This is a genomic window from Uliginosibacterium sp. 31-12 (genome assembly GCF_030548425.1).
In the GTDB taxonomy this organism is placed as follows: domain Bacteria; phylum Pseudomonadota; class Gammaproteobacteria; order Burkholderiales; family Rhodocyclaceae; genus Uliginosibacterium; species Uliginosibacterium aquaticum.
In genome coordinates this window covers 114,436-170,047 of sequence record NZ_JAUOOA010000007.1, presented here as the reverse complement: position 1 = coordinate 170,047, position 55,612 = coordinate 114,436, and the positions used below count along the sequence as shown (strand labels likewise).

General features: G+C 64.0%; 53 protein-coding genes (2 of these 53 running past the window's edge). 20 read left to right on the top strand and 33 right to left on the bottom strand.

Annotated features, from left to right (window positions below; genetic code table 11):
* Positions 1-582: the start of a HAMP domain-containing sensor histidine kinase gene (locus tag Q3Y64_RS14325; protein ID WP_303562839.1), read on the bottom strand. 597 nt of this gene lie to the left of the window's left edge; 582 of the gene's 1,179 nt are visible here — the first part of the coding sequence; its start codon is at positions 580-582; its stop codon lies beyond the left edge, outside the window.
* 49 nt (positions 583-631) lie between these two features.
* Entirely contained in the window at positions 632-1,777 is a 1,146-nt protein-coding gene (locus tag Q3Y64_RS14320; RefSeq protein WP_158239293.1) for an FIST signal transduction protein, read from the bottom strand.
* A gap of 293 nt (positions 1,778-2,070) precedes the next feature.
* Here Q3Y64_RS14320 and trmA point away from each other — a divergent pair, with 293 nt between their 5' ends.
* Positions 2,071-3,159: a tRNA (uridine(54)-C5)-methyltransferase TrmA gene (gene trmA, locus Q3Y64_RS14315; RefSeq protein ID WP_303562836.1), complete on the top strand. Its 1,089-nt coding sequence runs from the start codon at positions 2,071-2,073 to the stop codon at positions 3,157-3,159.
* 36 nt (positions 3,160-3,195) lie between these two features.
* Here the strand turns inward: trmA and Q3Y64_RS14310 are convergent, their stop codons facing one another.
* A complete protein-coding gene (locus Q3Y64_RS14310) occupies positions 3,196-3,666 on the bottom strand; it encodes a DUF2846 domain-containing protein (RefSeq protein ID WP_303562834.1) in 471 nt (156 codons plus the stop codon).
* A 145-nt stretch (positions 3,667-3,811) separates the two neighbouring features.
* Positions 3,812-5,635, bottom strand: a complete 1,824-nt coding sequence (locus Q3Y64_RS14305) for a choice-of-anchor I family protein (RefSeq protein WP_303562832.1) — start codon at positions 5,633-5,635, stop codon at positions 3,812-3,814.
* Positions 5,636-5,894: 259 nt separating this feature from the next.
* On the opposite strand from Q3Y64_RS14305, the gene Q3Y64_RS14300 reads away from it, so the two are divergent.
* Positions 5,895-7,913, top strand: a complete 2,019-nt coding sequence (locus Q3Y64_RS14300; RefSeq protein ID WP_303562830.1) for a phosphatase PAP2 family protein — start codon at positions 5,895-5,897, stop codon at positions 7,911-7,913.
* 81 nt (positions 7,914-7,994) lie between these two features.
* Here Q3Y64_RS14300 and Q3Y64_RS14295 read toward each other — a convergent pair whose 3' ends face one another.
* The 5 genes from Q3Y64_RS14295 to Q3Y64_RS14275 all read right to left on the bottom strand — a co-directional run bounded on the left by Q3Y64_RS14295 (position 7,995) and on the right by Q3Y64_RS14275 (position 12,654).
* Positions 7,995-8,372, bottom strand: a complete 378-nt coding sequence (locus Q3Y64_RS14295; protein WP_368506658.1) for a translation initiation factor Sui1 — start codon at positions 8,370-8,372, stop codon at positions 7,995-7,997.
* Positions 8,351-8,854, bottom strand: coding sequence for a YkgJ family cysteine cluster protein (locus tag Q3Y64_RS14290; protein ID WP_303562825.1), 504 nt, complete (start codon positions 8,852-8,854; stop codon positions 8,351-8,353). Before Q3Y64_RS14290 ends, Q3Y64_RS14295 begins: the two co-directional genes overlap by 22 nt.
* 281 nt (positions 8,855-9,135) lie before the next feature.
* Positions 9,136-9,549 (bottom strand): hypothetical protein, encoded by a 414-nt coding sequence (locus tag Q3Y64_RS14285; RefSeq protein WP_303562823.1) that lies wholly within the window; start codon positions 9,547-9,549, stop codon positions 9,136-9,138.
* Positions 9,550-9,673: 124 nt separating this feature from the next.
* Complete coding sequence (locus Q3Y64_RS14280) at positions 9,674-9,961, bottom strand: hypothetical protein (protein WP_303562821.1); 288 nt, start codon at positions 9,959-9,961, stop codon at positions 9,674-9,676.
* A 143-nt stretch (positions 9,962-10,104) separates the two neighbouring features.
* A complete protein-coding gene (locus tag Q3Y64_RS14275; RefSeq protein WP_303562819.1) occupies positions 10,105-12,654 on the bottom strand; it encodes a carbohydrate binding domain-containing protein in 2,550 nt (849 codons plus the stop codon).
* A gap of 142 nt (positions 12,655-12,796) precedes the next feature.
* Here Q3Y64_RS14275 and Q3Y64_RS14270 point away from each other — a divergent pair, with 142 nt between their 5' ends.
* Together Q3Y64_RS14270 and Q3Y64_RS14265 are read left to right on the top strand one after the other, a co-directional pair.
* Positions 12,797-13,105, top strand: coding sequence for a hypothetical protein (locus tag Q3Y64_RS14270; protein WP_101944440.1), 309 nt, complete (start codon positions 12,797-12,799; stop codon positions 13,103-13,105).
* Positions 13,106-13,120: 15 nt separating this feature from the next.
* The gene (locus Q3Y64_RS14265; RefSeq protein WP_101944439.1) at positions 13,121-13,774 is read left to right on the top strand and encodes a YXWGXW repeat-containing protein; all 654 of its coding nucleotides are present in this window, start codon (positions 13,121-13,123) and stop codon (positions 13,772-13,774) included.
* A gap of 3 nt (positions 13,775-13,777) precedes the next feature.
* Here Q3Y64_RS14265 and Q3Y64_RS14260 read toward each other — a convergent pair whose 3' ends face one another.
* The 6 genes from Q3Y64_RS14260 to Q3Y64_RS14235 form a co-directional block, all read right to left on the bottom strand.
* Complete coding sequence (locus tag Q3Y64_RS14260; protein ID WP_303562814.1) at positions 13,778-15,040, bottom strand: Hsp70 family protein; 1,263 nt, start codon at positions 15,038-15,040, stop codon at positions 13,778-13,780.
* 122 nt (positions 15,041-15,162) lie between these two features.
* The gene (locus Q3Y64_RS14255) at positions 15,163-17,055 is read right to left on the bottom strand and encodes an ABC transporter substrate-binding protein (protein WP_303562812.1); all 1,893 of its coding nucleotides are present in this window, start codon (positions 17,053-17,055) and stop codon (positions 15,163-15,165) included.
* A 46-nt stretch (positions 17,056-17,101) separates the two neighbouring features.
* The gene (locus Q3Y64_RS14250; RefSeq protein ID WP_303562810.1) at positions 17,102-18,634 is read right to left on the bottom strand and encodes a family 43 glycosylhydrolase; all 1,533 of its coding nucleotides are present in this window, start codon (positions 18,632-18,634) and stop codon (positions 17,102-17,104) included.
* Positions 18,635-18,706: 72 nt separating this feature from the next.
* Positions 18,707-20,020 carry a xylose isomerase gene (gene xylA, locus Q3Y64_RS14245; protein WP_303562808.1) on the bottom strand — a complete coding sequence of 438 codons (1,314 nt, stop codon included), beginning with the start codon at positions 20,018-20,020 and terminating at the stop codon, positions 18,707-18,709.
* A 25-nt stretch (positions 20,021-20,045) separates the two neighbouring features.
* Positions 20,046-21,524, bottom strand: a complete 1,479-nt coding sequence (gene xylB / locus Q3Y64_RS14240) for a xylulokinase (RefSeq protein ID WP_303562806.1) — start codon at positions 21,522-21,524, stop codon at positions 20,046-20,048.
* 167 nt (positions 21,525-21,691) lie between these two features.
* Complete coding sequence (locus Q3Y64_RS14235) at positions 21,692-22,726, bottom strand: LacI family DNA-binding transcriptional regulator (RefSeq protein WP_216821798.1); 1,035 nt, start codon at positions 22,724-22,726, stop codon at positions 21,692-21,694.
* 144 nt (positions 22,727-22,870) lie between these two features.
* On the opposite strand from Q3Y64_RS14235, the gene pelA reads away from it, so the two are divergent.
* Positions 22,871-24,448, top strand: a complete 1,578-nt coding sequence (gene pelA / locus Q3Y64_RS14230; RefSeq protein WP_303562804.1) for a pectate lyase — start codon at positions 22,871-22,873, stop codon at positions 24,446-24,448.
* Positions 24,445-25,671 (top strand): DNA-binding transcriptional regulator, encoded by a 1,227-nt coding sequence (locus Q3Y64_RS14225; RefSeq protein WP_303562801.1) that lies wholly within the window; start codon positions 24,445-24,447, stop codon positions 25,669-25,671. The genes pelA and Q3Y64_RS14225 overlap by 4 nt, the downstream gene beginning before the upstream one ends.
* A 9-nt stretch (positions 25,672-25,680) precedes the next feature.
* Here Q3Y64_RS14225 and rsmI read toward each other — a convergent pair whose 3' ends face one another.
* Positions 25,681-26,547 (bottom strand): 16S rRNA (cytidine(1402)-2'-O)-methyltransferase, encoded by an 867-nt coding sequence (gene rsmI, locus Q3Y64_RS14220; protein WP_303562799.1) that lies wholly within the window; start codon positions 26,545-26,547, stop codon positions 25,681-25,683.
* On the opposite strand from rsmI, the gene Q3Y64_RS14215 reads away from it, so the two are divergent.
* From Q3Y64_RS14215 to Q3Y64_RS14190, 6 genes are all read left to right on the top strand, one after another.
* Complete coding sequence (locus Q3Y64_RS14215; RefSeq protein WP_303562797.1) at positions 26,546-26,968, top strand: YraN family protein; 423 nt, start codon at positions 26,546-26,548, stop codon at positions 26,966-26,968. The genes rsmI and Q3Y64_RS14215 overlap by 2 nt on opposite strands.
* 1 nt (position 26,969) lies before the next feature.
* Positions 26,970-27,347, top strand: coding sequence for an HIRAN domain-containing protein (locus tag Q3Y64_RS14210; protein WP_303562795.1), 378 nt, complete (start codon positions 26,970-26,972; stop codon positions 27,345-27,347).
* 232 nt (positions 27,348-27,579) lie between these two features.
* Entirely contained in the window at positions 27,580-28,353 is a 774-nt protein-coding gene (locus tag Q3Y64_RS14205) for an SDR family oxidoreductase (protein ID WP_170022834.1), read from the top strand.
* 195 nt (positions 28,354-28,548) lie between these two features.
* Entirely contained in the window at positions 28,549-29,502 is a 954-nt protein-coding gene (gene argC / locus Q3Y64_RS14200; RefSeq protein ID WP_303562791.1) for an N-acetyl-gamma-glutamyl-phosphate reductase, read from the top strand.
* 5 nt (positions 29,503-29,507) lie between these two features.
* Complete coding sequence (locus tag Q3Y64_RS14195; protein WP_101944426.1) at positions 29,508-30,098, top strand: phosphoheptose isomerase; 591 nt, start codon at positions 29,508-29,510, stop codon at positions 30,096-30,098.
* 1 nt (position 30,099) lies between these two features.
* Complete coding sequence (locus tag Q3Y64_RS14190) at positions 30,100-30,723, top strand: BON domain-containing protein (protein WP_101944425.1); 624 nt, start codon at positions 30,100-30,102, stop codon at positions 30,721-30,723.
* A gap of 57 nt (positions 30,724-30,780) precedes the next feature.
* On the opposite strand, the gene Q3Y64_RS14185 is transcribed toward Q3Y64_RS14190, so the two are convergent.
* The 10 genes from Q3Y64_RS14185 to Q3Y64_RS14140 all read right to left on the bottom strand — a co-directional run bounded on the left by Q3Y64_RS14185 (position 30,781) and on the right by Q3Y64_RS14140 (position 39,338).
* The gene (locus tag Q3Y64_RS14185; RefSeq protein ID WP_303562787.1) at positions 30,781-31,668 is read right to left on the bottom strand and encodes a HAMP domain-containing sensor histidine kinase; all 888 of its coding nucleotides are present in this window, start codon (positions 31,666-31,668) and stop codon (positions 30,781-30,783) included.
* Positions 31,661-32,317: a response regulator transcription factor gene (locus tag Q3Y64_RS14180; RefSeq protein WP_170022829.1), complete on the bottom strand. Its 657-nt coding sequence runs from the start codon at positions 32,315-32,317 to the stop codon at positions 31,661-31,663. The genes Q3Y64_RS14185 and Q3Y64_RS14180 overlap by 8 nt, the downstream gene beginning before the upstream one ends.
* A gap of 90 nt (positions 32,318-32,407) precedes the next feature.
* Positions 32,408-32,827 (bottom strand): nuclear transport factor 2 family protein, encoded by a 420-nt coding sequence (locus Q3Y64_RS14175; protein ID WP_303562784.1) that lies wholly within the window; start codon positions 32,825-32,827, stop codon positions 32,408-32,410.
* A complete protein-coding gene (locus Q3Y64_RS14170) occupies positions 32,827-33,600 on the bottom strand; it encodes an SDR family oxidoreductase (RefSeq protein ID WP_303562782.1) in 774 nt (257 codons plus the stop codon). Before Q3Y64_RS14170 ends, Q3Y64_RS14175 begins: the two co-directional genes overlap by 1 nt.
* Before the next feature lie 64 nt (positions 33,601-33,664).
* Positions 33,665-34,195, bottom strand: a complete 531-nt coding sequence (locus Q3Y64_RS14165) for a DUF3833 domain-containing protein (RefSeq protein ID WP_303562780.1) — start codon at positions 34,193-34,195, stop codon at positions 33,665-33,667.
* Positions 34,192-35,457 (bottom strand): MFS transporter, encoded by a 1,266-nt coding sequence (locus Q3Y64_RS14160; RefSeq protein ID WP_303562778.1) that lies wholly within the window; start codon positions 35,455-35,457, stop codon positions 34,192-34,194. The genes Q3Y64_RS14165 and Q3Y64_RS14160 overlap by 4 nt, the downstream gene beginning before the upstream one ends.
* Positions 35,454-35,972 carry a chalcone isomerase family protein gene (locus Q3Y64_RS14155; RefSeq protein ID WP_303562776.1) on the bottom strand — a complete coding sequence of 173 codons (519 nt, stop codon included), beginning with the start codon at positions 35,970-35,972 and terminating at the stop codon, positions 35,454-35,456. The genes Q3Y64_RS14160 and Q3Y64_RS14155 overlap by 4 nt, the downstream gene beginning before the upstream one ends.
* A gap of 5 nt (positions 35,973-35,977) precedes the next feature.
* A complete protein-coding gene (locus Q3Y64_RS14150) occupies positions 35,978-37,138 on the bottom strand; it encodes a cyclopropane-fatty-acyl-phospholipid synthase family protein (protein ID WP_254048302.1) in 1,161 nt (386 codons plus the stop codon).
* 83 nt (positions 37,139-37,221) lie between these two features.
* Positions 37,222-37,986 (bottom strand): DUF1365 domain-containing protein, encoded by a 765-nt coding sequence (locus Q3Y64_RS14145; RefSeq protein WP_303562773.1) that lies wholly within the window; start codon positions 37,984-37,986, stop codon positions 37,222-37,224.
* Positions 37,983-39,338, bottom strand: coding sequence for an NAD(P)/FAD-dependent oxidoreductase (locus Q3Y64_RS14140; protein ID WP_303562771.1), 1,356 nt, complete (start codon positions 39,336-39,338; stop codon positions 37,983-37,985). The genes Q3Y64_RS14145 and Q3Y64_RS14140 overlap by 4 nt, the downstream gene beginning before the upstream one ends.
* A 157-nt stretch (positions 39,339-39,495) precedes the next feature.
* Here Q3Y64_RS14140 and Q3Y64_RS14135 point away from each other — a divergent pair, with 157 nt between their 5' ends.
* From Q3Y64_RS14135 to Q3Y64_RS14110, 6 genes are all read left to right on the top strand, one after another.
* A complete protein-coding gene (locus tag Q3Y64_RS14135; protein ID WP_303562769.1) occupies positions 39,496-40,473 on the top strand; it encodes a MerR family transcriptional regulator in 978 nt (325 codons plus the stop codon).
* Between the two features lie 70 nt (positions 40,474-40,543).
* On the top strand, positions 40,544-42,160 hold the full coding sequence (locus Q3Y64_RS14130; protein ID WP_303562766.1) for a methyl-accepting chemotaxis protein: 1,617 nt from the start codon (positions 40,544-40,546) through the stop codon (positions 42,158-42,160).
* A gap of 81 nt (positions 42,161-42,241) precedes the next feature.
* The gene (gene rfaE2, locus Q3Y64_RS14125) at positions 42,242-42,730 is read left to right on the top strand and encodes a D-glycero-beta-D-manno-heptose 1-phosphate adenylyltransferase (RefSeq protein ID WP_101944468.1); all 489 of its coding nucleotides are present in this window, start codon (positions 42,242-42,244) and stop codon (positions 42,728-42,730) included.
* Between the two features lie 227 nt (positions 42,731-42,957).
* A complete protein-coding gene (locus Q3Y64_RS14120; protein WP_303562764.1) occupies positions 42,958-44,199 on the top strand; it encodes a pectinesterase family protein in 1,242 nt (413 codons plus the stop codon).
* A gap of 116 nt (positions 44,200-44,315) precedes the next feature.
* Positions 44,316-45,248 (top strand): cysteine synthase A, encoded by a 933-nt coding sequence (gene cysK, locus Q3Y64_RS14115; protein WP_101944411.1) that lies wholly within the window; start codon positions 44,316-44,318, stop codon positions 45,246-45,248.
* A gap of 96 nt (positions 45,249-45,344) precedes the next feature.
* Positions 45,345-46,490 (top strand): MalY/PatB family protein, encoded by a 1,146-nt coding sequence (locus Q3Y64_RS14110; protein WP_303562760.1) that lies wholly within the window; start codon positions 45,345-45,347, stop codon positions 46,488-46,490.
* On the opposite strand, the gene Q3Y64_RS14105 is transcribed toward Q3Y64_RS14110, so the two are convergent.
* Genes Q3Y64_RS14105 through Q3Y64_RS14090 form a run of 4 tightly spaced genes read right to left on the bottom strand, consistent with a single transcriptional unit; the run spans position 46,487 to position 49,212 of the window.
* The gene (locus tag Q3Y64_RS14105; RefSeq protein WP_101944409.1) at positions 46,487-47,182 is read right to left on the bottom strand and encodes a GntR family transcriptional regulator; all 696 of its coding nucleotides are present in this window, start codon (positions 47,180-47,182) and stop codon (positions 46,487-46,489) included. The genes Q3Y64_RS14110 and Q3Y64_RS14105 overlap by 4 nt on opposite strands.
* Positions 47,183-47,219: 37 nt before the next feature.
* A complete protein-coding gene (locus tag Q3Y64_RS14100) occupies positions 47,220-47,594 on the bottom strand; it encodes an AtzH-like domain-containing protein (RefSeq protein ID WP_101944408.1) in 375 nt (124 codons plus the stop codon).
* Positions 47,594-49,015, bottom strand: a complete 1,422-nt coding sequence (locus Q3Y64_RS14095; protein ID WP_303562757.1) for an AtzE family amidohydrolase — start codon at positions 49,013-49,015, stop codon at positions 47,594-47,596. The genes Q3Y64_RS14100 and Q3Y64_RS14095 overlap by 1 nt, the downstream gene beginning before the upstream one ends.
* Entirely contained in the window at positions 49,012-49,212 is a 201-nt protein-coding gene (locus tag Q3Y64_RS14090) for an AtzG-like protein (protein ID WP_158239291.1), read from the bottom strand. The genes Q3Y64_RS14095 and Q3Y64_RS14090 overlap by 4 nt, the downstream gene beginning before the upstream one ends.
* 397 nt (positions 49,213-49,609) lie before the next feature.
* On the opposite strand from Q3Y64_RS14090, the gene atzF reads away from it, so the two are divergent.
* Positions 49,610-51,430: an allophanate hydrolase gene (atzF, locus tag Q3Y64_RS14085; RefSeq protein ID WP_303562755.1), complete on the top strand. Its 1,821-nt coding sequence runs from the start codon at positions 49,610-49,612 to the stop codon at positions 51,428-51,430.
* 72 nt (positions 51,431-51,502) lie between these two features.
* Here atzF and Q3Y64_RS14080 read toward each other — a convergent pair whose 3' ends face one another.
* Both Q3Y64_RS14080 and dnaB read right to left on the bottom strand, forming a co-directional pair.
* Positions 51,503-52,129, bottom strand: a complete 627-nt coding sequence (locus Q3Y64_RS14080) for a response regulator (protein ID WP_101944405.1) — start codon at positions 52,127-52,129, stop codon at positions 51,503-51,505.
* Positions 52,130-52,308: 179 nt separating this feature from the next.
* On the bottom strand, positions 52,309-53,715 hold the full coding sequence (dnaB, locus tag Q3Y64_RS14075; RefSeq protein ID WP_101944404.1) for a replicative DNA helicase: 1,407 nt from the start codon (positions 53,713-53,715) through the stop codon (positions 52,309-52,311).
* Between the two features lie 111 nt (positions 53,716-53,826).
* Between dnaB and Q3Y64_RS14070 the strand changes: the two genes are divergently transcribed.
* On the top strand, positions 53,827-55,314 hold the full coding sequence (locus Q3Y64_RS14070; RefSeq protein ID WP_303562751.1) for a hypothetical protein: 1,488 nt from the start codon (positions 53,827-53,829) through the stop codon (positions 55,312-55,314).
* Here Q3Y64_RS14070 and Q3Y64_RS14065 read toward each other — a convergent pair.
* Positions 55,311-55,612: the 3' end of a YihY family inner membrane protein gene (locus tag Q3Y64_RS14065; protein WP_158239290.1), read on the bottom strand. It continues 928 nt past the right edge of the window; the window shows 302 of its 1,230 coding nt (coding positions 929-1,230); its start codon lies off the right edge, out of view — the gene reads right to left on this strand; it ends in the stop codon at positions 55,311-55,313. The two genes, Q3Y64_RS14070 and Q3Y64_RS14065, sit on opposite strands and share 4 nt — an antisense overlap.

Here is a 55,612-nt window from a genome sequence, read left to right as displayed (position 1 = left end):
TTCACCGTCACGCAGCTCAAGCTGCAGCAGTTCGGAAAAACCAAGGATGCTGTTGAGCGGAGTGCGCATTTCGTGGCTGATCGCGGCAAGGAATTCGCTCTTGCTGCGCCAGGCCGATTCGGCCCGCTCACGGGCGGCGTCGAGCTCACGGTTCTGCAAGCGAGTCAGTTCCAGCAAGGCACGGCTGCGCCGGTGGTCTATGCAGGCCTGGCAAGCCAACGCGAGGCGCGGCATCAGGGTTTCGAGCACAGCCAGGGCGGCCGGGTTGAGCTCGATCTCGCTCTGCTCCAGATACAGCGCTGCCGCGGCCCCAATCCGCAAGGCCTGGATCTGACCCGGACCGGCAGTGCCCAGCACCGCGCGATGGCGATCCACATCCCGCAGGAAGCCTTCCAGCTGCGCAGTACGTAGCGCATCCTGCGCCCACTGAACGACGCTGCAAGCCGGGTAGGCATGCTGTTCCAGCTCCCCCTGCTCCGCACGCCACCATATCTGGGCGGTACGCAATTGCAAGCGCTGGGTTGTGGCCACCAGAAAGCTGCGCAGCATCTCGCCCATGTCGAGCGAAGTTCCGATGTGCATTGACAGCTCGCCTTGCAGGGAGAGCAGCCAGACTGTCGATTGCGGCGCTTCAGGCACAGGCATCGGGGAGCAGCCCCAGAATGAAGGTCTTGTTGTGAAACTCCAGGCAACCACCGCCAGGGTTGGCGATCTCGCCGAGAGACAGCACCCCGAACACCGGAATGCCAGCACTTCCGCCCTCCTCGAGTACCTTTTCGAGCAAGCGCAGCTGCGCGGCGTGGGCATGGTCAAGATAAAGTGCGCGACTGATGCAGTCCACCAGCAACACCCCCGCCGGCGTTTTTCCCGACCGGCGCATGGCCTCACGGCAGGCCTGGCCCGAAGCCTGCACCAGTGCCTCCTCGACGCCATGCAGGATATGCAGGGTCGAGCGCTCCGGCACGTCACCGATACAGATCAGGCGCTCGCCTTCCAGACGCACCGGCTCACGAACCAGGAAGGAGCCATCCATGCGTTCGACCCCCAGCGGAAAACTGCGCGCAACAGCGGGGAAGTTGTCACGGTCGAGCTGTAGGCCACTGAGACGGGCGATCTCGTCACGATAGACATGCAGAGCGGGGCGGAAATCCAGATTCCGGATTTCATTGCCACGCACGGTAGAGACCAAAAAGGGGCCGGCGACCGACTCCCAGCCATGCTTCACGCCCACCGCAACCCGCGCATCCAGTCCGACGATCAGCGCGGCGCCCTGCAACAGGCCACGATTGGAGAACAGACAAGGCTGCGGACGCAGGCTCAGAGAGCCAGCACCACCACCGATGAAGGCCGGTCCGGCCCCCACCATGTCGTAAGCGGCCTCGATCAGCACATCGATGTGACGCGCCAGAGCATCCACCCACAGCATCACGCTACCGGCTTCGCGCAAACTTGCGCAATGCGCGTGGTAACGGGCAAAGCCCGGATGCTCGTCATTCAAGCCTTCCACGATGCACACCTCAGCCGCGCAACGCAGACCGACGATCAACACACCGCGCGCATGATCGCGCCCGCCAAACACGATGCGCGGGAAGATGCCCCCGAATACCGGCACCACCTGTCGTTGCAGCAGTTCATCCCAGGCAGCTTGCTCAAGCCCACTGGCCTCACCGGCAAGAATCAACAGCGAGCGGGCGCCAGCAGCCAGCAGATCGCTGATTTGCGCCTGTGCCAGGGCCACATCCGCGTCTCCTAGCAACCCCAGTGGTTCAACGAACATCCTGTCCAAACTCCACATTGACTCCGTTCAAGCATACACAGCCGCCTGCCGCCCGATTCCTGACGCGCCCCCAAGGGGCAGGGTTGCCCGGCCGCCCTTTGGCAGCGCAAAAATCCAGGCGACAAGGACTCCGTCCCTCCCCAACTCGCCCGCTCACGAGCAGCCCCCGCACCGGGCAAGCCCGCATTGTGGCCAGCACCTGTCGCGCCCAGGAAAACCCTGCCTACAAAATACGCACGGCCGCCGGACGCGTTATCCTTGCGCCCTTCCGTTTTACCTGCCGCACCAAAGCCATGCTCCAGCCCAGTCACGACCCTGCCTCCTACGAAGCCCAGCTTGCGCCCAAGCTCGCGCAATTCAAGGACGATTTCGCGCCTTTCGCACTCCCCGAGCCGGCCGTGTTCCGCTCCGCACCGCTGCACTACCGCCAGCGCGCCGAGTTCCGCATGTGGCATGAAGGCGAGGATCTGCACTACGCGATGTTCGACCCGGCGGCACCGAAGACTCCGGTACTAATGGAAACCTTCCCAGTCGCGGCCGAATCGATCTGCACACTGATGCCGCGCCTGAAGGCTGCCTTGCTGGCACGCCCCGAATTGCGCCGGAAAATCTTCCAGGTGAACTTCCTGGCCACGCTCTCGGGTGAAATGCTGGTCACCCTGCTCTACCACCGCGCACTGGATGCAGCCTGGGAAGAGGCCGCGCGCGCGCTGGCCAGCGAACTGGGCATTCTCGTGATCGGCCGTAGCCTCAAGCAGAAGATCGTGCTGGAGCGCGACTGGCTGCTCGAAGAGCTCCAGGTACAAGGCCGCCACCTGCGCTACCAGCAGGTCGAAGGCTCCTTCTCTCAACCGAATGCCGGTATCAACCAGCAGATGCTGGGCTGGGCCTGCGAGCAGGCCGCCACACTCGGCGGCGATCTGCTGGAGCTCTACTGTGGCAACGGTAATTTCACCGTAGCCCTGGCGCCGCACTTCGGCCGCGTGCTGGCCACAGAGATGAGCAAATCCTCGGTACGCGCCGCACACTACAACCTCGAAGCCAATGGCATCGAGACGGTGAGCATGGTGCGTATGGCCAGCGAAGAAATCAGTGACGCGCTGGCCCGGGTACGCCCCTTCACGCGCCTGAAGGACGTTGATCTGGACAGTTACTGCTTCTCGACCCTGTTCCTCGACCCGCCACGTGCCGGCCTCGACCCAGCCACGCTGGCGCTCGCCCGTGGTTTCGAGCATATCCTCTACATCAGCTGCAACCCGCAAACCCTGCTCGCCAATGTGGCCGAACTCGCCACTACGCACCGGATTGCCGCCGCTGCCGTGTTCGACCAGTTCCCCTGGACTCACCACCTGGAGTGCGGGCTGCTGCTGACCCGAAGCTAACCCTCAGCCCCGCCGCCGGGGCGGCCCGGCAGTGGCTCACGGCACGAGTGCGAACTGGCGTGGCTGAACCATGCTGCAATCATTCTCGATGGCGTATTGCGCTTCCAGGGCATGACGCTCGATCAGCTCGATCTTGCCGATTTCGAGAGTAACTGCGTTGTTTACCTGGATGAAATAGTTGCGTCCGCCCTGCAGGTTCAGCTCCAGCTTCGACACCGAGGTGCCATTCACTTCCAGCTGGTGAAAGCCCGGCGACAATTCCAGCGGCATGAAGGAGGCGCCCCCCATGGTGCCGAGGTCGACATTGTCGATGCGCAGACTCATCAGCGCGTCAGCGCCAAAACGCGTATTGCGGTAGAGATAGACCCGGGCCACCCCCGGCTTGCTCCGAAAACGCTTGGCCGCCTGGTCGGCCTCCGGCGTTGCCCGCAGCGGTGGCACTGGCGGCGGCGCCGAGGCACACCCCAACAGCATGGCCAGCAGCAGGCTGGCGATCACTCCACGCATGACGTTCTCCCTTGAATCCGTTCTATGACGGTGCGCGAGCATCTTCGGCCAAGTCGCCGGGCAGGGCAAGCTCCGCCAGTCCGCCTCACAAGAATGGAAAAGGCCTCCCGGCAAACACCGGGAGGCCTGCCTGAAGCAAACGCGATCAGTAGCTGAGATTGATCTGGTAGATGGCCGTCGTGCCACTCACTTCATTGCCCACAACCAGCAGCGGCTTGGCATTGGGCGAGTCGGATGCCTTGATGAAGGCCAAACCTTCCGGACCATTGTCCCCGCTGGTGCCACTGCGCGTATTCAGATAAGTCACGAACACCGGCGCAGTCGGGCTGCTGATGTCATACACCATCACGCCTCCGATACGCTCCAAGCCGATGAAGGCAAAGGTCTTGCTGCCGATGGCGGCCAGCACCACGCCTTCCGGTTCCGGGCCCTTGGCGGGGCTGCGCGAATCCTGGGTATTGTTGTCGTGACTGGCGTTGAAGTTGGCCTCGCTCAGGGTACTGGTCCTCTGCTCGAAGGCGTCTCCGGAATCGAAGACCCGTGTCGCATCGGTCTTCCAGATCGAGAAGGAACGGCCACCGAACGCATACAGTGCAGTACACACGCCGGTCGTGGCGTTCTTGCCGGTATCGCTGCTGCCGCCGTTGTAGTTGGCAGTAACTTTGAGACGACCGAGGTTGCTGTCCTTCACATCATTGGCGGAATCGGCCGACAGGCTGGCATCCAGCCCGCCAGTGCAATGCGCACGCACCCGCGCCTCTTCGGCAAAGCCGGTGTATTCGCGGGCGTCGCCCTCATTGGCCGTCACCAGATAAGTCGTGCCGCCCACCACATAGCTGGCGATCGCATCCGGCATGTACATGCCTTTCACCGGCACGGTGCGGATCTTGATGGCTGGCGCGCCGGAGTTGGTGTTGGTACCGCCGTCTTCATCACTGACGTCCATGCCGTAGCCGGCGATGCTGTGATCCTTCAGGCCCAGCGAGCGGATCGCGGTGATGCTTTTGCTGGCCAGATCCAGCTCGGCAATCGCGTTGTTCTCCTGCAGCGTGACCCATGCCTTGCTGCTGTCCGCCGCCACCGTGATGTACTCCGGCTCCAGATCCTGAGCCACCGTGGCGCCTGGCCCAAAGATACGCACGCCGGCAGTGCGCAGGCTGTCGACCTGGCTGTTGAAGCCCGCGAAGCCGGCACTCGTCACACTCATGCTGACACTTCTGACCGTGGGGCCCAGCGCGCCAAGCGTGATCACGCTAACAGAGCCTTCCGGATCCACCGAATCGGCCTGACCGTAGCTGTTCGGCTCACCTTCATTGGCCACCAGCAGATACTTGCCATCCGGCGAATAGGTAAGCATGTCCGGCAAGGCCCCCACCGTGGCAGTGCCGAGGGTGACGAGATCAGAGGCGCGCACCAGGGCCACGATGCCGTTACCGGTCTTGGGCGAAGCTTCGATGGCCAGGGCCACGACACCGTCGCGCACGGCCACGCTGTTGGCGCCACCGAGGCCACTGCCGAAGGTGGCTGTGCTGATCGAGCTGATCAGCACCGGGTTGGCCGGATCGGCCAGATTCAGCACATCCACCGTGCCGAGTGCGCCATTGATCACGAAGAGACGCTTGCTCGCCGGATCAAAGGCGGTGATTTCTGCCGACGACGCACCGCCACTATGGGTATAGCCACCAATCTTGACGAGACTCAGGCTGATCGGTGTGGCCTCCACGCTGCTGCTTGAGGACGACCGGCTTGAAGAGCTGGCCGCTGAACTGCTGAGGCTGGACGACGCCCCAGCACTGGCGGCAGAACTGCTGGCCAGCGAGGCAGCACTCGCGCTGACGCTTACGCTGCTGCTCGAGGCGGCACCGATGGTTGTGTCACTCCCGGAACTGCCGCCGCCGCACGCGGCCAGCAGCACAAAAACGCCCAGCAGGCCACTTGCACCCACTCCCCCCGCAAGACTTTTTTTCATTGTTATGCACTCCGTGCGTGTTCAAGACAAGCCCGCGATTGTCACAAGCAAAAATGACCTTGCCGTGACAAATGCATGACACCCCTGCGACATGTCGTACCCACCAAGCCCAAGCTCGCAGTGCCTGCCCATGAAGCCGATGGTCGTCATCTCACTGCAACATAAAACGTACGCAACCGTATTCTTCCCGTAACAAAGCATCCTGATCATTGCCGGCTTTCCTGCCCCGCCGGGCAGACAACATCAGGGAGCAACATACATGCAATCAGCATTTGAATTCCGGCGTAGTGCCGCCACCCTTGCGGTGCTCACCGCGCTGGGTCTGGTCGCCTGCGGTGGTGGCAGCAACAGCAGTGAGTCCGCTGTCGCCGCGTCGAGCAGCAGCTCCGCCACCAGCACGTCGAGCAGTGCTGCAGCGCTCGTCATCCCGGCGGAGCCGGTCGGCCTCGGTGTCGTTGAGACCGCCGACGCCCCCAGCGGCGTGCAGGCTTATATCGACACCGGCGCCAGCAACCAGCGCAACAATCCCTGCCAGGTCACGCTCGACACCAATGCCGGCGTGCGTGTGCTCAAAGGCTTCCTCGACCTGTGGACGCCCAGCAGCCTGAAAGTTGATGCCGGCGTAAGCCTCGCCGCCGCCAATGGCTGCGCGGCCGTAACCGCCTCCACCTGGAGTGGCATCCCTGGCGACTCCACCGATGGCAGCGTCGTCAATGCCGCGCTGCATGCCGCCAATATCGACTACGTGAAGACCGCCACCAAGAACCGCACAAGCGATCAGGCACTTGCCGCCTACATGGATGACCGCCGCAGCAAGGGCTTTTCCGTGTCCGATGGCATGGGCCCGCTCACCAGCCTCTGGCGCACAGGCACCGGCCAGACCAGCAGCATCGTTACCGTCGATCCGAACACCGCCGTCACCGCCGTATCCGACAGCGGGAACAACCTCGGCTCGACCACCTCGACCCTCGGCAGTGCTGTCAGCTTCATCGACAGCGGCAACATCACCGATGGCTCGGGCGAACCCGCCAAGCGTTTCTACAAATACGCCCGCCCCTGGCGCTGGAGCACGGACGTCAGCGTCGTACCGGCCCTTGAATCGGCCAAGAGCACCACGCCGACCACCGATGGCGGCTTCCCCTCGGGCCACACCGCCGAAGCCTGGCGCGATGTGCTGCCGATGGCCTACCTCTTCCCGCAGCGCTACCAGGAACTCATCACCCGCGCCATGGAAATGGGCGAGAGCCGCATCCTCGCCGGCATGCACTCGCCGCTGGACGTGATGGGCGGCCGCGTGCAGGCCACCGCCGTGGTGGCCTACGGTCTGACCAAGACCAGTATGGACAAGGCCGCCACCTACAAGCTGGTGCAGGACTACCTGATGGCCCAGACCGGCACGAGCGATTTCAACGCGCTGCTTGAAAAGGCCCGCACCCCGGTCACCACCGACAAGAGCAGCGTCAACTACGACCGTTTCTCCGACTACGCCACGAACAAGAGCCTCTTCACCCAGAAGCTCACCTATGGTCTGCCCAAGATCAGCGCCAACGATGGCAAGGCCGCCACCGTGCCGAAGGGCGCCGAGATCCTGCTCGAAACCCGTCTGCCCTACCTCAGCGCCGCACAGCGCCGCGTGGTGCTGAAGACCACCGAGATCGACTCAGGCTACCCGCTGGCCAACGATGAAGAAGGCTGGGGCCGCCTCAACCTCTTCGCCGCAGCGGATGGTTACGGCGCCTTCAACGGCGACGTGGCCGTGACGATGGATGCCAGCCTCGGCGGTTTCAATGCCAAGGACTCCTGGCGCAACAACATCGCCGGCGCCGGCAAGCTCACCAAGCTAGGCAGCGGCAGCCTGCGCCTGGCTGGCAGCAACAGCTACAGCGGCGGCACAGTGATCAGCGCCGGCACCCTGGCGGCGGATTCCGCCAGCGCCTTCGGCAAGGGCGATGTGTTCGTGAAGGGCGGCAAACTCGAATGCGCCGCCCCGGCAGCGCTCGCCATCACCGGCGCCTACACCCAGACCGCCGGCGAGCTGGCACTGGTCATGAGCGGTGCCGCCAAGGGCGTGCTGAACATCAGTGGCACCTCCACCCTGGCCGGCGGCAGCCTCGTCGTGAGCTTCTCAGGCTACACCCCGAAGGCAGGCGACACCCTCAGCGTGATCAGCGCCGGCAAGCTCGCCGGCACGTTCAGCAGCGTCACGGTGGCTGGCTTCAGCAAGATCACCACCACCTACACGGCCACCGGCGTGCAGATCCGTCTCGACGGCGTGTAATCGGCAGCCCTCAAGCCAGAAAGACAAAAGCCCGTCCGGCGCAAGCCGGGCGGGCTTTTTCCCAGGGCAAGATTTGCGACTTCAGCCGCCCGCACGTTTCACCGTAAAACCTTCGGCCTTCAGACGTGCCATCACCAGCTCGCAGTGATCGCCCTGAATCTCGATCACCCCATCCTTGGTCGTGCCACCCGTGCCGCAGGCCGCCTTCAGCTTCTTGCCCAGCGCGGCGAGTGCCGCAGCCTCCAGCAACACGCCCTTGATCACCGTCACGCACTTGCCGCCCCGGCTCTTGGTGTCGCGCGACACCCGCACGATGCCATCGCCCGCCGGCACCACCGCCTGCTTGCAGGCGCAGGCCACCACCGGCTGACGACAATCGGGACAGGTACGACCATGCTCGGTCGAATACACCAGCCCGCCGATGCCACTTTTCGATTTCATGCCTGCTCCTTCTGCCAGCGGGCAAACCATTCGGTCAGCGCGCGTACTTCGCCCAGCGCGGCCAACTCACGATCAATCACATCGTGATTGCCCCACACCACCTCCGCCAGCTTGCCTTCCGCCACCTGCGCCTCGATATCGCCGCAATACAGGCCCAGCTCACGCTGCACATAAAAGCCATAAGTGCGACACGCCACCGGGCGCTGCGCATACACCGGGCAAGCATTGCTCACCTGATCCAGCATCGGACACACCACCGGCCGCGCGGGCTGGCTCACCAAACGGGACATCGCCTCGCTTACCTGCGCCAGACGCTCCGCCGGCAAAGCGGCCAGCCCCTTCTGCAGCAAGCGCCATTCGGCAGCCGTCAGCAAAGGCACGTCCGACAGCTTGCGACAGCAGTTCGCACATCCCTTTCCGCAGAGCCAATCGGGGGTTTCAGCGCGAATAAAATCGACGCGGCGGTCGATGTCGGCATGGAGTTGGGTAAGTTGATTCATGGAGAAGTGCTCGCTGTGCACCGATGCGCCGGACAGATTCTAAGCGCCGACGGTCAAAGTACAGGTAGCCCGGATGCAGCACAGCGGAATCCGGGATTCAGCCTCACATAGAAAAACCCCGGATTCCACTCTGTTTCATCCGGGCTACTTGCTTCCGCTCGCAAGAAAACCCGCAGAAGCGGCGCGGTTTGTGGGGTGGGTTAGCCGAAGGCGTAACCCACGCGGGGGCGGTGGATCACGCCCAAACAAAAGATTGGTCAGCGCGACTGAGTCGCCTCGAGCTAAGGCAACTGGCACAGACTCTGTATGCGCTCACCCTGCTCAACAACTTTGGCGAACACGGCCAGGCACCCCTGTTCCGATGCGAACATCCACCGGGTAGTTGCCGGGTCTGCTTTTGCTTCTTTGGAAACGAAAAACCATGGGCTAGTGGCAGAGACGTCGGCGTCGGTGCACACAATGTTCATGCCAGGAGTGAAGCGCGACACATTCGCCACACCTCTACACTCCTGCCTGAGTTCTTCATGGGTACGGCCCTCTTTGGATATCTGCATATAAAAAATTGTTTTGTCACCTGATCGGACTTCCGCTGTTCTCCCTGCTTGAACATGCGCTGGAATCGTACCGCAACCTACAAGCACTAATAAGGTGATAAGAAGCATTGCACGGTTAAGCATCTTGATTCCTTTCTTCATCGCAGGATTGCATGCCTGCCGCTTACGGCTCTACGTAAAATGTGTTTCAGTTTTGTAGGGTGGGCACAACGAGATCACGCGATGAACCAATCAAACATCAACGCGTGGGTTCACCGAGCACTGGTTACCCAGATTTCCCAGCACGAGTGCTGACTATTGACCCGTGCACTAATTTCCCCCTGAACAGAAGACTGAAGGTCCAGGCGTTAACCAAGGAGCGAATCCCAATAAGATCCTCAGCAGGAAACAGTTCGGCTTTAGCAGCAAGCTCTTCAGCCTTCTTTCCAGCGATGCGGTCCCTCACAACAGCGGTTCTGCACCAGAGCAGGTATGCAGAGTACTTGTTGGCAGCTTCAATCTGTGAAAGATAGATACCGCCATCGTATTCAACGAAAAAAGTGTACGGCGCCATTTCCACCTCTCGATTTTGACTACGTTCCTGTGCGACTTGACTCGTTATCGATACGTACGCAAGTAGAGGGTGTTTGCGAAGCAACCCAGCATGAGCCGTTCGTACCGCTGTGTGGCGGGTTGTCGCTTAGCTCCGAACCCACCCTACTTTATCTCAACCTCATACCACAGCGTCCGCCAAGCCTCCCCCACCTCCAGCGTGGCACGCTCGCTGCCCGTCACCCTGATTTCCTCACGCCGATTGCCGCGCTCGTCCAGCGCCCAGGCACGCACGCGGCTCGCTGCGACAGGCAGGCGGACGCGCGCAGCGAGGCCTTCGACCACGGTGGGCGCACTGCCGAAGTTTCGGCCCACCGTCGTTTTCTTTTCGTCCAGCCAGCGCTGGCCGGTGTTTTCGACCTGGCCCAGCGCGCTGATCAGCACGCGACCGGGACTGGCGAAGTCGCGGCCTTCGATCAGGGTGGCGAGCAGCACGCCCCAGTCATTGCGCGCGCCGAGTAGCTCCAGCTCGATGCCGTTTGCATCGTACGCTTTGCCCAGGCGCGCGCCGATCAGGCCCTTGCTGCGCGGGCTATCGATCACGACGGTCTTGCCCTGTACGCCGTCCACGCCCCACAGCAGTTCGCCGGTGTCGCTCTTCACGGGTAGCGGCAGCGCCGGTCCGGCTGGCGTGGCGATACTCACTTGTCTTGCAAGGCTGGCGTTGCGCGGCGCGCCGAGGAGATCGGCAGCGGGCATTTTGTAGGTGGCGCGCAGGCTATCGATCCACACGCTTTGTGCGGGCAGCGGATCGTTTGCCGGGCGGGCTGCGGCGATATCACCGCGCCGGAACAGGGCCGCTGCGGCGATGAAGCTGGCCATCTTGACCGGGTTGGCGTGGCTGTCGAAAAAGCGGTCGATCATGCCGCTGTCCCACTTGCCATCGTGCGCGCCGTAGCTGTAGAGGAAGAGGCCGTCCCAGTCCTGCAGCGCACCGTAGGCGGCGGCCAGCGGCAGGGCTTCGCCCTGGTAGTGGCTGGGATTCGAGTGGTTGTATTCGGTGACGATGAAGGGCTTGCCGGGATAGCGGCGCAGCGCGAGATCGGCCAGGGTGCCGGCGCCGTCGAGGCCGGCCATGGGGGTGTTGGCGATCTTCCAGTTGTCGATGTCCCAGGGCTTGCCGGGGAAGTTCGGGTGCTGCCAGTAGGCGTGGCCATCGACTACGTCGAGCTGGCCTTGGATCGGCGCCGGGCTGTAGCTGACCTGGGTGCCGAGGATGAGCGGGCGAGCGCCCAGATCCGTTTTGAGAAACCGCTGAAAGCCGGTCCAGTAGGCGCTTTCGGCATCCCACAGGAACTGCACCCAGTCGCGCTGCTGCTCGCGGGTGCGGCTCATCAATTCATCGCTGCCGAGAATGGCGACCGTGCCAGCCTCCAGCAATTCGCCTGCCTGCAGGCCCAGCACGCCGCCGGGGCGCAGGCTGACGGACTGGATCTGCAGCTGGCCGGTGCCGAGCCCCAAACCGCCGAGGGTGAGGCGCGCCACCTCGTCGCCCTGCGACGGGGCGAAGCTGAATCGGTAGTCGCGCCAGCCAGTGCCAATTTCGATGCTCTGCGCCCACAGATGCTGCCAGGGTGCATGGGCCTGCATGGCTTGCAGGGCAATTTTCAGCGGTCTGTCGGCCCTGGCGCGGAAGCTCAGGGTATAGGGCTGATCTGCCTTGAAAGCGAGGCGACTCTGGTGCAACTGGGTGTGCCAGTTCTCCTTGCCAGGCGCCTGCATGGCGAGCGTGAGACTGCCATCAGCGGCCTGCGCCAACGCAGCCTGGGCGCCGCCAACGAGTTGCAGGTTCCAGCCGGCCTCGCCCCCCTTCACGTTCGCAGCGCCCGCAAGCATCTCGGCGCCCAGCGGCTCCTCGCGCAAGCCCCAGGCTGCGCGCAGGGCGGCCGAATCCTTGTATCTGGCGCGCAGCCAACGCTGCCACTGCTGCTGCAACTCGCCGCGATAGGGCTCGCTCATGTCGTTGAGCCCGCCCACACGCCACTCGCGCAAGAGGCCGTTCTCATTATTGATTTCGATGAGCGCCACCGCCGGCTCGTCGACATAACGGTTGCCGGTGTAGGGGTTGCGATGCAGCAGCAGGTCACGAGCGAACTCGCGCTGCATCTCGATCATCGGCGGGAAAAAGTTGTCGACACCCTTCCAGTATTTCGGCGTGGGCTCGCCCCAGTCCTTGAAGCCCGGATACTTGCGGCCCACGTGCAGGTTGAGGTTGCTGTAGATGCCCTCGCGCTTGAGCGCGGCGATGAAGTAGTCGAGCCGCTCGAGCATGTCGGCGTCCAGCGTACGCATGTCTTTCTGCAGGAGTCCCCGAGGCACCGGGCTGGAATCCATGTGGTGAAAACGCACGATGTTGATGCCGAAGCGGGCCATGCGCGCGGCGAGCTTGTCGGCCGTCGCGTGATCCGGCGCCACCGAGCCAAAGACGATGTTCACGCCGAGAAAACGGATACGCTCACTGCCCACGCACAGATGACTGCCGCAGCGTGTGACGAAACCGTTCTTTCCCGCCGGCTTGGCGTTCCAGGCGGCGAGGTTGGTCAGGTTGACACTGGCGTCATCCCAGGGCAGCACAAAGGGGAAAAGCTCGGCACCACGGGCCGGCGCCATGCACAGCAGCGCGCTCAGCAACAGAGCCTGCAGAAGGGTTTTCACGGGCGCACCTCCGGTGCATCGGGATGGGCAGCAGTGTACGCCGGCATCGCGCCAGGCTGACAGCTAGCTGACACCCGTCCACCCGCTTGCAGGCGGCGCGTTAATGGAAGCAGAGGCATCCGCCCCACCAAGGAGAATTTCGATGAAAACCCCGCGCCAGATCTTCCTCGCCCTGCTCGCTGCGGCCAGCCTGGCCGCCCCGGCCATCAGCCACGCCGAAACCGTGTTCGAGCGCTTCGCTCCGCCCCTGCCACCGGTCATCGTGCCGCGCATCGTGATCGGTGGCGAACCGGCTCACGGCGGCTATCATCGCCCTCCCCCGCCGCCGCCGCGTTACGAGTACCGCCCGGCCCGGGAATATCACCACCATCACTACTATCACGACGAATACCGCTACCGTGACGCACGCCGGGACTACCACGATTATCCGCGTGGCCCGCACCGGTATTAATAACAGGAACCCCCGATGAACAAGACACTTGCAGCACTGCTGCTCACCGCCGGCCTGCTTTGCCCGCTGGCCAGCCAGGCTGGCGTATCGGTGGGCATCGACATCCACCTGCCCGGCGTAAGCATCGACATCTACGGCCCGCCGCCGCCGCCGCGCCATGAAGTCTGGCCCAAGCCGCGTCACGGTCATGTATGGCGCCCCGGTTACTGGCGCTGGGATGGTCGTGCGTATGCCTGGGTTGGCGGCATCTGGCTGCGCGAACGCCCGGGTTATGTGTGGATCCCCGAGCGCTGGGACCACGACCGCGACGACTGGTATTTCCGCGCCGGGCGCTGGGAGCGCCATTCGGACTGGCGCGAGGCTCAGCGCAACGAGCATGAGCGCTGGCAGCGCTGGTATGAGGACGATCGCCGCCGCGAGGATGACTGGCGCCGCGACCATGACCGACGCGAACGCGACCGGAGCTTTCAGCGCGAGCGCGAAAAGCAGAACGAGCGCCGCGACGAGATCCGCCGCGACATGGAGCCAGTGCGCCGCGACTATGAGCGCCGCGAAGCCCCCAGGCAGGAACAGCGGCAGGACTCACGCGGCCCGGATCACAATGACCGCGGCGGTCGGCCGGACAATTCTGGCGGCAAGGGCGGCGGTCACGGCCACGGCCGCGACTAGGGCCTAGCCATACCGGCGCGCGGCCTCCACAGCGAGGCCCGCGCCGATACTGCCGAAGAGATCGCCCTCACAGGCACGCGCGCCCGGCAGCAGCTGGCTGATGGCGGCGCGCAGTTGCGGCACACCGCTGCCGCCGCCAGTGAAGAACAGGGTATCGATATCTGTGCTGCGCAGATTGGCCTGCTGCAGCAATTCCTGCACGGTCTGCGCCACCCGGCTGACCAGCTCGGCACTGGCGGCAGTGAAATCGGCGCGTGTAACCGGAGCGACAAGGCCCGGCCACAGCTCGGCCAGATCCAGCTGGCTGAGCTCCTCGGCGGAAAGATTGATCTTCACCTGCTCCACCTGCAGCGCCAGCCAGTGGCCGGCACGGCGATCAATCAGGCGCGAGAGGCGATCGAGTTTTTCACGCTCGCTGCTCATGCGGTAGAGCTGCTGGAAATCGTTCCAGGCGGTGCGCGTGTAGGCAAACGGAATGGTGTGCCAGGTGGCGAGCTGATAGAAGAGCTGCGAGGGCAGTTCGCCGCCGTTCTGGGTGCGGCTGCCCAGGCCCAGCAAGGGCATGGCGCTGGCGAGGTTGAGGGCACGGTCGAAATCGGTGCCGCCGACGTGCACGCCGCCGTTGGCAAGCAGATCCTCACGGCGCTCATCACGCTTCGCCCGCTCAGGCGAGAGGCGCACCAGGGAGAAGTCCGCCGTGCCGCCGCCGATATCGGCAATCAGCACCAGTTCTTCGCGGGCCAGCGTGCGCTCGTAATGGAAGGCCGCACCGATCGGCTCGAACTGGAAGCTCAGCTCGCGAAAACCCGCAGCCCGCGCAATCTGCGCCAGGGTGTCCTCGGCAAGCTTGTCGGCCTCGGGCTTGCCATCCACGAAGAACACCGGGCGGCCAAACACCGCACAATCGAAGGGCCGGCCGGCTGCTTCCTCGGCACGCCGCTTGAGTTCGCGGATGAAGGTGGCGAGCAGCTCACGGAAAGGCAGGGCACGCCCGGCCACTTCGGTGGTGGCATCGATCAGCTGGCTGCCGAGCAGGCTCTTGAGCGAGCGCACCAGACGGCCTTCGTAGCCGTCGAGGTATTGCGCCATTGCGTCGCGGCCGAAGTGGGTGCTGTCTTCATCGGCATTGAAGAATACGGCCGAGGGCAAGGTGAGCTTGCCGTCTTCGAGCGACAGGAGGGTTTCGGCGCCGGGCCGGATCTGGCCGACGGTGGAGTTGGAGGTGCCGAAATCAACGCCACAGGCGCGGGCGGGAGTCTGAAACATGAAGCGTGCAGGTAAGGCGTGGCGGCCGCGCATCATAACGCAGGCCCAGCCCGCCTTCGCACGAAAAAATGGCCGCCGGGCAGGCTTGCCGGGCGGCCATTCTCAGGCGAGAAACGCCTCGCTTATTTGAAGAACCACTGCTGCGGCAGTGAGCCGGCCGGGGTGGCGTAAGGCCAGGCCCAAGGCATCTTCTCGTTCACGTTTACCAGACGCTTGCTGAGCACGCCGAGCACCTTGGGCGTGGCAGTAGTGCCGATCACCTCGAACTCGTCAGCTGCGCCTTGCAGGATCTGGCGCAGGTAGCCATCGGCCTCGGCCTGGCTCTTGGCGACCTTCCACTTCTCGTCCAGCTCGATGCGCTTTTTCATCGAAACGCTCGGCTCTTCACCCTGCTTGCCCCCGCTCTGCGCCCACTTCGCCCACAGCAGGCTCTGACGGGACTCGGTGGGGCTCCAGGCGAGCACGCCGGTCTTGTCGAACTGCGGATCAAGCCCGCCGCCGACCACGAAAATGGCCATCTCGTAATCGTTGGTGTTGGAGCGGTCGTAGAACAGCGAGCGTTCCACCGGCTGGATCACCAGCTCGATCCCCACTTTCGCCCAGTGCTTGCGCACCAGATCCAGGGTATCAATACCGCCGCTGCTGGCCGCCGGCACGATGGCACCGATGGACACGCGCCCGCCCGAGGGGTACTGGCGATAGCCTTCGGCATCGCGCTTGGCGAGGCCGGCCTTGTCGAGCAACTCATTGGCCGTTTTCAGATCGGTCTTGGTGTATTGCGTCGCCAGTTGCTCGTTATAGAAGCGGTTGGACTTCTTCGGGCCGATCTGCCAAGGCAGGCTCTGGCCGAGATGGATGATCTCGTTGATCTCCTTGCGATCCATCGCCAGCGACAGGGCCACGCGGAAATCCTTGTTGCGGATCAGGCTGCGCAGCTTCTCGTTGCGGGTGCTGAAGTTCAGGAACAGGCCGGCCGAGTTGGAGCTGGCGTCTTCCATCTGCAATACCTTGTAGCCGCCCTTGGCAGCGCTCTCCGAGAGCACCGGCAGGTTGGGGGTACCGCCGATGTGACGGGACTGGAAGTCCAGCTGACCATTGATGGCCGCCAGCACGATGGTCTCCACTTCCGAAATCACCGCGAGGTTCAGCTCATCGATGTAGGGCAGTTGCTGGCCCTTGCTGTCGACCTGCCAGAAGTAGGGATTGCGCTTGAGGCGCACCTTGGCCGCACTGCCGCCGTAAGGCTCGACGATCAACCATGGATCCAGCGTGGGGCGCTCCGGGTTGGCCCAACGCGTGGGCGTTTCCTGATCGCCGCATTTCTGGCGGATCAGCATACCCCAGTCCTTGGCATTGTTTTGCTTGAGCAGCTCATCGACCTTGTTGCTGTACTTCGGATGGTACTGGCTGCAGTACTTCTTCGAGTACAGCGTGGGGTATTGCAGGGTGGGGTGCGCCAGGATCTCGATGAAGGACACGTAGGGCGCGGCGAACTTGAAACGCACCGTGAAGTCATCCACTTTCTCGGTAACCACCGGCTTGTCCTGCACCTTGAAGAAGGCCGGCGGATTGGCCACGAAGCCCTTGTTGCCGAGCAGATCGTTCATGGTGAACAGCACGTCGTCCGCCGTGAAGGGGCTGCCGTCGGACCACTTCATGCCGCGCCGCAGCTTGAAGGTGTATTCGGAGGAATCGGCATTGGTCGTCCAGCTCTCAGCCACGTTCGGCACGACCTTACTCATGTCGATGTTCCAGCGCACCAGGCCCTGGTTGCCCACGATGCGCAGGATCGCGTTGCCATCACCATTGCCGCGCAGCGCGGAGCGCAGGGTGCCGCCATATTTTCCGGCCTTCTCCAGCGGCGTGATGGCTTCAGGGTTTTCCGGCAGACGCTGCGCCACCGGCGGCAGCTTGCCTTCCTTCTCGAGTTTGTCCAGCACGGGCGCACTGGTATAAGCCTGCGCCGCCAACGGCAGGGTGAGGCTGGCCAGGACGGCCAGGCATCTGATCGACATGCTTGTCTCCTCTTATATGCAGCCGGTATCTCCCGGCCAGACTTGCTTACTCCGCAGCGAGCGCCTCGTAGCGGAAATTCCTGAAACGCACCTCGCCCTCGCCCGCCGCATAGAGGCCCGGGCGCAGGCTCAGAAAATCGAAGGCCACGTTGTGGTGGTAGCCGCTCACTTCCATCTGGGTCTGAAACTTGTGCCAGATGACGCCATCGGCGCTGGTGTGGAAGGTGACGATGTGATCGCGGTTGGTGACGCGCATGAAGAGACGCTTGCCATCCACATGCGGCGGGATCGCCATCGCGCGCTCGGTGCCGTAGCGATGCATCAGCAGCTGGCCGTGGTTGAAGCCCAGGCCCACGTAAAGCCGGCGGCTGTAGAAGAGCAGCACGCCCCCGGTAGCGCCCTCCCCTACTTCCACTTCAACCTCGAAGCGGTAGGCGCGATCGCCATTCACACAGGTCAGCGGCGAGCAATCAGCCGGCGTCGTGCCACGCCCCTCAATCACCAGCGCGCCATTGTCATAACGATGGCGCACGCCATGCTCGGGCTGCGGGTCGTAGAAACCCCACTGCACACCGAACTTGTCGCGCGAAAAATCGTCCGACAGCGCCAGCCCGTGCGGCACGGCGCGCCCCTCGACGGGCAGGCGGATCGGCTGCGCCACGTCCACGCCGGTGACGCGGAACCAGCCATCCTCGGTCCACTCGATCGGTTCAAGCAGGCACTGGCGGCCGAGGTTGTAGTAACCGTTTTCGTAGCCGTGATAGACCATGTACCAGGCGCCCGTCGGGCCTTCAACCAGCGTGGCATGGCCGCGCGACCACCAGGCTTCCTTTGGCGACTGGGTGCGCACCACCGGGTTGTTCGGCGCGTTTTCCCAAGGGCCATGGATGGACTTCGAGCGCGCCACCACCACCATGTGGCCGGTAGCCGGGCCGGCGGTGCCGCCCTCGGCGAGGATCATGTAGAAGTAATCACCGTGACGCGTGATCTTCGGCCCTTCCTGAGCGAAGTTCTCCACGTCCCACTCTTCCGGATACTGCCAACCGTCATACACATGCTCCATCTCGCCCACAATGGACAGGCCGTCATCGGCCAGCGGCACGCGGTCGCCGCCGGAGAGAAAGAGGTAGCGCTTGCCGTCCTCACCCACGGCATGACCGGGGTCGATGCGCGGGTTGCCCAGATCGATGGGGTCGCTCCAGGGGCCGCGAATGTCGTCAGCCCAGATCACGTAAATCGAGCCGCGCCCCTGCAGGCCCTGATTCTTGAGCCGGGTCGGGATGTAGAGGTAATAGCGCCCCTCGTGCTTGGTGAGTTCCGGCGCCCACACCGAACCTATCGGCTTCTTCAAGGCGGCGCCGACCGGTTGCCAGTTCACCAGATCCTTCGAATGCCAGATCACCAGACCGGGATAGGCATCAAAGGTGGAGAAGGTCATGTAGTAATCCTCGCCATCCTTGAGGATGGAAGGATCGGGGTGGTCGCCCGGCATGATCGGGTTCAGGTAGAAACCGTTCCCCAGATCGGCCTTGCGCTGCCCCTCAGGGCCTTGGCCCCAGTGCGGTGTGCTGTTGCTCATCAAATTCTCCGTAGGGCGGGCTTCAGTCCGCCAGACTGCATCGCGGCGGGCTGAAGCCCGCCCTACAATTTTTCAGCAAAAACGATTGAGGAGATTTTCATACCATTCCTGGCGACCAGATACCGGCGCCACATCACGGTTGCCTTCCAGCACACGATCGGCCAGATCCGCGAGGCTCAGTTTTCCCCCCAGGATCCCCTGGCCCAGATCGCCGTTCCAGCCGGCATAGCGCTGATCGACGGCAGCTTGCAGACCACCATCCTTGATCATCTGCTCGGCGATCAGCAAGGCACGGGCGCACACATCCATGCCGCCAATGTGGGCCAGGAAGAGGTCCTCGGCGTCGATGGACTGGCGCCGTACCTTGGCATCAAAGTTCAGGCCGCCACTGCTGAAGCCGCCGTGCTTGTAGATGTGATACAGCGCCAGCGCAGTTTCCGGAATATTGTTCGGGAACTGGTCGGTATCCCAGCCCAGCTGCGCATCGCCGCGGTTCATGTCGATGCTGCCGAAGATGCCCAGCGCCTGTGCAGTGGCAATCTCGTGCTCGAAGCTGTGGCCAGAGAGCGTGGCGTGGTTGGCCTCGATGTTCACCGCCACTTCCTTTTCCAGCCCGTAGCGCTTGAGGAAGCCGTACACCGTGGCGGTGTCGAAATCGTACTGATGCTTGGAAGGCTCGCGCGGCTTCGGCTCAATCAGGATCAGGCCCTTGAAGCCGATGCGATGCTTGTGCTCCACCACCAGCGTCAGGAAGCGGCCAAGCTGGTCCATCTCGCGCGCGAGATCCGTATTCAGCAGGCTTTCATAGCCTTCACGGCCGCCCCACAACACATAGTTCTCGCCGCCGAGTTCCAGCGTAGCGTCCAGCGCATCACGCACCTGCGCGGCGGCCATCGCAAACAGCTCCGGATCCGGATTGCTGGCCGCGCCGGACATGAAGCGGCGATGGCTGAACAGATTGGCGGTGCCCCACAAGAGCTTCACACCGGTGCGCGCCTGATGCGCAGCGAGCTGAGTCACCATGTGGCGGAAGTTGGCGTGGGATTCGCGCGGCGTAGCACCTTCCGGGGCGACATCGCGGTCATGGAAGCAGTAATAGGGCACGCCCAGCTTGCTCAGGAATTCGAAAGCAGACTCAGCCTTCTGCTCGGCCAGCTGCAGGGGCGATGCACCCTGAAACCAGGGGCGCTCGAAGGTGTTACCGCCAAAGGGGTCACCGCCGCCCCAACAAAAATTATGCCAGTAGCACACCGCAAAACGCAGCTGGTCTTCCATGCGGCGGCCCAGCACGACGCGGTCCTTGTCGTACCAGCGGAAGGCGAGCGGATTGCGACTCTCCGGGCCTTCGTAGGCGATAGCGGGAATGTCGGCGAAATAGGAAGTCATGAAACGGAGTCCTTCGGGTTTGAATTCAGGATTGTTCGCGGGGGAATTCGGCTTTCAGCGCGGCATACAGCGCGCGGAAGCGCTGGTAGCGGGATTCGAGAGATGCGTTCGGCGGCGCGGGGATGAAGCGTTCAGCGACAGGCGGCGCCACGCACACGCGGGTCTCCTCGCCCCCATCGGAGAGCCAGGCCAAGCGTGCTGCGCCCAGCGCGCCGCCGGCCTCGCCCCCCGCGTGAGTCACGATCTCGGTCTGCAGCACATCGGCCAGCAACTGCGCCCACAGGGCACTGCGCGCGCCGCCGCCGACCAGCGAAAGCTGCGCCACGCGGGTGCCGGCGCTTTGCAGGGCTGCGAGGCCGTCGCGGAAAGCGAAAGCCACGCCTTCAAGTACGCTCCAGCCAAGATCAGCGCCGGCGTGTGTGAAGCCCAGGCCAAAGAACACGCCCTGCGCATGCGGATCGTTGTGCGGGGTGCGCTCACCCGAGAGATAGGGCAGGAAGATCGGTGCCGCCTCACGCGCGGCCACATCGAGCTGTGCCACTTCGGCCAGCAGCGCGGCCTCGTCGACACGCCCGGTGAGTTGGGTCACCCACTTCAGGCAACTCGCCGCCGAGAGCATCACGCTCATCTGGTGCCAGCGCCCCGGCAAGGCGTGGCAGAAGGCGTGCACGGCCGATTGCGGATTTGGCCGGAAGGCCTCGTTCACCACAAACAGCACGCCCGAAGTGCCCAGCGAGAGGAAGCCGGCGCCGGGCTGCACTGCGCCGATGCCCACTGCGCTGGCGGCGTTGTCGCCCCCGCCTCCCGCAATCAACACATCGGCCGGCAAGCCCCAGCGCGCCGCCAGCGCCGGCAACAGGCGCGCCGACACTTCACTGCCTTCCACCAGGCGCGGTATCTGCGCCCGAGTGAGACCACACAGGGCCAGCAACTCGTCCGACCAATCGCGCTGCGCCACATCCAGCCACAGCGTGCCGGCGGCGTCCGACATCTCGGAGACTTTCTCGCCGGAGAGCTTCAGGCGCAGCCAATCCTTCGGCAGCAGCACGCTATGTATCGCGGCAAACACCGCCGGCTCATGCTTCGCCAGCCAGCGCAGCTTGGGCGCGGTAAAACCGGGCATGGCCAGATTGCCGGCAATCTGCGCCAGCGCCGGGCATTCATCCATCATCTCCTGGCACTCGGCCTGCGAGCGCCCATCATTCCACAGGATCGCCGGGCGCAACACCGCATCACCCTCGCCCAGCAGCACCGCGCCATGCATCTGACCCGAGAGGCCGATGCCGCGCACCCGGGCCATGAATTGCGGATAGCTGGCAGCCAGCTCGTCGAGCGCGGCACAGCAGGCCTGCCACCAGTCAGCCGGATTCTGCTCAGCCCAGAGCGGGGCAGGTCGCGACAATCCCAGCGGATGGGCCGCTGTCGCGAGGCGCTGATGCTGATCATCCAGCAGGAGCACTTTGACTTCGGACGTTCCCAGATCGATGCCCAGATAGCAGCTCAAACGACACCTCTTGTGGATCAGATTTTCGCCGCAGCGTGCGGGTTCGAAAGCATTTTCTGATTATCGTTGATCAAAAGATGCCTGCGATCACACTGGTGAAATTCATAAAGCCACAAGGCAGGTTTCAGAACAAAGCTGAATCCATGTTTGAGGTGGCAGACCGGCAGTCAGGGAAGATTGTCCTTGAGGAACACTTCGATGCGGATTCGCTCCTGGGTACGCACGATTTCACCGCCTTCGCACAAGGCCTGCAGTACCCGCACCGCACTACGCACTTCATGCGCCGGATCCTGACAGATGATTGCGTCATAGACTCCATCAAGCAGCGCCTGGCGCACATGCGGGGTAAGTTCATGGGCCACGCTGACCACTTCGCCGGGGCGACGCAGTTCGCGCAAGGCCTCGATCAGGCCGCGATTGCCGGCGCCAATATTGTAGAGACCCACGATGTCCGGATGCGCGGCCAGCAGCCGCCGTGCGACCCCTGCCGTAGTTTCCGCCTCATCACGCCCCTCCACTACCGGCAAGCTCAACAAGCCCGGAAACTCGGCGCGCAGCACCTGCTCGCATCCCAGGTGACGCTCCATATGGTCACGCAGGGTCATGGAACCTGCGATCAGGGCAATTCGCCCACTGCGTCCGGCATTGAAGCGCCCCAGCAAGCGACCCGCAACACGGCCGGCAGCAATGTTGTCGACCCCCACAAAGTGCTGCCGGGCCGAGGAAGGCAAATCCGACACCAGGGTCACCAGCCGCAGGCCGCGCGCCACGCAGGCATCGATGGCCTCGCGCACGCCCGGTGCATCCGGCGCCACGACGGCCACGCCATCCCAGTCCGCAGCATCGAGTGCATTGAGGGTGCCGGCAACAGCCGGACCATCAAAGGCCTCCACATGCCGCAGCTCGATCAGGCAGCGCTCAAAGGCCAAGCGCTCGGCCGTGGCACGCACCTCGTCAGCAAGCAAGCTCATGAAAGTGTTGTGGCCACGCGGCAACAGAAACACCAGGCGCAAGTCGCGCCCCCGCGACAGACGCGCGGCGTGCACATCCGGCTTGTAGTTAAGCTGACGCAGCACCGCCTCCACCTTTGCCACGGTCTGCTGACGCACGCCCGGGCGCTTGTTGAGCACCCGGTCCACCGTGGCCACGCTCACGCCGGCAGCCTGGGCCACGTCATGGATCTTGGTTCGAAGCTTGCTCACGGGGCTCATGTTTTTCGGGTTCGCGGGTTTAGGTTTGGACCAAATTCGATGTACGTACATCAAAAACTGACTGATTTGATTATACTGCCGCCGCATGAGCGTGCCTCAGCGCCCGCCGCAAGAAAATCGATCAGGAGACTCACCATGCCCGCCCGCCTCCGCCGCCCGCTCGCTCTCAGCGCCCTTGCCCTGCTCTGCGCTGCCTGTGCAGTCCAGCAAGAACGCCCGCCTGCAGCCGCCAGTACAAGCGTGCCCGGGGCAGCGCAGAGCCAATTGGTCAGCATTGCCCTGATCATGGGCGAGCCGAATTTCTCCATGGATGGCGGCTACCAGGAGCTCGAAGAAGGGCAGTACACCCAGCCCGAACTGAAGCCGGGCAAGAAAATGTTCGCACCGATCCAGGACATCATCGGACTACTCGGTGGCGAGGCGCAGCTCGACGCCGCCAGCCACAGCGGCCGCTACAGTCTGGCCGGCATCAGCCTGAGCGCGCATGCAGGGGAGACCCGCGCCGAACGCAATGGCAGCCCGGTCGATCTGGGCATCGCTCCGGAGTGGCGCAATGGCAGTCTGTGGCTGCCGCTCGAAACCACTTTCAGCCTGTTTGGCGCCTTCCCGAAATGGGATGAAGCGCGCCAGCGCTTCTCGGCCACCTTCATCCTGCCTGCCTCCAGCAAGATCAGTCAGCAAGCCAGCGGCGGCAAGATCACCGAGGCCAGCATGACCGAGCAGAGTGCGGCCTTTTACAACAGCGCCGAAGGTCGCCAGCTCGCCGATGTCGTACTCGGCTATCAGAATGCCGACGGCGGCTGGCCCAAGCTTGAGCGTACGGTGAATATGCTGGTGCCGGTGAATACGGCGGCACTGACAGGCTGGCGCGGCAAATCCACGATCGACAACGATTCCACGATGAAGCAGATCAAGGTGCTGGCCCGCGCCTTCAGCGCCTTCGGCGACGAGAAGTACCGCGCCGGTTTCAATCGTGGCCTCGACTACATCTTCGCCGCCCAGCTTGCCAATGGCGGCTGGCAACAGTTCTGGCCCGATCCGGTCGGCTACAAGAAGCGCATCACCTTCAACGATGATGCGATGGCCAACGTGCTCGAAGTGATGCGCGACATTGCTCAGCCCACGGCCGAATTCCGCTTCGTAGACACCGCCCGCCGCACTCGCGCACAGGATGCCCTGCGCCGTGGCATCGATCTGATCCTCAAGACCCAGCTCGTGGTAGGCGGCAAGAAAGCCGGCTGGTGCGCCCAGTACGACGAGAACACACTGGCGCCAGCCATGGGGCGCTCCTACGAGCTCCCCTCGATCAGCGGCGGCGAGAGCGTGAATGTGTTGCGCTTCCTGATGAGTCTGGAACAGCCTTCGCCTGCCGTGGTGCGTGCCGTGCAGGATGGGGCGAACTGGCTCAAGGCTGCCCGCCTGCCTGGCCAGAAACGCATCAAGCGCGAGGACCGCACACTGGAGATGGGCTTCGACTATGTGCTGGTCAAGGACCCCGCCGCTCCCGGCACCTGGGCACGCTTCTACGATCTGGACAGCGGCAAGCCCCTGTTCAGCTCGCGCGACAGCGTCAAGCGCAGTGATTTCGCCGAAATTGCCTACGAGCGACGCGTCAAATACAACTGGTTCACCGAACTGCCACGCGCGCTGCTCGAGCAGGAATATCCGGCCTGGCAGAAACACCGCGCCGCGCAAGGCAGGGGGCGGCAATGAGCAGCCTTGGCTTTTCTTCCGGCCCGGCCAGCAGCGGCCTGCAGTCTCATCGCATTGCCCTGCTCTTCAATGCCAACAAGGTCTATGACCGCGAGATTGTTGCCGGCATTGGCGCCTACCTCGGTTCCACTCGGGCCGCCTGGGAGCTCTTCATGGAAGAAGACTTTCGCTGCCGCCCTGAAAACATGGCCGGCTGGCAGGGCGACGGCATCATCGCCGACTTCGACGACCCGGACATCGCTAGCGCACTGACCGGCATCCAGTGTCCGGTGGTGGCCGTCGGCAGCTCCTACACTGACCCGGCCCACTACCCGGCAGGCATCCCCTATGTGGCAACGGATAACCGCCAGCTGGTGCGCTGCGCCTTTGAACACCTGATGGGCGCCGGCCTGCCACGTTTCGCGATGTACAGCACGCCCCCCACGCCACGCAACCGCTGGGCCCAGGAGCGCGAGCAGGCCTTCAACGAGCTGCTCGCTGAAACCGGCGCCGAAGGCTCGCTCTTTCGTGGCAGCACAACCGAAGCCCAGAGCTGGCAAGGCGCCCAGCAGCAGCTGATCGACTGGCTGCAGCAATTACCGAAACCCATCGGCATCATCGCCGTGAATGACGCGCGCGCGCGCCACATCCTGCAGGCCTGCCTCAGCGCCGAGATCCCGGTGCCGGAAGCGGTGGCCATCATCGGTATCGACAACGATCCGCTCACCCGCACGCTTTCGCGCATCCCGCTCAGCTCGGTGATCCAGGGCACCGACCAGATGGGGCGCACCGCCGCCCACCTGCTCCACCGCCTGCTGCGCGGGGGCCGCGAGCACGCCGCTCCGGTGCTGGTGGCGCCGAGCGGCATTCATGTTGCGGCCTCCAGTCAGCATCGTCCGCTGAGCAACCCGTATGTGATGCGCGCCCGCCATTACATCCGCCAGTACGCCGCCCAAGGCATCAAGGCCGAACAGGTCGTGGATCATCTCGGGATCGCCCGCTCGACGCTGGACGCCTATTTCCGCAAGGAGCTAGGCTACACGGTGCATGACGAGATCATGCACACCAAGCTTGGCCGGGCTCAGGACCTGCTGCGCGATGGTCAGCTCTCATGCAGCCGGATTGCCGTGCAGTGCGGTTTCACCTCGCTGCAGTACATGCATGCAGTGTTCCGCCGCGAACTGGGCTGCACCCCGCGCGAGTACCAGCAGAACCTGCGCGAGGAGCGGGTGGCGAGCGACTGAGCGAGCGACTCAAGCCTTCAGGCGCAGGCCCAGTTCATACAGCGCATTCTTGGCCGCACCGGTAATCTCGGCCGCCAGCTTGGCCGCTGTTTTGAGCGGCAACTCGGCCAGCAGCAGCTTCAGCACCCGCTCGGCTTCGGGTGGAAGGCCCTCGCGTTGCGGTGCCGGCCCCACCAGCAGCACGAACTCGCCGCGCTGGCGATTCGGGTCCGCGCGCAACCATTCCAGTGCGGCCCCCAGCGGCATGCGCGCGATCTGCTCGAAGAGCTTGGTCAGCTCGCGCGCAAACACCAGCTCGCGCTCAGGCTCCAGCACGGCAGCCAGATCTTCGACCGTCTCCAGCACGCGGTGCGGTGCCTCGTAGAACACCAGTGCCGCATCGATGCCGCGCAGGCCTTCAAGCGTCGTGCGGCGCGCTGTCGGCTTGGGCGGCAGGAAGCCGTGAAAATGAAAATGCGCCGCCGCCAGACCCGAAGCCGAGAGTGCCGCAATCGCCGCACAGGCCCCGGGCACCGGCACCACCGGAAAGCCCGCCTCCTGCACACGCGCCACCAGCCGCGCACCGGGATCGGATACGGCCGGCGTACCGGCATCGGTAATCAGGGCCACATGCTGGCCGGCTTCGAGCAGGGCGATGATGCGCGTCGCGCCCTCCTGCTCGTTGTGCTCGTGCAGCGCGAGCATCTTCGCACTAATGCCATGCGCATCTAGGAGACGCAGGCTGTGGCGGGTGTCTTCCGCTGCAATCGTCCCCACCACCCGCAGCACGGCCAGCGCGCGCAGACTGATGTCCAGCCGGTTACCGAGCGGGGTGGCCACCACATACAATGCCGGCGAGGCGTGGAGCGGATTTTCTTCGTTGAGCAGGATGGCCATGGACGCTTTGATCGCGGGATTCCGGAAAGTGCTCGATTGTCTGCTGCGCCGCCATGCGCTGCAAGGCTCGGGTGTGCAGGCCGAGCGGCTGGCCGAGGCCTATCTGGTTGCACGCGGCGCACGGATCCTGGCCCGCAACGTGCGTTGCAAGGGCGGCGAGATTGATCTGATCGCCGAGCATGCCGGTCACATTGCCTTCGTCGAAGTCCGTCTGCGCCGCCACCGCGACTTCGGCGGCGCCGCCGCCAGCATCACCCCAACCAAGCAGCGGCGCATCGTGCTGGCCGCAAAATACTGGCTGCAAGGCACCGGGCGCGTTTACCGCCAACGCCCCTGCCGCTTTGATGCAGTACTTCTGAACGAGCTGGATGCCCATGCTCCGGAATGGATCCAGGCCGCCTTCAGCATGGAGCGCACCTGATATGCGTGGCCCGCTGCTTGCCGCCCTGCTCCTTGGCATCTCCCCCGTCCTCGCCCAGCATCCGCGCCTCGTCCTGCAACGTAGCGCCCTCGCCGGCTTCAGTCATCACAGCGCCGAACAGCTCTGGTCGCACCTCCGTGAAGGTGACGCACTGAGCCTCAGCCGCGAAGCCGCCAACCCCTACGATGCCCTGGCGGTGCGTGTCGACTGGCAGGGGCAGGCGCTGGGCTACCTGCCGCGCTCGGACAACGGCGCGGTTGCCCAGGCACTGGATCAGGGCCAAGCACTGGAAGCCCGCATCAGCCGTCTGCGCGATCATGTGGATCCGCGCCGGCGGATCGAGATCGAGGTGGCTGCACCGCTCCCGCCCCGGCCTTGATCCTGCGCAAATCCAACCCGCTCAAGCAAAAGCCTGTGGCTATCGCAAGTGCCACACCTTATGGATTCGGGTAAACTCGGAGGGCTTTTGTGTCGCCCGGTCTGGTTCCTGTAAACCGGCTGGCTTACACTCCCGCCTTCGGTTTCAGACCGTAGGCGGCAGCCAGGGCGTCACGGTGCCTCAGCCCCTTCCCCTTACGAGCGGGCTTTTTCAATATCGGGAGAGTTACAGAATGAGCAATCCGTTTGATCTGAAGGGCAAGGTCGCCCTCGTTACCGGTGGTGCCCAAGGCATTGGCGCTGCTATCGCTGCCAAGCTGGCTGAAGCTGGCGCTAACGTCATCTGTGCCGACTTCGCACCGATGGCCGCCGAATCGACCGCCGCCATGGAAGCCGCTGTCGCCAAGACCGGTGGCAAATACTGGTACCTGCAAGCCAACCTGACCGCCAAGGGCGCGCCGCAAAGCGTGATCGATCAGGCCGTCGCGCTGGCTGGTCAAGTCGACATCCTGGCAAACGTGGCGGGCACCATCCGCCGCGCGCCCTTCCTCGAGCACACCGAAGAAGACTTCGACTTCGTCATGCAGATCAACCTGTATGCACCGATGTACCTGTCGCAAGCTTTCTGCCGCCACGTGGTTGGCCGCAACGGCAAGGGCAAGATCATCAACATCTGCTCGATGCTCTCCTATCAAGGCGGCATCCTGGTGCCGGGTTACACCGCATCCAAGCACGGCATCGCGGGTATCACCAAGCTGATCGCCAACGAAATGGGCGCCAAGGGCATCAACTGTAACGGTATCGCCCCGGGCTATATCGCTACCGCCAACACCGCTCCGATCCGCGCTGACGAAGCCCGCAACAAGGCCATCCTGGATCGCATCCCGGTCGGTCGCTGGGGCGAGCCGGAAGACCTGGCCGGCACCGCAGTGTTCCTGGCTTCCGAAGCTTCTGACTACGTGAACGGCGCCATCGTGAACGTCGACGGCGGCTGGCAAGCTCGCTAAATCTCTGCTGACGCCGATCCGGTCACGAATCGGCAGCATTGATCGCGTACAAAACCCCCTCCGGGCAACCGGCGGGGGTTTTGTTTTGTTGCGACGCACACCCGGCGGCAGCTCTGATCGCCCAAGGGCCGGGTTCTTTTTGAACCTCTCGTTTACAATCCGCTCTGAATGAAGCAGACATCCCCAGAGGCATCCATGACTTACAAGGTTTTCATCGACGGCCGTCACGGCACCACCGGTCTCAAGATCGACGAGCGGCTGGCTGGCCGCGCAGACGTCGAAGTCCTCACGATCCCCGAAGACAAGCGCAAGGATCCCGCCGTCAAGGCCGAGTACATCAACGCCGCCGACGTAGTCTTCCTGTGTCTGCCTGATGCGGCCTCCAAGGAATCTGTCGCCCTGCTGGCAGCAGGCAACACCCGCACCCGCTTCCTGGATGCCAGCACCGCCCATCGCGCGAATCCGGACTGGGTCTATGGCTTGCCCGAACTGCATGGTCAGCGCGAACGCCTGCGCAGCTCCCAGCGCATTGCCGTACCGGGCTGCCACGCCACCGGTTTCATCCTGACGATCGCGCCACTGGTCGCGGCAGGTCTGGTGCCAGCGGACTACCCGCTCACTTGCACTTCGCTCACCGGCTACAGCGGCGGCGGCAAGGAAATGATTGCCGACTACGAAGGCCAGGGCGCCCTGCCCGATCACATGCTCTCACCACGTATCTATGCGCTAGGCCTCGGCCACAAGCACCTGCCGGAAATGCAGGCGCTGACAGGCATCGCCCACGCTCCTATATTCAGCCCGGTGGTCGGCCCGTTTGCGCAAGGCATGCTGGTATCGGTGCCGCTGCTGCCGCGTCTGCTGAACGGCCTCACGCCAGAGGCCGTGCATGCTGAACTGAAGCGTTACTACGCCGACGAAGCCTGCGTGAAGGTGATGCCGCTGGGCGGTGGCGAAGTGGTGGAAGCCGGTTTCCTGCCCGCCACGCGCTGCAACGATACCAACCGTGCCGAGCTCTTCGTGTTTGGCCATGCCGGGCAGATCCTGCTCGTCGCCCGTTTTGACAACCTCGGCAAGGGCGCTTCCGGCGCGGCCATTCAGTGCATGAACATCGCCCTGGGTTGTGATGAGCTGACTGGTCTGGCGGTGTAAGCACGATGGATCTCGCTTCCCGCATCGCCCTGCACTTCGAAGACAGCGCCCAGACAAAACTGGCTGCCGCCGAGCAGCTCTCGCTGCCGCTGGCAGATGCCGCTGAACTGATGGTGCAAACCCTGCTCTCCAACGGCAAGATCCTCGCCTGCGGCAACGGCGGCTCGGCAGCAGATGCCCAGCACTTCGCCTCCGAGTTGATCGGTCGCTACGAACGCGAGCGCCCAGAGCTGGCAGCCATTGCCTTGTCGGTCGATAGCTCGACCATGAGTGCCATCGCCAACGACTACTCCTGGGAACAAGTTTACGCCAAGCAGGTTCGTGCGCTGGGCCAGCCGCATGATGTGCTGCTGGCGATTTCCACCAGCGGTGATTCGCCCAACATCCTCGCGGCCATCGAAGCGGCCCATGAACGTGACCTGCGCGTGGTAGCGCTCACCGGCAAAGGCGGCGGCATGCTTGCCGGCATGCTGCGCGAAGGCGATGTACACGTCTGCGTGCCACATGAGCGCACCGCCCGGATCCAGGAAATCCACCTGCTCGCCATCCACTGCATCTGTGATGGCATCGACTGTCTGCTGATGGGAGAGGAATGAAATGAAACTGCGAACCCTGAGCTGCATCCTCGTTGCTGGCGGATTGCTGCAAGCTTGCGTCCCGCTGGTAGTTGCCGGCGTAGGTACCGGAGTAGCCTCCACGATGGACCGCCGTGCCTACAGCGAACAACTGATGGATACGGAAATCGAACACAAGTTCAACCGTGGCTTCCCGGCTGCGCTTGAAGCCAAGACCAATGTCTCGGCCACGGCTTACCACCGCTGGGTATTGCTGACTGGACAGGCAATTGACGAAGCCAGTCGCGCCGAAGTCGAAGCCCATGCCCGCAGCGTGCCGAATGTACTGGAGGTTTATAACGAAGTGAGCATCGGCTACCCAGCCTCCTTCACTGCGCGCAGCAATGACGCCTGGCTGACCTCCTCGGTGAAGACCCGCCTGGTCAATGCCAAGGAGCTGTCGGCCAACAATGTGAAAGTCGTCAGCGAGTCCGGCACGGTCTATCTCATGGGCCTGCTGACCGAAACCGAAGCGAATGTTGCGGCACAGGTCGCCCGCTCGACCTCAGGGGTCCGCAAGGTCGTCAACGTGATCGAAGTCATTTCGCCGGAGAAAGCCCGGCAACTCAGCGTCCAGCCAAGCCAACCAGCAGCGCCGGCACAATAAGCCAGACGTAAAAAGGGCCGCGCAATGCGGCCCTTTGCTTTTTCCGCGGGAGACGACTCAGGCAGCCGGAAGCGCCAGGCGCAACAGACAACCCCGCCCGACACGCGAAGCCAGTGTCAGCTGACCGCCCTGCAGGACAGCAAGGCGGCGCGCAAGCACCAGCCCCAGACCACGATCCTTGAGGTTCTGACCGTAGCTGGACCCCGGGATGAAAACCTGTGGCAACAGCTCAACCGCAATCCCCTCGCTGCTGTCCCATACCTCAATCAGTACCATGGAGCCACGCTGGCGAGCACCCAGCACTACCCCACCACCTTCACCAGTAATCGCCACGGCATGCGCCACCATGCGATCAATGGCCTTAAGCAGCATCGCTTCATCCCCCAGCACCCGGCGCGCGGTAGGCACGTGGCGCAAGTGCAACTGGCGCTCGTGCGCTTCATCCAGATGGCTGTTGATTGCTTGCGAGAACAAGCCGTCAAGTGACAGCGGTCTTGTGCTGCATTCGACCCGGCCGGCCTCCAGCTTGGCAATCGCAAACACCGCTTCGAGCTGCTCGGAGAGTTGCTCCACCGCTGACTCGATGCCGCTGACCAGCTTGCGCGAGGAGTCGGGCAAGGGGTGGGCCGACAAGGTCGCCGCAAAGAGCGCGATGGCCTGGGCTGGCTGGCGCAGATCGTGGCCCATCGCAGAGAGGAATTCTCCCTCCTGCTGCTGCGGCGTAGCGAGCACCTCAATCCTGGCGGGCAAACGTTGCAAACGCTCGAGCAAATACCACAGGGCAGCAAAGATGCCCGCAGCAAAAACGCTCCACAACACACCCAGGATCGTCAGGCCATCATGGCCAAGCAATACGCCGAGACAGGCAACACAGCCCGCCACCATCAGCAGGCGCATGTATAGCAGCAAACGGGCGGCGGGGCTGCCGGTTACCGCTTCACGCATCTTCCGGCGGCATCGACAGATTCAGGGTCTGGCCCACGAGAATGGCCTGTGAGCGGGTATTCACGCCCAGCACGTGGTACACCGAGGTCAAGTGCATCTTCACGGTGCGCTCGGAAAGATCCAGGCGCTGGGCTATCTCCTTGTTGGAGAGCCCTTCCATCAGACAGCACAGCACGCGCTCCTGCTTGGGGCTCAGCTTGGGGCGCGGACGCGACTCGCCGTTGCTGCCGTTGCCCCGGTTGCGCTCAAGCTGATCGTCATAGAAGCGACGGCCGGCCAGCAGGGTGCGCACGCCATCGACGAGCGCGCTCGGGTCCATGGACTTGGACAGGAAGCCATCGGCTTCGGCCTCACGCGCAAGCTGGCGATAGATCGGAGCATCCTGACCAGAGAAGATCGCCACTGGCACGCCCGGAACTTCGCGGCGCAGCAGCGTCATCAGTCGCAGGCCGTCGCTGTCAGGCAGTTTCAGATCCAGCAACACGAGGTGGAAGGTCTTGCCCGCCCGCAACGCGGCAACGGCTTCCTGAGCTGATGCAGCACAGATGATTTCCCCCCCCGCCAGAATCGGTTCGAGCATGGCCTTCAAGGCATGCTGCAAAAGGGCATGGTCATCGACCAGAAGGATATTGCGCGCAAATACGTTCATCACTCCACCCGCCTGTCTCTGGGGCCGCAAGGGCCTGTTGATGTTGTGCCGGAAGAGTACTCTAAAAAACGTGACGCAATACGCAAGCCCTCAGGTGGCGGAAAGGCTTTTGTAAAGTTTTCGCAACACCCAGCCAAGCAGCGGAACCCGCATGAACAGGGCGTCTGCGGGGTCCCAGTAATCCACGTGGGATGAAACCTGCCCATTCGGGTCAAATTCCAGCCGACTGCTGCCTTGTAGCCGATATGCAACGCCACGGGCCGAAAAAGCGAAGTCCCAGCACAACATGGCGCTGCCCTCCCCACGGCACACGTCACGCACCACAAAACGCGGGGACTCCAGCTGCGCGAACATATGAAGGAAGATCCGTTCGATGGCCGGCACACCGCGCACATCATTGAAGGGATCCTTGAAGTGCGCTTGCGGCGCGTAAAACTCACCCGCCCGGGCGACGCTGTCAGGGCTGAGGGTCTGGTACCACTCGACGAGTCCTTGCAGGGTGTTTTCCATCAGCGAGCCGTCCGTGACACAAGCGCGAAGTAGAGCCGCGCCGGCAAGAGGCGCAGCAGTTTGAGAAAGCGTGAGAAGCGTTTCGGAAAGTGGATTTCGAATTCACCCCGCGCCAGCCCGGCAAGGATCTGCGTGGCCGCTTCATGCGCGCTGATCAGCGCCGGCATGCGGAAATCGTTCTGCGCAGTCAGCGGTGTCGCCACGAAACCGGGGTTGACGAGACTCACGGCAACGCCGCGCGGCGCAAGATCCAGCCAGATCGATTCGGCAAAGTTGATCAGCGCAGCTTTGGAGGGGCCGTATACCGCCGCCTTGGGCAAACCACGATAGCCCGCCACGCTACCCACAATCACCAGATGCCCCTGCCCGGCGGCCAGCATGGCCGGCAGCACGGCGGCCACGCCGTCCATCACGCCCAGCAGGTTCACCTCCAACGTGGCACGGATGTTCTGCGGCGTGAGCTCCCAGGCCCGCAAAGGCTGATAGGTGCCCGCATTGAAAACCACCACATCCAGCCTGCCGAGCAGACGCTCTACCTCTTGCGCCGAAGGCTGCAACGCCTCGCTCCGGCTGATGTCCAGCGGCAGGATGAGCGCACCGGGCAGTTCCCGCGCGAGCTGGCTCAGGCGATCAGCATTGCGGGCGCTCAGCATGAGCCGCGCGCCCAGCGCGGAGAGTTCGCGCGCCAGCGCCTCGCCAATGCCGGTCGAGGCGCCGATAAGCCACACGCGGCGGCCACGCCAATCGGTGATCTTCGGATTTAAGGGCTTCATCACAATCCTCTACTGACCAGCCCCGTGAGCGCGCCACCCGGCACTCCGGCGCAGGCTGCTGAACTCAGTCCTGTTTCGTAAATGACAAGGTCACCTGCCCTAGCTCGAAGCCGAATTTACTCATGAAGGAGCGGTTGAGCATCACCTTGTCATCGATGAGGTACATCCAGTCATCGAAGTTCACGTTGTACACCTTGCCATCCACCGGCAGGGCCAGCACATAGCGCCAGCGCAACGCGTTGCCGGCCAGCTCGCCACGCGCCTCACCCACCACGTCATCGGCACGACCGATGTAGCTGCCGTCGGTCTGGCGAGTAAGGGTCCAGATGCGCTTCTGCTTGGTGCCGTCCGAATAGGTGAAATCCTCGTCCAGCGTGCCGACCTCACCCTGCCAGCTGGCCCGCATCGCCACATGGAAGCGCTTGATTACCTTGCCAGAGCGATCCTGGAACATGCCCCAGGCATCCAGACGGCCATTGAAGTACTGCCGCAAATCGAGCGCGGGTTTTTCGGCACGGTAGTCCCCCACCTCGACGCTGGCGCAGCCCGCCAGCAGGAACAGGCCTGCGATCAGCCCGAGCAGTGTGCGTTTCATGATGCGATCTCCTTGCGCTGCCGAATGAGCAGCAGCAGTGACATGAGTTTGAGAAACGCCGGAACCCCGGCATAGATCCAGGCCAGTGCCAGCAAGCCGGTTTCATCCCGCCCGCCCGGCACATAACCCAGCCAGCCCAGCAGGGGCAGCGACACGCCAGCTGCCAGCGCGAGATTCAGTTTGGCGACGAAGTTCCACCAGCCAAAGTAACTGCCCGCCCCGCCCCCTTCGCGCGTAATCAGGTCCGCGAGAATGGAGGGCGGCAAAGCCAGATCCGCCCCCAGCGCAATCCCCGACAGCGCACAGATCAGGCCAAAAGCCAGCACTTCGCCTGCGCCCAGCGTGGCAGCCCAGCCAAAGACGCCCACCGCCAGCAGCATGCCGCAGCCCCAGGCGAAGATCTTGCCGCGCCGCCGTGCCAGCCACACCCACAGCGGCAGGCCCGCCGCCCCGGCCACGAAGTAGATGGCAAGGAAGGAACCAGACTGCGCCTCGGCCTGCAACACATCGGCTACGAAAAAAAGCAGCAGCGAGGCCGGAATTGCCGCCGCAATGCCGCTGAGCGCGAAAACCGCCAAGAGGCGCCGAAAGCGCCAACTGCGCAAAGCCGCATGCAGACTCATGCGGGCTGCCGGAGCGAGCGCCGCAAGCGGTGCCAGCCGACGCAGCGCCAGTACAGCCAGCACCAGAACCCCGGCAAACAACCAGGCCAGCCGTGCCAGGCCCTCGGCCAGTGTCGCCCCGAGCAGGCCTGGCAGCACAGCGGCCAGCACCACACCGAACAAGGCCAGCCCCTCACGTATGGCGGTAATGCGGGTGCGCTCCTGCGGATCCGGCGAAAGCTCGGCCCCCAGCGCATGGTGATTGACCGAAGCCAGCGAATAGCCCAGATAGACCAGCAGCAGCATGCCCAGCAACCAGGCCGCGCCCGCCCCGACCGGGGGCTGCACCAGACCGAGAAAACCAGCACCCAGCAATGGCACGGCCGCAAAAATGGCCCGGCGCCGATCCCGGGCACGATCGCCCCAGCAGCCGATCAGCGGGTCGATGACGGCATCCCACAAACGCGCCGCGAGCAGCACTGCGCCGATCGTGGCAAGCGACAAACCAAAGTCGGCGTAGAGCTTGGGCAGATGGACATAGATCGGCAGGGCCACGAAGGCCAGCGGCAAACCCAGCAAACCGTAAGCCAGCAAGCTCGCGGCGGAGAGCTTGGGTACCGTAGCGGAAGACGCGCGCGCACCGGCCGCGTCGCTGCTCATCCGCGCAAACCCAGCAAGCGTTCGCGCAATGCCGGCTCACGGGTACGCGGATCTAGCCAGATATCAAAGAAGGCGCGCGCGAACTCCAGATCCGTCACTTCCGCGCGCAGCTGCTCACCGAACCAGAACTGCACACCGCGCCCGGGCAGAAACACGCCAGTGATGCTGTCCCCGGCCCGCACATCCGGAAAGGCGCGGGTCATGTGCTCACGCCAGCGCACGAGCTGCACTTCGTCGCGGTAGCCCAGGCGGCGCAACTCGCCCACGCTGGCATCCACGATCCGCCCCCCGGGAATCTCACGGGCATAGGTCAGCTTGAGCGCAAAGGGCCCCTCGCGCGACCATCCGGCACCGCGCACCCACAGCTCGGCGCCATACAGGCGCAGGCCGAACCAGCGCATCTCACCCTGGCCCAGCGCCCGCCAGTCCGGCGCGTTCTGGCGTGCGGCCTCGGGCAGCGCAAAGACGCTGCCGGCGAACAGGCTGATGAGCAGGAGGCACAGAACGCGGAGCATGGCGTTCAAGCCCCGCGGTGGCTCAGCACGTACTGCCACACATCCGTATTGCGGGCGCGGAAGCCGGCTTCGCAGTAGCCGAGGTAGAACTGCCACATGCGCACGAAACGTGCGTCAAAACCTTGCGCATGCACCGCATCAAGCTGTGCATTGAAGCGCTGCAGCCACTCGTTCAGAGTGCGCGCGTAATCCAGTCCGAAGGCACGCTCGGCCACTGGCTGCAGGCCAGCCTTGGCGGACTGGGCACGAAACACCTCCGGCGAAGGCAGCATGCCGCCCGGGAAGATGTAGCGCTGGATGAAGTCCACATCCTTGCGGTAGTGGGCAAACAGGCGGTTGTCGATAGTGATCGCCTGGACCACGGCTCGCCCTCCCGGCTTGAGCAAGGCGCGCAGTTGAGCGAAGTAGGAAGGCCAGAAGGCCTCACCCACCGCCTCGATCATCTCGATGGAGACGATGTGGTCGTACTGCCCGGTGAGATCGCGGTAATCGCAGAGCTTGAATTCAGCGCGGTCCGCGAAGCCTTCGCGCTCGGCGCGCTCGCGCGCCCAGGCCAGCTGCTCGTGTGAGAGCGTCACCCCGCTCACGCGGGCGCCGAACTCCTTGCATGCCACTTCGGCCAGCCCCCCCCAGCCGCAGCCGATCTCAAGAATATGCTGGCCCGGTTGCACCCCGATGCTGCGCAGGGCGTGGCGATACTTCTCAAGCTGGGCCTCCTCGAAGCTGGCGTCCGGGGTCGGCCACAGGGCGCTGGAGTAGCTCATCGTGCGATCGAGCCACAGGCGATAGAAATCGTTGCCAAGGTCGTAATGCGCCTCGATGTTCTTCTTAGAGCCACGCCGGGTATTGGCGCGCAGGCGATGCCACAGCCAGTGCCCGGCCAGGCGCAGGGCATTGCCATGAATGGCCCGCTCCAGCACAGCGCGGTTCTGGGCCAGCAGGGTCAGCAGCGCCGGCAGATGGTCCGTCTCCCAGGCGCCGTCCATGAAGGCTTCAGCGAAACCAATGGAACCGGCGGCGAGGATGCGGCCGAAAACGGCTTCGTCATGCAGGGTGAGCGTAGCTGCCTGTGGCCCGCTGCCCAGGAGATGGCTGCTGCCATCGGGCAGGCGCAGCAGCAGGCTACCGCCTTCGATCCTGGCCAGCATGTCCAGCAACAGGCGCATGGCGCGGGAGGGCTTGCGGCGCAGTGCCGGCAAAGTGGGGCTGAGTTCAGCAGCGTTGATCACGCTGCCATCGCTTCGGGCGTTCATGTGGTCTCCTCGATCGGAGCTGCGGGTTTGCGGAAAAAAGTGACGCGCCGGGCCAGCAGGCGCAGCGCCTGAAGATTGATGCGGGCCACCACACCAAGCGTGAGCAGCGGGCAACGCAGCCAGGCCTTGAATAGGTTCGCTGCGCTCAGGGGCTGCAGGCGGCCGGAGACGCGGGTCGCGAGCTGCAGCAAGCCACCGTCGAAATAATCGATCACCACCGCCAGATGCTGGCCGGCGGTATGGAAACGGAAGCGGTATTCGCCGCGCACCGGATAGAAAGGCGAAACATGGAAAACCTTACGCGCACGCAGCTCATCGCCAGCCCGGATTTCGCGCTGGTCTTCATGCGCAATCAGGTAGTTGTGGCGCTCGCCAAAGGTGTTGCTTACCTCGGCCAGCACCGCCCGCACGCGGCCCTCCCGATCCAGGCAATACCAAAAGCTGACCGGGTTGAAGACAAAGCCAAAGAGGCGCGGCATGGTCTGCAGCATCACTTCGCCATCGCAGACCTCCGCCAGCCCCTTGCGCTGCAGGATGGCCCGCAACCAGGGCAGCAAGGGCGAGCCATCACGCGCGCCGTGATCCCTGCGGTAGAAGGAAAACAGACGCAGGCGCTCGATTCCCAGCAGCGGCGAAGCGACGTCTTCGAGACGCGAGAGTGGCAGGCAGACGGTGAACATGGCGTAGCTGAAGCGGTTCGTGACCGGCGCGAAGCGCTCATGCATCACCGCGCCAAACGCCAGGCCAGGCGCGGTGTTCATGCCGTCGCTCCGGCGAAATCGAACTGACGCGCCTTCCAGGGCGCCACCACGCCGAGCATGGCGGCCACGTCGACTGCGGACTTGATGCCATCTTCATGAAAACCATAGCCCGTCCAGGCGCCTGCAAACCAGGTGTGTTGCTGGCCCTGCAGCATCGGCAGATGCGCCTGGGCATCGATGGCGCGCTGATCGAAGACCGGATGGTCGTACTCGAAGCTGGCAATCAGATGCTCTGGTGCGGGCTCCCGGAAGGGGTTCAGTGACACCACCACCGGTGATTTGAAAGGCAGCGGCTGGAGCTGGTTGAGCAGATAGGACACGCTCACCGGACGCTGATCGGCCTGGCCGGTGCCGGTCAGGTAGTTCCACGCAGACCAGACTTTCTGCCGCGCCGGCAGCAGCGCCGGATCAGTGTGCAGCAGTGCGCGATTGGGCTGATAGCGCACCGCACCGAGCACCGAGCGCTCCCCCACGCTGGCCTGGTCACCCAGGATGCGCAAAGTGGTGTCGCTATGACAGGCAAACACCACGGCATCGAAATGCTCGGCACCGGCCGCCGTCAGCACGCTCACGCCCGCAGCATCGCGACGCACGCCGGCCACCGGTGAATTCAGACGCAAATCGGGAATACCCGGCAACATCCGCTTCACGTATTCACGCGAGCCGCCCCGCACCGTCATCCACTGCGGGCGATCGAGCACCTGGAGCAAGCCATGGTTGTGGCAGAACCGCAGGAAGGTGGCGAGCGGATAAGCCAGCATCTGCTCGGTAGGGCAGGACCAGATCGCCGCCCCCATCGGCAGCAGATACCAGTGGCGAAAGGCCTCGCCATAGCCGTTGGCGTCAAGGTATTCACCGAGCGAAACATCCGGCGCCGCATGTTCGCGCGCCAGCCGAGTAGTCTCGGAATTGAAGCGGCGCAGATCGCGCAGCATGCCCCAGAACGCGGGCCGCACCAGATTCGAATACTGGGCAAAGAGGGTCGTGAGGTCGGTACCGGCCCACTCGATGCCCTCCTGCTGCAGGCTCACGCCGAAGGACATGTCGCTTGCAGCAATCGGCACATCCAGCGCACGGAACAGGCCACACAGATTTGGATAGGTGCGGCGATTGAAAACCAGAAAACCGGTATCAACCGGATGCGTCACGCCATCAACCGTGATGTCCACCGTATTGGCGTGGCCACCGGCGTAGTGGCCGGCCTCGAACAACGTCACCGCATGCCGGCGACCAAGCAGCCAGGCCGTACCGAGACCAGCAATCCCGCCACCGATCACCGCAATCCGGCGTGAGGCGCCTGAATCGCGGCGTGATAAGGCCTCTTCCCCTCCGGGGATATCGTTCAATTTCATTGCAGGCTCCGGTCGGGTGGGCTTCAGCCCTTGGAATGCGGCTCGTTCAGGGACGTAACGGTCATGCTTTGCGGGGGATTCGAATCCTGTTTTGTCCTAGACAAACTAGATGCGTGACTCTACGATAGACAGCAGATTGATACAGGTCAACTATTGAATGTCTTCCTCCAGACTATCGCCGCGCAGCAAACTGGCCACCGCCACAGGCGATCAGCCCTCGTCTGCAGAAACACGGCCGGACGCGCCGGGCCTGCTCTCAATCGCCGCCGTGGAGCGGGATACCGGCCTGCTCAAGGACACCCTGAGGGTCTGGGAGAAGCGCTATGGCTTCCCGCAACCCTTGCGTGATGCCAATGGCGAGCGCATCTATCCGCGCGAACAGGTTGAGCGCCTGCGCCAGATCCGTCGCCTGATGGACCAGGGCCATCGCCCGGGCAAACTCTTTGCCGCCTCGCCGACTGATTTCGCTGCGCTGCTGGTGCAGCGCGATGCGCCTGCCGCTCTGCCTGCCGAGGTCCAGAGGATGCTCGGCTTGCTACAAGCCAGTGCAGCAGACACTCTTCGTTCAGCACTCCAAGAACGCCTGCAGGCGCTCGGGCTGGAAGACTTTGTGCTCCACTTCGCCACCCCGCTGTCGATCGCTATCGGAGCGGCCTGGGCGCGCGGCGAACTCGAAGTGGCGCATGAGCATTTATATACAGAGCAGATGCAGAACCTGTTGCGGGCGGCACTCACAGCCCTGCCCATCCGCACCGGCAGCCCGCGCGTGCTGCTGACCACCTTTCCGAACGAATTGCACAGCCTCGGCCTGCTCTTTGCCCAGGCCCTGCTCGCCAGCCATGGTGCGGCCTGCACCTCACTGGGCGCCCAGACACCGCTGGAAGACATCCGCAAGACGGCGCAGAACGGCGGCTTCGACGTCATCCTGCTGTCCTTCAGCGGCGCCTTTCCAGCCCGCGCGGCCTTCAGCGGCCTGCGCACCCTGGCCGCCGATCTTGCCCCCGGCACACAGATCTGGGCCGGAGGACGCCACCTTGCCGACAAGCCTGCCGCCATTGACGGTGTGCGCTATCTGGCTGGCATGGCAGACACCCTGCTCGCGCTGCACGACTGGCACGCCACGTCCCCGTCCTGAAGGACAGTCAAGTCATTCCCTGCTCTTGCCGTTGACAGGCTTCTGGATCTGTCCAAAAGGGAACATGACCATGAAGCTGAGTACCCGACTGATCGTGATGATCGCCATGGGCGCCGTAGGCTTGCTGCTGGTCGGCAGCTTCGGCCTCTACAGCCTGCGTGCCAGCATGCAGGCTGAGCGCCATGCCCAGATCGAAAATCTGCTGAAGATGTCGATCGGCCTCTTCGAGCACCTGCACGCCCAGGAAACCTCCGGCAAACTCAGCCGCCAGGAAGCCCAGGCACGCGCGGCTGAAGCACTCGCCGGCCTGCGCAACGAAAACAACTACCTGTTCGCACGCAACGCGGAGGACGTCTTCGTTGCCCACGTCAATCCGGCCCGCCTCGGCAAGGTGGACAAAGGCGCCAAGATGGCCGATGGCCGCCATGTCGTCGAGGTCTACCGCGAAGCGCTAGCCAAGCAGGGCAAGATCGCCTTTGCCGACATCCCCACCGCCAAACCCGGCGCCAAGCCCGAAGACCTCCTGAACAAGCTCAACGGCGTGACCGTGTTCGAGCCCTGGGGCTGGACGGTCGGCACCGGCTTCTTCACCGACGATATCGATGCCACCTTCCTCTCCTACGCCCTGCGCATGCTGCTGGTCAGCGCTTTGATCCTCGCGGCCTCGATCGGCTTTGCCATCTACTCCTCGCGACGCATCTACGCCCAGCTCGGCGGCGATCCGGCCTATGCTGCCGAAATGGTCAACCACATGGCCGCCGGCGAGCTGAATCTGAGCCTCGGCAGCCCCCCGCCGGGCAGCCTGATCGCCTCACTGGCGAGCATGTGCGAGAGCCTCAAGGCCATGATCAGCCAGATTCAGGCTCAATCATCAGCGCTGGCTCGCACGGCCGGCGAGATCGACCGCACCATGAGCGAAATCAGCGAGGCGGCTACCGACTCTGCCGAAGCCACGGCGTCTACCGCCGCCTCGGTCGAGGAGATGACGGTCAGCGTAGGCATGATTGCCGACAGTGCTCACGAAACCGAAGGTCATTCCAGTCACACGGCGGAACTGGCCAGCAGCGGGGAAGGCCAGATAGCCGGCGCCGCCAGCGAATTCCAGAAGGTCGCCCAGCAAATCGACTCGGCCACCCACCAGATCGGCAAGCTGGACCAACAATCACGCCAGATCGGCGGCATCGCCAACGAGATTCAGGAGATTGCCGAGCAGACCAATCTGCTCGCCCTGAATGCCGCCATCGAAGCAGCGCGGGCAGGCGAACAGGGACGCGGCTTCGCCGTGGTGGCTGACGAGGTTCGCAAGCTGGCCGAGCGCACCGCGCGCGCCACCCAGGAAATCAACCGCACCATCATCGCCATCCAAGCCGAAATCAGCGCCGTGGTCAGCAGCATGCAGGCGGCCGGGCCACAGGTGACGCAAAGCGTTTCACGTGCAGAAGAGGCTGCCTGCTCGCTGCGCGAGATCAGCAGCAGCACCCGCTCCACGCTCGACAAAATCCACGATGTGGCGCACGCCACCGCCGAACAGAACGCGGCCAGCACCAATATCGCCACCCAGGTCGAGCGCATCGCCACCATGCTCGAAGAGGCCGAGCGCTCGGTGCGCGGTGCCAGTGAATCGGTGTCCTCGCTGAGCGTGATGGCGTGCGATATCAATGTCGCGCTGGAGCGTTTCAGGGTCTGAGCAAGCGGCGCTTCGGCAAGCCGCGCCAGGCCCGGCGTGGCTGCTAAACTGGCGGCTTCCACCCTTTGCATGCCTGCCGCCATGAGCTACGCCCGCCCCGAATTCGAATCCCGCATCGTCGCCCCCGAAGATCTCGCCCGCCGCATCGCCGAATTGCCGCGCCCGCTGGTGTTCACCAACGGCTGCTTCGACATCATCCACCGCGGCCATGTGACCTATCTGGCCCAAGCACGTGCACTCGGCGCCTCGATGATCGTGGCGCTGAACACCGACGCTTCCGTAAAACGTCAGGGCAAGGGCGATGACCGCCCGATCAACACCCAGGAAGATCGCGCCGCCGTAATGGCCGCCCTGCGCTGTGCCGACATGGTGACCTGGTTCGACGAGGACACGCCCATCGCACGCATTCTCGAATGCCGCCCCGATATCCTGGTCAAGGGTGGCGACTGGCCGGTCGAGAAGATCGTCGGCTACACCGAAGTACTCGGCTGGGGCGGCAGCGTACACTCCATCCCCTTCGAAGTGGATCGCTCCACCACCGCCCTGCTCGGCAAGATCCGTTCGCTCTGAGCACCACCAACGCCCGTCACACGGCTTTTCGCGCCCCCTCCTTTTCGTCATTTTCAATTCCCTGACCGACACCTTCCGCTTGTTTTGCGGTGGGGTCGGCATTTGCTCGTTGTTCCCGGCCAACATGCAAAAGAAATGCACTTGGCAGAGGCTGGGGCAGCGGCGTAGATTCCTGTTTCCGGTTCCACGAGCAGGGTTCTGCCTGCTCCATTCCAAGGAGGATTTGCGTGAAGACTTATCAGAAGACTCTGAGCCTTGCCGTGTTGTCTGCCCTGCTGCTGGGCGCCTGCGCCACGTCGCTGGAAGGCCCGCTGGCCACCAGCACCGCCAAGCGTCCGCAACTGGCCGTCGACAAGGCGGCCGGCCAGACCATGGCGGCCTATTTCGCCAAGGGCGGCCTGATCGAAGAGCAGAGCAATGATCCGTGGGACCCGCTCACCAATGGCATCGGCGATGTCGCCAAGCTCAAGCCCACCTACATCGTCGCGGCCGATGGCAGCGGCACACACAAGACCATCCAGTCGGTTGTCGACACCCTCACCGCCAAGGGCGGCAGCGAGCGCGTGTATGTACTGGTCAAGCCCGGCACCTACCGTGAACAGATCTGCCTGAAGGAAACCGCACCGGTCACCTTCTATGGCCTGGACGGCGATGCCAGCAAGGTGCTGATCGTGAGCAACCTCGCCAGCGGCAGCAAGAAGGACAAGGAAGCCACCGCCAACGCCTGCGAAGGCCGCAAAGGCGCTGACACCTACGGCACCTCCGGCAGCAGCACCTTCCTCGCCTACTCGGATGGCTTCCAGGCCAAGAACCTGACCATCTCGAACGACTACGACGAGCGCCCCAATCCCAAGAGCGGCACCCAGGCGGTGGCCCTGAACACCCGCGGTGACAAGGTGATCCTCGACAATGTGCGCCTCCTCGGCAATCAGGACACGCTGATGGTGAAATCCAAGGATCGCGCCACGATCAATCGCGTCTTCATCACCAACAGCTACATCGAGGGTGATGTGGACTTCATCTTCGGCCACGCCGTCACTGTTTTCGACAAGGTGGAATTCAAGTCCCTGACCGATCGTGAAGGCGCCGAAGGCGGCTTCGTGTTCGCCCCCAGCCATCCCGACATCTACCCCTTCGGCTATCTGGTGACCAACTCCAAGTTCACCTCGGATGCCAACAAGGAAGGCAAGAAGATCAGCCTGGGCCGTGCCTGGGATGACAGCAGCGGCACCTACAAGGCCAAGGACGGCAAGGTACACATGCCCAATGGCATGCTGGTAATCCGCAGCTCCTGGATCGGCGCTCACATCGACGCCGAGTCGCCCTGGAACAAGGCCGCCACCACCAGCCGCCCCTTCGATTCCGAGAAGGCGCAGACCGTGCAGTTCGGCAACCCGAAGGTCGCCACCGTGTTCCCGGCCAACCGCCTGTTCGAGTTCCGCAACTCGGGCCCAGGTGCGGCCAAGTAAGCATGCACTGAATCCACAAGGGGCCTTCGGGCCCCTTTCTCATTCCCCTTGCCGGGCTCCTCATTCCAGCGGGCCCGGCATAGAATCGCCCGGTATTCCACTCAAGGAGAGACTGCATGAAGATCGCCGCCAATGTCACCGAGCTGATCGGCAACACCCCGCTGGTGCAACTCAATCGCCTCGCCGCCGGCATCAACGGCCGCGTGCTGGCCAAACTCGAGTTCTTCAACCCGGCCCACAGCGTGAAGGACCGGATCGCCGCAGCCATGATCGAAGCGGCCGAGAAGGCCGGCAAGATCGGCCCGGACACCATCGTGCTGGAGCCCACCTCCGGCAACACCGGCATCGGTCTGGCCATGGTCTGTGCGGCCAAAGGCTACAAGTGCGCCTTCGTAATGCCCGAAACCATGAGCCGTGAGCGCCGCCTGCTGCTCAAGGCCTACGGTGCCGAGCTGATCCTCACCCCGGGGCCGGAAGGCATGCCGGGCGCGATCAAGCGCGCGCAGGACCTTGCCGCTGCGGACTCACGCTACTTCATCCCCCAGCAGTTCGAGAACCCGGCCAACCCCGAGATTCACCGCCACACCACGGCCGAAGAAATCTGGCGTGACACCGACGGCACGGTCGACCTCTTCGTGGCCGGCGTCGGTACCGGCGGTACGGTCACTGGCGTGGGCGAAGTGCTCAAGGCCAAGAAACCCTCAGTACAGGTCTTTGCCGTGGAACCCGACGCCAGCCCGGTGCTCTCCGGTGGCGCGCGCGGCCCGCACCCGATTCAGGGCATCGGAGCCGGCTTCGTGCCGGGCATCCTCAACACCGGCGTGTATGACGAAGTACTGCGCGTGAGCAACGCTGACACCTTCGACATCGCCCGCCGAATGGCCACCGAAGAAGGCCTGCTGGTCGGCATTTCCAGCGGTGCAGCGGTTTCGGCAGCGCTGGCCGTGGCGCGCCGCCCGGAGAATGCCGGCAAGACCACTGTGGTGATCATCCCGAGCTTCGGTGAGCGTTATCTCTCCACCCCGCTGTTTGAGCATTTGGCAGTCTGAGCCAGCTCAAACCTGCTTCAAGGAGGGCGCTGCGGCGCCCTCTTCTTTTACGCGCGCCCGCCCTACAATCCCTGATCACTTCAGGAGTTCCACACCATGGCTTTTGACTTTGATACCTCGCCCGACCGCCGTCACTCAGACAGCATCAAGTGGCAACGCTATGCTCATCGCGACGTGCTGCCAATGTGGGTGGCCGATATGGATTTCGCCGCGCCCCCCGCCGTGCGTGAAGCCCTTCAGGCCCGTCTCGATCACGGCGTATTCGGCTATGCCCATGTCTCCACTGCCCTGCGCGAAGCCATCGTGGAAGGCATCGCGCGCGATCACGACTGGCAGATCGAGCCAGACTGGCTGGTTTTCCTGCCCGGCGTGGTGCAAGGCTTCAACCTCGCCTGCCGCCTCGCTGGCGAGCCCGGCGACGGCGTGCTGACCTTCCCGCCGATCTACCCGCCGATGCTGCTGGCGCCGGACAATCACCAGCGCCGCCTGGTGCGCAGCGAGCTGGTGCTCAAGGGCGGGCGCTGGGAATATGACTGGAATGGCCTAGACGCCCTGCTCGCCACCCAGAGCGCGCGCCTCCTGATGCTGTGCAATCCGCACAACCCGGTCGGCCGAGTGTGGACCCGCGAAGAGCTCACCCGCCTCGCATGGCACGCCGAAAAGCATGACTGGCTGATCTGCTCGGATGACATCCACTGCGGCCTAGTGATCGATTCGGCCCAGCCCTATCTGCCGATCGCCGCGCTGGATGAAGCCATTGCCCAGCGCAGCATCACCCTGATGGCACCCTCGAAAACCTGGAACATCCCGGCCCTCGGCTGCGCCTTCGCAGTGATCCCGAATGCCCATCTGCGCAAACAATACCTGGCCAGCGCACGTGGCCTGATCCCGGACGTCAACGTGCTGGGCCTTGTTGCCTGCGAAGCGGCCTACCGTGACGGCGGCCCTTGGCGTGAAGCCCTGCTGGCCTACCTGCAGAGCAATGCGCGCGCCCTGCTGGCGGGTGTGAATGCCCTGCCGGGCCTCTCCATGGCGCCGGTGGAAGCCACTTACCTGGCCTGGCTGGACTGCCGCGGGCTGGGCCTCACCGACCCGCAGCGCCACTTCGAACGACACGGTCTGGGACTCTCGGACGGCCGCGACTTCGGCCTGAACGGCTTCCTGCGCCTGAACTTCGGCTGCAGCCGGGCATTGCTGGACGAGGCCTTGCAAAGACTGGCCACCGCGGTGCGAGCAGTCTAACTCTGGCGCGCAGACTGGAGCCGGTGCAGGGTGATCTTGCGCACCTCGGCGCGGCTCTCGGCGATATGGCTGTTAAGCAGCAGCACAGCCTGATCGGCGCGCCGGCGCAGAATGGCCTGAAGGATCTGGGCGTGCTCCTCGTAAGTGCGCTCCACGCGGTAGCCCTGGGTGAAGTCCAGCCGACGGATGATGCGGATGCGCTCGATCACATCGTTATGCACGCGGGCCAGCTCAGGGTTGTTTGCCGCATCCACCAGGGTAGTGTGAAAGATTTCATCGAGCTCGGCCGCCGCGCGGGCATCGCGCACGCGCCCCTCCTCCGGCACCAGCCAGACGGCCTTGAGCACCTCCACATGGCTCAGATCGGTCTGGTCGCAGAGTTTTCGCACAGCCGCACTCTCAAGGATCATGCGCAGCTCGTAGAGATTCTCGAACATCACGAAATCAAAGGGACGCACGCTCCAGCCATTCCTGAAGTGCACGAACAGATACCCCTCCCGCTCCAGCCGGTAGAGCGCCTCGCGCACCGGCGTGCGGCTCACCCCAAGGCGCTCAGCCACCTGGCTCTCGGTGAAGCGATCGCCGGGCAGCAAACGGAATTCAAAAATGTCGTCCTTGACACGGGCATACACGTGATCGACACGCGAGCCGGCCAGGCCTGGGGAAGCGGAGGAGAGATCGTCTGGGCTCATGCGCACTTCAAGGCAGTGGAGGGCCAGCCATCGGGCATCATTCGCGATAGCTGATGTGAGCGAAGACGATACGCCAGTCTGTCCCGAAACGCACCCAGGTCTGGCTCTGGCGGCCGATGCGGCCATCCACACTACGCCGGAAAACGATGTTCACGGTGGCGCTGTGGGTGCCGAAACACACGATGCGCCGAGCCAGCCGTTCGCGCGCCAGGCCACGCAGCGGACGCGCCGCACGGAAAGCCCGGATCGTATCGATACCGACCTGCTCATCCGAAGCATTGACCCGTTCGACCCGACCATCCTTCCAGAACAGCTCGTCGAGCACGGCCAGATCGTTCACCAGTAAGGCCGCCTCGTAGCGATCCGAGGCCTTGCTCACCTCGGCACACATGCGTTCATCATTGATCGGCATTACCCCTCCCTGATCCACGGTTGACGAAAACACAGGCCCTGCGCCTCCAGAACCGCCGCCGCAGCCAGCGCCACATCCTCCCGGCCCGGCGCAGCAATCAGCTGGACACCAATCGGCAGGGCTGTGTCTGTGGGCAGCGGCACCGCCACCACTGGCAGGCCGATGAAAGAAATCGGCTGGGTCAGCAGGCCGATCGAGGGGCGCGTCGGCACCCGCCCGCCCGGCAAGTTCAGCTCGGGCTGGGCAATCGTCGTCGCCACGACCGGCGTAGCGGGCGCAATCAGCAGATCGAAGCGCTCGAAATAATCCAGCAGGCGCTGCAGAAAAACCTGCCGGAAGCGCTGGGCCTGCACATACCAGCTGGCTGGAATGAGGCTGCCAGCGAGCATGCGGTCCCGATTATTCGGCTCCATATCCTCATACCAAGTCTGCAAGGCCGGGCGGTAGAGCTGGCCGGATTCGCTGGCGGTGATCACGAAGGCTCCGGCGCGAGCTGCCGCCACATCGGCAATATCCAGCTCGTCGCTGGCGGCCAGCGCCTGCGCCACACGCTCGCTGGCTCGGCGCGCCTCCGGGCCGGACCATCGATCAAAGTAGCCACTCAGCCGCGCCACCCGCAGCGCTCCCGGCCCCTGCTGCTGCGCCTGTAGTACTGCGGCCTCGGTCGCCGCACCGACTACGCGCCGACAGGCCTGGTCCCGCAGATCAAGCCCGCTCAGCACATCGAAGATCCGCGCCAGATCACGTGGCGAACGCGCAAAGGGACCGACGTGATCGATGCTGTGCACAAAAGGCATGCTGCCGCCCCGTGAGAGCCCGCCGTAGGTGGGCTTGAGGCCGTAGATGCCACAGAAGGAAGCCGGCACGCGGATTGAGCCATTGGTATCCGAGCCCAGCGAGAAGGCGCACAGCCCCGCCGCGACCGCGGCGCCGCTGCCACCCGAGGAGCCGCCCGCCACGCGGTTAGGATCGAGCGGATTCCGGGTCACGCCATGAAAGCTGTTTTCGGTGGTGAAGCCATAGGCATACGCATCCATGTTCAGCCCACCCAGCAGACAGGCACCGGCCGCGGCCGAACGCGCGACCAGGGTGGCGTCCGCGGCCGCCGGGCCCGCAGTACGCGCGCGGTGCCCGCCGGCCAGGGTCGGCAGGCCGGCGATGTCGAACAGATTCTTCACGGCATAGGGCACACCAGCCAGCGGCGCCAGGGCTTCGCCCCGTGCCCGCTGCGCATCCACTGCGGCAGCCTCGCGCAGGGCGCGCTCGCGGGTCTGGTCGGTATAGGCAAGGAGCGCTCCATCCCGTTCATCCATGCGGGCAAAACTGGCTTCTGCCAGCTCACGTGCGCTCACCTCTCCGCCTGCCACCCCCTCCGCCATCTGCCAGGCATTGCGTCCCAGCCACGCCTCTGCGGCGCTCATGGGCGAAAGATCGGCGCCGGTTCCACGGCGGCCGCCAGTGGCAGTGCCAGCAGCGGCGCCGCCACACGCGCCACCAATGCCATCTGCTCCGCCACCCGCGCGAGCTGCGGCGCATCCAGCGCATACCCCTGCAGCACAGCCACCTGCTCTACATAGGCCAGCCAGGGGTTCTCCTTCATCACCACTTCGCTTTGCATGGGGGCTCCTCTTTCATGGGGTCCGGAAACAATCTTGCATACAAGATCAAATGCAATTTCTGTTCCCCTACTTGTGCCTCTGCTGAACAGCCCTCCCGCCACGCCCTCCCAAACCTTGTCGCGGCAAGCGCCCCAGCCTTCTCTGACTGATCCGCGCCACTCCGGCAGGGAGCTGGGGGAACTGTTGGCGCCCCGCACCAGAAGCGGGCGGAGCGCCACGCCATCCCCCGCTGCGGTGCGCACCCCTGCCCCGGCGACAGCCCCCCAGAGCTCAAGAACGCCCAACAAGTCGATAAAAATCAAAACTTTGAATGAAGCCGTGAGCACCCGGTCAAGTTGGCACGACGATTGCACACCTACTTGTATACAAGCACTCTCTACCGACCTGGACGCTCCCATGACCGACTCGACGCTCTCTTCTGGCCGCGATCTCTCCATTACCGCCCTGCAAAAGGACTATGCGAGTGGTGCACTCACGCCGCTACAGTTGCTCAGCGCATTGCAGCCCTTGCTGGCCGCCTCGAATCCGGCAGCCTGGATCTATCGCCTGGATGCCCCCGCCTTGCAGCAACGCGCGCGGGAGCTGGAAGCACTTGGCCCTGGCCCGCAGCGCCCGCTCTACGGCATCCCGTTTGCCGTGAAGGACAACATCGATGTCGCCGGCCTGCCCACCACCGCCGCCTGCCCCGCCTTCCGCTATATCGCAGAAGCTCATGCCACAGTGGTGCAGCGCCTGCTCGATGCCGGCGCGATCCTCATCGGCAAGACCAACCTGGACCAGTTCGCCACAGGCCTGGTCGGCACCCGCTCGCCCTATGGCACCCCTAGCTCCACCTTCAGTACCGAACATATCTCCGGCGGTTCCAGCTCAGGCTCGGCCGTCGTCGTCTCGGAAGGCTGCGTGAGCTTCGCACTGGGGACCGACACGGCAGGCTCCGGGCGTGTGCCGGCCGCCTTCAACAACATCGTCGGCGCCAAACCCACGCGCGGCTGGCTCCCCACCACCGGTGTAGTACCCGCTTGCCGCTCACTCGATTGCGTGTCGGTATTCGCCATCAGCGCCAGTGAAGCCTGGCAGGTGCTCTGTGTCGCCGGCGGGGCGGACCCTACCGATCCATGGTCACGCCATGCGCAAGCGGCCGGTTTGCCGGCCCGGCCCCGGATCGGCGTGCTGCGCGCCGAGCAGCGCGAATTCTTTGGCGACGCGCAAGCCGCGGCGCATTACGCCGACATGCTGGAAAAACTCGCCACGCTGGGCGAGCTGGTCGAGTTTGATTTCGCACCTTTCGCTGCAACGGCGGCGCTGCTCTACGATGGCCCCTGGGTGGCCGAACGCCTCGAAGCCACGAAGGGCCTGCTACAGAACCAGCCCGAATCACTGGACCCGACCGTCCTCACAGTCATTGCACGCGGTCTCGAGTTCGACGCCGCACAGGCCATGCAGGCGCAGACCCGCCTGCAGGCCTTGCGCCAGCAGGTCGCCCCCGTATGGCGGAACCTGGACCTCTTGGCCCTGCCAAGTGCGCCAACCCAGCATCGGATCAATGCCGTCCAGGCCGATCCGGTGCGCCTCAACAGCCAGCTCGGGTATTACACCAACTTCGCGAACCTGCTGGATTTATGCGCCGTGGCAGTGCCCGGGCCACTGCGCCCGGACGGCCTGCCCGCCGGTGTCACGCTGCTGGCACCGGCCTGGCATGATGCCGCGCTTGCACGCCTGGCCGACACCCTGCATCGCAGCAGCGACTGTCGCGTCGGCCACACCCGCCACGCACTGCCGCCGCCAGGCGCACGAATGGAATGGCCGGCCACCCCGGAGGCCCCATGGATCCGCCTGGCAGTGGTCGGCGCCCACCTCTCAGGCATGCCGCTGAATCACGAACTGACCGAGCGCGCCGCCCGCTTCGTACGGGCCTGTCACACCGCGCCGGCCTACCGGCTCTACGCTCTGCCCGGCAGCGTGCCGCCCAAGCCCGGCCTGCAAGCGGTCAGCTCAGGTGGCGTAGCCATCGCCGTCGAGGTCTGGGAGCTGGCCCCAGCCGCCTTTGGTGATTTCGTCGCCCGCATCCCAGCCCCGCTGGGCATCGGCAGCCTGATCCTGGACAACGGCGAAACGCTCAAGGGTTTCCTGTGCGAACACACGGCCCTCACGGAGGCTGAAGACATCAGCCCGTTTGGCGGCTGGCGCGCCTACATCGCCCACCGCAGTGCGGTCTGAGCACACAGGGCGGGGCATCGAAAACAAAAACGGCAGCCAAGGCTGCCGTTCGATCTCTACTTCCGGGAAGGCTCAGGGTCGCACAGCCCGGCGCTGCATCTGCATCAGGCGCGCCTGGATGTAACCCTTGAGCTCGCGGAATGGAATCGGCTTGCCGTAAATCAGCACATCTTCAGGCAGGCCACCCTGCTCTTCGATGTCCTCGGCGGTCAGGCCGGTCACCACGATGATGTCCATACCCGCCAGTTGCGGATCGTCACGCAGCTTGCGAATCATTGCAAAACCATCCAGATCCGGCATGACCAGATCGGCCACCAGCAGATCCGGCGGGTTGCGACCGATTTCCATCAGGCCTTCGAAGCCAGAAGCCACGATCTTGACCTTGATCGGCATCTCCCAGGTTGCCACCGTCTTTTCGTAGAGCGCCTGCATCAGGCGGTCATCTTCGGCGATCAGCACACGCAACTCGGTCGACGGTGCCGGAGTCGTTACCGGACCTGCCTGACGCTTGCGCAGGAAAGCTTCAACCGAGGTCACGCGAATACGACGATGGCCACCGGCCGTTTTCCACGCATCAAGAAGGCCGTTTTCCACCATCTGCTGCACGGTGCCCAGCGACACGCCCAGCATCTGGGCCGCATCACTAGTGCTGCAGAATTCGCGATCCGGTTTGCCACCGGGCTGTACGGCGTCAGACATGCATGAACCCCTGATATCAAGACTGGGTAAGCCGGGCCGTCATATTTCGGCCTCGGTAAAGCCGCCGGATTGTAACGTACTGCAACAAACTGCCGCAGCAAAAAGCGCCGTGCGGCAAGCTCCGGGAAGTAAAAGTCTGTTAACCGGAGGAAATGCCTGCGCGAGCTGACGGCATGAACTCAGTACCCGGCGCCCTGCACGTAATTCTCGAAACGGGTGTACTCGCCGATGAAGGTCATCGGCACCATGCCGGTCGGGCCGTTACGATGCTTGGCGATAATCAGCTCGGCCTTGCCCTTGTCCTGGGTATCCGGGTTGTAGATCTCATCGCGGTACACAAACATGATGATGTCCGCATCTTGCTCAAGCGCGCCGGATTCACGCAAGTCAGAGGCCATCGGGCGCTTGTCGGCACGCTGTTCCAGACTGCGGTTGAGCTGCGAGAGCGCCATGATCGGCACGTTGAGTTCCTTGGCGAGCGACTTCACCGAACGCGAAATTTCCGAGATTTCGGCCGTGCGGTTATCGCTCTGCTTGTGCGAAGTCATCAGCTGCAGATAATCGATGATGATCAGGCCGAGCTTGCCACCATGCTGGCGATGCAGACGACGGGCGCGGGCGCGCAAGTCGATCGGGTTGAGGCCCGGCGTCTCGTCGATGAAAATCGGCGCTTCATGCAACTTGCCCAGCGAATATGAGAGACGCTGCCACTCGTCATCATTGAGCTTGCCGGTGCGCAAACGGTGCTGATCCAGCCGCCCCACCGAGGAGATGAAGCGCATCACCAGCTGGGTGGCCGGCATTTCCATCGAGAAGATCGCCACCGGCAACTGAGCATCCAGCGCCACCGATTCAGCAATGTTCAGTGCAAATGAGGTCTTGCCCATACCCGGGCGGCCAGCGACGATGATCATGTCGGTGCCATGCAGGCCGGAGGTCATCTTGTCGAGATCTGCCAGACCGGTCGGCACGCCGGTCACCGACGCAGGGTTGTCACGGTCGTAGAGCTCCTGGATACGCTCCACCACCTGCCCCAACACCGGCTGGATCGGCACAAACCCGGTGTTCTGGCGCGCGCCCTCGTCGCGAATCGACAGAATTTTGGACTCGGCCTCGTCGAGAATCAGGTTGGCGTCGCGCCCGGCCGGGGCTAGCGCGCCAGAGGCGATCTCGTCCCCTACCGTGACCAGTTTGCGCAGGATGGCCCGCTCGCGCACGATCTCGGCGTAACGACGCACGTTCGAAGCTGACGGCGTGTTGTTAGCCACCTCGCCCAGATAGGCAAGCCCCCCCACATGCTGCGCATCGCCACTCTTGTCGAGCGATTCGAACACCGTCACCACGTCGGCCGGCTTGCCCTGCTCGATCAGTTTGGCAATGTGGTGGAAGATGCGGCGGTGCTCGTCGCGATAAAAATCGACTTCACTGACCAGATCCGCAACCCGATCCCAGGCCGAGTTATCCAGCAGCAAGCCGCCCACCAGAGATTGCTCTGCCTCGACAGAGTGAGGCGGTAGCTTCAGGGCATTGAGCTGGGAGTCGAACACGGGCGGACTGGAATAGTCGCCCTCACGATTACGGGCCATGGGGTTCTGCGCGGCAAAAGTGGCAAGTTTAATCTAGAAGCCGGAGCCCCCCCTCTTCCACGAGAGATATCCGGGCTAGAATTGGCCTTCCTGTCCCTCGCCGTGCATGGCATGTCCATCGACCCTGACCTCTCCGCCGACCCGACCGGCCCGATCCTAGACTGGCTCAGCGGCCAGCCTGCGGCCGACCTTGCCGCCGAGGCCCTGGCGCTCGGTCAGCAGCTCGACGCCCTGCACAGCCCGACCATCAGCAGCCAGCAGTTCCATCACTGCATCGAACTCTTCTACGGCCGCGCGCTGCGCCTGTGCCTGGAACACCGTCAGGCACTGCGCCGCGAAGCCCTGCCCCTACCGGCCGCCTTGCTCAACAGGGCGCGCCAGATCGCCGAGGTCCTCAAGCGCGTCGCCCAGGGCTTCGAACGTGTCCTGACCGATGCCGATGCCCGTGCCGGCACGCCGCAGAAACGTCTGAACGAAACCGCGTCAGCACGTGCCCTTCGCCTGCTCGGCGAAAACTACCTCACCTTGGGTCAAGCCGGACTCGATCCTGAGCCAGAGGCCTGGCGGATTGCCTGGCGCCTCTACGCCATGTCGCGCAGCGAAGCCGGTGCACTCGAGCAGGCTGCCAGCCCGGTCGAAACGGCGCTCTACGCCTACAAACGCCTGCTCGCGATGGCCTCGCTGGAGCCGCAGAGCCTGTCCCCGGCCGAGCTGGACTGGGCCGCCGAATACCTCTCCCGTATCAGCGGTCAGGTGCATGTGCAGGAAATTCGCCCGCCTGCGCTGGATGGCGCCTGGTACTGGCTGGACCCCTATGGCAGTGCAGAGCCCCAGGCTTGCGTGCGGCGCGATGCGCCGGAAGGCCGCAGCCTGCTGTATTTCTCAACCACCGGCCTGGCACGCCGTGCCGGCGAACAGCTGGCCCGCCACGAGAGCGGTCGCACCGGCGGTGATCTGGATGTACATCCGGACTTTCCGGATGTACATCCGGCCACCCTGCTGGAACGCCTGCGCAGCCGCTGGGCCACGCCGCCACGCCGCGAGCAGCCGCGACGGCGGCAGGAATACACGGTACAGGCTTGTGTGGGTCTGACTGCGATCTGGACAGTACTGCGCCATGGTGATGATCCGGCGCTGGTCAGCGAATGGGGCGTCGTCAATGAAAGCCCCGGCGGCTACGCCATCATGACCCTGCAGGGGCGCAGCAGCGGTTTGCTGGCCGGCATGGCGATTGCCTTGCGGCGCGATGTCAGCGACATTTGGAGCCTGTGCGTGGTGCGCTGGATCCGCAGCGACGCGGTCAATCAGATCGAAATCGGCCTGCAGATGCTGTCGCGCGGCGCGATTCCAATCCAGGTCGGTTTCAAGGGCAGCGAGCGTGAGGCCGGCATGGTTCGCGCACTCGTCCTACCCGTTTTGCCCGCTCTGCGCCAGCATCAGGCCGTGCTGGCACCGGCCGGCACCTATATCTCGCGCCGCTTCTCACTGATCTCCGACATCGACCGGCTCTACGTGGCGCAATGCCGCCTGCTGAGTCTGGACTTGCAGACCTCGAATGTGGAGCTGTTTCAGTTCGAGGTCGACCCCTACCCGATCTAGCCCGCACCCGGGGCAGAAAGTCGCCCAACCGGCCGCGCCAGGGTTGTGCGCAGCTCCCCCAAGCTGCAGTCCAGCAAAGCCCGGTCAGCCGCAGAGAAGCGCGCATCGAGCACCTCGCTGCGCTGCACGCCGATCACCAGGCAGGAAATCAGCTCCCCCAGTTGCAAGGCCTCGCCAGCCACGCACAGCATCCACGCGCCATCCTCGGTGCGTACCGTCCATCCGGCCAGACGCATGTCCTCCAACATCTGCTCGGTCTGCCCAGGCGTCATACGACAGGCCGCGGCAAGCTGGTCAA

What these genes read in the sequence shown, in the direction of transcription:
- Q3Y64_RS14320 (WP_158239293.1), bottom strand. Translation starts at nt 1,777, where the DNA reads ATGTTCGTTGAACCACTGGGGTTGCTAGGAGACGCGGATGTGGCCCTG.
- trmA (WP_303562836.1), top strand. Translation starts at nt 2,071, where the DNA reads ATGCTCCAGCCCAGTCACGACCCTGCCTCCTACGAAGCCCAGCTTGCG.
- Q3Y64_RS14310 (WP_303562834.1), bottom strand. Translation starts at nt 3,666, where the DNA reads ATGCGTGGAGTGATCGCCAGCCTGCTGCTGGCCATGCTGTTGGGGTGT.
- Q3Y64_RS14305 (WP_303562832.1), bottom strand. Translation starts at nt 5,635, where the DNA reads ATGAAAAAAAGTCTTGCGGGGGGAGTGGGTGCAAGTGGCCTGCTGGGC.
- Q3Y64_RS14300 (WP_303562830.1), top strand. Translation starts at nt 5,895, where the DNA reads ATGCAATCAGCATTTGAATTCCGGCGTAGTGCCGCCACCCTTGCGGTG.
- Q3Y64_RS14290 (WP_303562825.1), bottom strand. Translation starts at nt 8,854, where the DNA reads ATGAATCAACTTACCCAACTCCATGCCGACATCGACCGCCGCGTCGAT.
- Q3Y64_RS14285 (WP_303562823.1), bottom strand. Translation starts at nt 9,549, where the DNA reads ATGAAGAAAGGAATCAAGATGCTTAACCGTGCAATGCTTCTTATCACC.
- Q3Y64_RS14280 (WP_303562821.1), bottom strand. Translation starts at nt 9,961, where the DNA reads ATGGCGCCGTACACTTTTTTCGTTGAATACGATGGCGGTATCTATCTT.
- Q3Y64_RS14270 (WP_101944440.1), top strand. Translation starts at nt 12,797, where the DNA reads ATGAAAACCCCGCGCCAGATCTTCCTCGCCCTGCTCGCTGCGGCCAGC.
- Q3Y64_RS14265 (WP_101944439.1), top strand. Translation starts at nt 13,121, where the DNA reads ATGAACAAGACACTTGCAGCACTGCTGCTCACCGCCGGCCTGCTTTGC.
- Q3Y64_RS14260 (WP_303562814.1), bottom strand. Translation starts at nt 15,040, where the DNA reads ATGTTTCAGACTCCCGCCCGCGCCTGTGGCGTTGATTTCGGCACCTCC.
- Q3Y64_RS14255 (WP_303562812.1), bottom strand. Translation starts at nt 17,055, where the DNA reads ATGTCGATCAGATGCCTGGCCGTCCTGGCCAGCCTCACCCTGCCGTTG.
- Q3Y64_RS14250 (WP_303562810.1), bottom strand. Translation starts at nt 18,634, where the DNA reads ATGAGCAACAGCACACCGCACTGGGGCCAAGGCCCTGAGGGGCAGCGC.
- xylA (WP_303562808.1), bottom strand. Translation starts at nt 20,020, where the DNA reads ATGACTTCCTATTTCGCCGACATTCCCGCTATCGCCTACGAAGGCCCG.
- pelA (WP_303562804.1), top strand. Translation starts at nt 22,871, where the DNA reads ATGCCCGCCCGCCTCCGCCGCCCGCTCGCTCTCAGCGCCCTTGCCCTG.
- Q3Y64_RS14225 (WP_303562801.1), top strand. Translation starts at nt 24,445, where the DNA reads ATGAGCAGCCTTGGCTTTTCTTCCGGCCCGGCCAGCAGCGGCCTGCAG.
- Q3Y64_RS14215 (WP_303562797.1), top strand. Translation starts at nt 26,546, where the DNA reads ATGGACGCTTTGATCGCGGGATTCCGGAAAGTGCTCGATTGTCTGCTG.
- rsmI (WP_303562799.1), bottom strand. Translation starts at nt 26,547, where the DNA reads ATGGCCATCCTGCTCAACGAAGAAAATCCGCTCCACGCCTCGCCGGCA.
- Q3Y64_RS14210 (WP_303562795.1), top strand. Translation starts at nt 26,970, where the DNA reads ATGCGTGGCCCGCTGCTTGCCGCCCTGCTCCTTGGCATCTCCCCCGTC.
- Q3Y64_RS14205 (WP_170022834.1), top strand. Translation starts at nt 27,580, where the DNA reads ATGAGCAATCCGTTTGATCTGAAGGGCAAGGTCGCCCTCGTTACCGGT.
- argC (WP_303562791.1), top strand. Translation starts at nt 28,549, where the DNA reads ATGACTTACAAGGTTTTCATCGACGGCCGTCACGGCACCACCGGTCTC.
- Q3Y64_RS14195 (WP_101944426.1), top strand. Translation starts at nt 29,508, where the DNA reads ATGGATCTCGCTTCCCGCATCGCCCTGCACTTCGAAGACAGCGCCCAG.
- Q3Y64_RS14190 (WP_101944425.1), top strand. Translation starts at nt 30,100, where the DNA reads ATGAAACTGCGAACCCTGAGCTGCATCCTCGTTGCTGGCGGATTGCTG.
- Q3Y64_RS14185 (WP_303562787.1), bottom strand. Translation starts at nt 31,668, where the DNA reads ATGCGTGAAGCGGTAACCGGCAGCCCCGCCGCCCGTTTGCTGCTATAC.
- Q3Y64_RS14180 (WP_170022829.1), bottom strand. Translation starts at nt 32,317, where the DNA reads ATGAACGTATTTGCGCGCAATATCCTTCTGGTCGATGACCATGCCCTT.
- Q3Y64_RS14175 (WP_303562784.1), bottom strand. Translation starts at nt 32,827, where the DNA reads ATGGAAAACACCCTGCAAGGACTCGTCGAGTGGTACCAGACCCTCAGC.
- Q3Y64_RS14170 (WP_303562782.1), bottom strand. Translation starts at nt 33,600, where the DNA reads ATGAAGCCCTTAAATCCGAAGATCACCGATTGGCGTGGCCGCCGCGTG.
- Q3Y64_RS14165 (WP_303562780.1), bottom strand. Translation starts at nt 34,195, where the DNA reads ATGAAACGCACACTGCTCGGGCTGATCGCAGGCCTGTTCCTGCTGGCG.
- Q3Y64_RS14160 (WP_303562778.1), bottom strand. Translation starts at nt 35,457, where the DNA reads ATGAGCAGCGACGCGGCCGGTGCGCGCGCGTCTTCCGCTACGGTACCC.
- Q3Y64_RS14155 (WP_303562776.1), bottom strand. Translation starts at nt 35,972, where the DNA reads ATGCTCCGCGTTCTGTGCCTCCTGCTCATCAGCCTGTTCGCCGGCAGC.
- Q3Y64_RS14150 (WP_254048302.1), bottom strand. Translation starts at nt 37,138, where the DNA reads ATGCGCCTGTTGCTGGACATGCTGGCCAGGATCGAAGGCGGTAGCCTG.
- Q3Y64_RS14145 (WP_303562773.1), bottom strand. Translation starts at nt 37,986, where the DNA reads ATGAACACCGCGCCTGGCCTGGCGTTTGGCGCGGTGATGCATGAGCGC.
- Q3Y64_RS14140 (WP_303562771.1), bottom strand. Translation starts at nt 39,338, where the DNA reads ATGAAATTGAACGATATCCCCGGAGGGGAAGAGGCCTTATCACGCCGC.
- Q3Y64_RS14135 (WP_303562769.1), top strand. Translation starts at nt 39,496, where the DNA reads ATGTCTTCCTCCAGACTATCGCCGCGCAGCAAACTGGCCACCGCCACA.
- Q3Y64_RS14130 (WP_303562766.1), top strand. Translation starts at nt 40,544, where the DNA reads ATGAAGCTGAGTACCCGACTGATCGTGATGATCGCCATGGGCGCCGTA.
- rfaE2 (WP_101944468.1), top strand. Translation starts at nt 42,242, where the DNA reads ATGAGCTACGCCCGCCCCGAATTCGAATCCCGCATCGTCGCCCCCGAA.
- cysK (WP_101944411.1), top strand. Translation starts at nt 44,316, where the DNA reads ATGAAGATCGCCGCCAATGTCACCGAGCTGATCGGCAACACCCCGCTG.
- Q3Y64_RS14110 (WP_303562760.1), top strand. Translation starts at nt 45,345, where the DNA reads ATGGCTTTTGACTTTGATACCTCGCCCGACCGCCGTCACTCAGACAGC.
- Q3Y64_RS14105 (WP_101944409.1), bottom strand. Translation starts at nt 47,182, where the DNA reads ATGAGCCCAGACGATCTCTCCTCCGCTTCCCCAGGCCTGGCCGGCTCG.
- Q3Y64_RS14100 (WP_101944408.1), bottom strand. Translation starts at nt 47,594, where the DNA reads ATGCCGATCAATGATGAACGCATGTGTGCCGAGGTGAGCAAGGCCTCG.
- Q3Y64_RS14095 (WP_303562757.1), bottom strand. Translation starts at nt 49,015, where the DNA reads ATGAGCGCCGCAGAGGCGTGGCTGGGACGCAATGCCTGGCAGATGGCG.
- Q3Y64_RS14090 (WP_158239291.1), bottom strand. Translation starts at nt 49,212, where the DNA reads ATGCAAAGCGAAGTGGTGATGAAGGAGAACCCCTGGCTGGCCTATGTA.
- atzF (WP_303562755.1), top strand. Translation starts at nt 49,610, where the DNA reads ATGACCGACTCGACGCTCTCTTCTGGCCGCGATCTCTCCATTACCGCC.
- Q3Y64_RS14080 (WP_101944405.1), bottom strand. Translation starts at nt 52,129, where the DNA reads ATGTCTGACGCCGTACAGCCCGGTGGCAAACCGGATCGCGAATTCTGC.
- dnaB (WP_101944404.1), bottom strand. Translation starts at nt 53,715, where the DNA reads ATGGCCCGTAATCGTGAGGGCGACTATTCCAGTCCGCCCGTGTTCGAC.
- Q3Y64_RS14070 (WP_303562751.1), top strand. Translation starts at nt 53,827, where the DNA reads ATGTCCATCGACCCTGACCTCTCCGCCGACCCGACCGGCCCGATCCTA.